The organism is Nocardia sp. NBC_01503 (assembly GCF_036327755.1).
In the GTDB taxonomy this organism is placed as follows: domain Bacteria; phylum Actinomycetota; class Actinomycetes; order Mycobacteriales; family Mycobacteriaceae; genus Nocardia.
This window is the reverse complement of the sequence record NZ_CP109596.1, coordinates 6,010,011-6,067,681: the sequence shown is the minus strand read 5'-3', so window position 1 is coordinate 6,067,681 and position 57,671 is coordinate 6,010,011. Positions and strand designations below refer to the sequence as shown.

53 protein-coding genes (2 of these 53 cut by a window edge) are annotated in these 57,671 nt (G+C 67.9%); 28 read left to right on the top strand and 25 right to left on the bottom strand.

The genetic code is table 11. The features are described 5' to 3' along the window. On the top strand, positions 1 to 46 hold the end of the coding sequence (locus OHB26_RS27580) for a hypothetical protein (RefSeq protein WP_330180161.1). 698 nt of this gene lie to the left of the window's left edge; 46 of the gene's 744 nt are visible here — the last part of the coding sequence; its start codon lies beyond the left edge, outside the window; the stop codon is at positions 44 to 46. Between the two features lie 212 nt (positions 47 to 258). Further along, positions 259 to 480, top strand: a complete 222-nt coding sequence (locus tag OHB26_RS27575; protein WP_330180160.1) for a DUF397 domain-containing protein — start codon at positions 259 to 261, stop codon at positions 478 to 480. An 83-nt stretch (positions 481 to 563) separates the two neighbouring features. Here the strand turns inward: OHB26_RS27575 and OHB26_RS27570 are convergent, their stop codons facing one another. Together OHB26_RS27570 and OHB26_RS27565 are read right to left on the bottom strand one after the other, a co-directional pair. Then, complete coding sequence (locus OHB26_RS27570) at positions 564 to 1,475, bottom strand: helix-turn-helix domain-containing protein (protein WP_330180159.1); 912 nt, start codon at positions 1,473 to 1,475, stop codon at positions 564 to 566. A gap of 187 nt (positions 1,476 to 1,662) precedes the next feature. After that, the gene (locus OHB26_RS27565; RefSeq protein ID WP_330180158.1) at positions 1,663 to 2,019 is read right to left on the bottom strand and encodes a putative quinol monooxygenase; all 357 of its coding nucleotides are present in this window, start codon (positions 2,017 to 2,019) and stop codon (positions 1,663 to 1,665) included. 161 nt (positions 2,020 to 2,180) lie between these two features. Between OHB26_RS27565 and OHB26_RS27560 the strand changes: the two genes are divergently transcribed. Continuing rightward, positions 2,181 to 2,516, top strand: coding sequence for a histone-like nucleoid-structuring protein Lsr2 (locus OHB26_RS27560; RefSeq protein ID WP_330180157.1), 336 nt, complete (start codon positions 2,181 to 2,183; stop codon positions 2,514 to 2,516). A 103-nt stretch (positions 2,517 to 2,619) separates the two neighbouring features. Here OHB26_RS27560 and OHB26_RS27555 read toward each other — a convergent pair whose 3' ends face one another. The 6 genes from OHB26_RS27555 to OHB26_RS27530 all read right to left on the bottom strand — a co-directional run bounded on the left by OHB26_RS27555 (position 2,620) and on the right by OHB26_RS27530 (position 8,108). Further along, positions 2,620 to 2,970 (bottom strand): zinc ribbon domain-containing protein YjdM, encoded by a 351-nt coding sequence (locus tag OHB26_RS27555; protein WP_330180156.1) that lies wholly within the window; start codon positions 2,968 to 2,970, stop codon positions 2,620 to 2,622. Positions 2,971 to 2,983: 13 nt separating this feature from the next. Beyond that, positions 2,984 to 3,793, bottom strand: coding sequence for an alpha/beta fold hydrolase (locus tag OHB26_RS27550; protein ID WP_330180155.1), 810 nt, complete (start codon positions 3,791 to 3,793; stop codon positions 2,984 to 2,986). 34 nt (positions 3,794 to 3,827) lie between these two features. Beyond that, complete coding sequence (locus tag OHB26_RS27545) at positions 3,828 to 4,211, bottom strand: DUF5313 family protein (RefSeq protein WP_330180154.1); 384 nt, start codon at positions 4,209 to 4,211, stop codon at positions 3,828 to 3,830. Beyond that, positions 4,208 to 5,848: a SulP family inorganic anion transporter gene (locus tag OHB26_RS27540; RefSeq protein WP_442943046.1), complete on the bottom strand. Its 1,641-nt coding sequence runs from the start codon at positions 5,846 to 5,848 to the stop codon at positions 4,208 to 4,210. The genes OHB26_RS27545 and OHB26_RS27540 overlap by 4 nt, the downstream gene beginning before the upstream one ends. Positions 5,849 to 5,850: 2 nt before the next feature. Then, positions 5,851 to 7,683, bottom strand: a complete 1,833-nt coding sequence (locus OHB26_RS27535; RefSeq protein WP_330180152.1) for a phosphoenolpyruvate carboxykinase (GTP) — start codon at positions 7,681 to 7,683, stop codon at positions 5,851 to 5,853. A 95-nt stretch (positions 7,684 to 7,778) separates the two neighbouring features. Beyond that, entirely contained in the window at positions 7,779 to 8,108 is a 330-nt protein-coding gene (locus OHB26_RS27530) for an ArsR/SmtB family transcription factor (protein ID WP_330180151.1), read from the bottom strand. Between the two features lie 167 nt (positions 8,109 to 8,275). Between OHB26_RS27530 and OHB26_RS27525 the strand changes: the two genes are divergently transcribed. After that, a complete protein-coding gene (locus OHB26_RS27525; protein WP_330180150.1) occupies positions 8,276 to 9,271 on the top strand; it encodes an Acg family FMN-binding oxidoreductase in 996 nt (331 codons plus the stop codon). Here the strand turns inward: OHB26_RS27525 and OHB26_RS27520 are convergent. The 3 genes from OHB26_RS27520 to OHB26_RS27510 form a co-directional block, all read right to left on the bottom strand. Continuing rightward, a complete protein-coding gene (locus tag OHB26_RS27520; RefSeq protein ID WP_330180149.1) occupies positions 9,258 to 9,620 on the bottom strand; it encodes an AMP-binding enzyme in 363 nt (120 codons plus the stop codon). The genes OHB26_RS27525 and OHB26_RS27520 overlap by 14 nt on opposite strands. Positions 9,621 to 9,687: 67 nt before the next feature. Beyond that, the gene (locus OHB26_RS27515; protein WP_330180148.1) at positions 9,688 to 10,335 is read right to left on the bottom strand and encodes a flavodoxin domain-containing protein; all 648 of its coding nucleotides are present in this window, start codon (positions 10,333 to 10,335) and stop codon (positions 9,688 to 9,690) included. Further along, a complete protein-coding gene (locus OHB26_RS27510; RefSeq protein ID WP_330185802.1) occupies positions 10,332 to 11,063 on the bottom strand; it encodes an SDR family oxidoreductase in 732 nt (243 codons plus the stop codon). Before OHB26_RS27510 ends, OHB26_RS27515 begins: the two co-directional genes overlap by 4 nt. A gap of 181 nt (positions 11,064 to 11,244) precedes the next feature. Between OHB26_RS27510 and OHB26_RS27505 the strand changes: the two genes are divergently transcribed. Further along, a complete protein-coding gene (locus tag OHB26_RS27505; RefSeq protein ID WP_330180147.1) occupies positions 11,245 to 11,955 on the top strand; it encodes an SRPBCC family protein in 711 nt (236 codons plus the stop codon). Then, on the top strand, positions 11,952 to 12,950 hold the full coding sequence (locus tag OHB26_RS27500; protein WP_330180146.1) for an Acg family FMN-binding oxidoreductase: 999 nt from the start codon (positions 11,952 to 11,954) through the stop codon (positions 12,948 to 12,950). The genes OHB26_RS27505 and OHB26_RS27500 overlap by 4 nt, the downstream gene beginning before the upstream one ends. A 19-nt stretch (positions 12,951 to 12,969) precedes the next feature. On the opposite strand, the gene OHB26_RS27495 is transcribed toward OHB26_RS27500, so the two are convergent. The 3 genes from OHB26_RS27495 to OHB26_RS27485 all read right to left on the bottom strand — a co-directional run bounded on the left by OHB26_RS27495 (position 12,970) and on the right by OHB26_RS27485 (position 17,754). After that, positions 12,970 to 14,238: an APC family permease gene (locus OHB26_RS27495; RefSeq protein WP_330180145.1), complete on the bottom strand. Its 1,269-nt coding sequence runs from the start codon at positions 14,236 to 14,238 to the stop codon at positions 12,970 to 12,972. Between the two features lie 198 nt (positions 14,239 to 14,436). Further along, a complete protein-coding gene (locus OHB26_RS27490; RefSeq protein WP_330180144.1) occupies positions 14,437 to 16,818 on the bottom strand; it encodes a phosphoketolase family protein in 2,382 nt (793 codons plus the stop codon). A 12-nt stretch (positions 16,819 to 16,830) separates the two neighbouring features. Next, positions 16,831 to 17,754: a universal stress protein gene (locus tag OHB26_RS27485; RefSeq protein ID WP_330180143.1), complete on the bottom strand. Its 924-nt coding sequence runs from the start codon at positions 17,752 to 17,754 to the stop codon at positions 16,831 to 16,833. Between the two features lie 229 nt (positions 17,755 to 17,983). Here OHB26_RS27485 and OHB26_RS27480 point away from each other — a divergent pair, with 229 nt between their 5' ends. Then, positions 17,984 to 18,190, top strand: a complete 207-nt coding sequence (locus tag OHB26_RS27480; RefSeq protein ID WP_330180142.1) for a hypothetical protein — start codon at positions 17,984 to 17,986, stop codon at positions 18,188 to 18,190. Here the strand turns inward: OHB26_RS27480 and otsB are convergent. Beyond that, positions 18,126 to 22,166, bottom strand: coding sequence for a trehalose-phosphatase (gene otsB, locus OHB26_RS27475; RefSeq protein WP_330180141.1), 4,041 nt, complete (start codon positions 22,164 to 22,166; stop codon positions 18,126 to 18,128). The genes OHB26_RS27480 and otsB overlap by 65 nt on opposite strands. Before the next feature lie 159 nt (positions 22,167 to 22,325). Between otsB and OHB26_RS27470 the strand changes: the two genes are divergently transcribed. The 4 genes from OHB26_RS27470 (at position 22,326) to mgtA (ending at position 28,220) form a co-directional block, all read left to right on the top strand. Next, a complete protein-coding gene (locus OHB26_RS27470; RefSeq protein ID WP_330180140.1) occupies positions 22,326 to 23,342 on the top strand; it encodes an Acg family FMN-binding oxidoreductase in 1,017 nt (338 codons plus the stop codon). Positions 23,343 to 23,395: 53 nt separating this feature from the next. Beyond that, positions 23,396 to 24,037 (top strand): response regulator transcription factor, encoded by a 642-nt coding sequence (locus OHB26_RS27465; RefSeq protein ID WP_330180139.1) that lies wholly within the window; start codon positions 23,396 to 23,398, stop codon positions 24,035 to 24,037. Between the two features lie 101 nt (positions 24,038 to 24,138). Further along, positions 24,139 to 25,575: a bifunctional aminoglycoside phosphotransferase/ATP-binding protein gene (locus tag OHB26_RS27460; RefSeq protein ID WP_330180138.1), complete on the top strand. Its 1,437-nt coding sequence runs from the start codon at positions 24,139 to 24,141 to the stop codon at positions 25,573 to 25,575. Beyond that, entirely contained in the window at positions 25,572 to 28,220 is a 2,649-nt protein-coding gene (gene mgtA / locus OHB26_RS27455) for a magnesium-translocating P-type ATPase (protein ID WP_330180137.1), read from the top strand. Before OHB26_RS27460 ends, mgtA begins: the two co-directional genes overlap by 4 nt. On the opposite strand, the gene OHB26_RS27450 is transcribed toward mgtA, so the two are convergent. After that, positions 28,183 to 28,629 carry a pyridoxamine 5'-phosphate oxidase family protein gene (locus tag OHB26_RS27450; RefSeq protein ID WP_330180136.1) on the bottom strand — a complete coding sequence of 149 codons (447 nt, stop codon included), beginning with the start codon at positions 28,627 to 28,629 and terminating at the stop codon, positions 28,183 to 28,185. The genes mgtA and OHB26_RS27450 overlap by 38 nt on opposite strands. Positions 28,630 to 28,941: 312 nt before the next feature. Between OHB26_RS27450 and OHB26_RS27445 the strand changes: the two genes are divergently transcribed. Beyond that, positions 28,942 to 30,654 (top strand): GAF domain-containing sensor histidine kinase, encoded by a 1,713-nt coding sequence (locus OHB26_RS27445; RefSeq protein ID WP_330180135.1) that lies wholly within the window; start codon positions 28,942 to 28,944, stop codon positions 30,652 to 30,654. Between the two features lie 2 nt (positions 30,655 to 30,656). Here OHB26_RS27445 and OHB26_RS27440 read toward each other — a convergent pair whose 3' ends face one another. The 3 genes from OHB26_RS27440 to OHB26_RS27430 are packed head-to-tail and all read right to left on the bottom strand — an operon-like array spanning position 30,657 to position 33,509. Beyond that, the gene (locus tag OHB26_RS27440; RefSeq protein WP_330180134.1) at positions 30,657 to 31,553 is read right to left on the bottom strand and encodes a universal stress protein; all 897 of its coding nucleotides are present in this window, start codon (positions 31,551 to 31,553) and stop codon (positions 30,657 to 30,659) included. A gap of 28 nt (positions 31,554 to 31,581) precedes the next feature. Continuing rightward, entirely contained in the window at positions 31,582 to 32,574 is a 993-nt protein-coding gene (locus OHB26_RS27435) for an Acg family FMN-binding oxidoreductase (protein WP_330180133.1), read from the bottom strand. A 32-nt stretch (positions 32,575 to 32,606) separates the two neighbouring features. After that, positions 32,607 to 33,509 carry a universal stress protein gene (locus OHB26_RS27430; RefSeq protein WP_330180132.1) on the bottom strand — a complete coding sequence of 301 codons (903 nt, stop codon included), beginning with the start codon at positions 33,507 to 33,509 and terminating at the stop codon, positions 32,607 to 32,609. A 496-nt stretch (positions 33,510 to 34,005) separates the two neighbouring features. Here OHB26_RS27430 and OHB26_RS27425 point away from each other — a divergent pair, with 496 nt between their 5' ends. The 15 genes from OHB26_RS27425 (at position 34,006) to OHB26_RS27355 (ending at position 47,193) form a co-directional block, all read left to right on the top strand. Further along, entirely contained in the window at positions 34,006 to 34,881 is an 876-nt protein-coding gene (locus OHB26_RS27425; RefSeq protein ID WP_330180131.1) for a DUF302 domain-containing protein, read from the top strand. Positions 34,882 to 34,972: 91 nt separating this feature from the next. Then, positions 34,973 to 35,530, top strand: coding sequence for a flavodoxin domain-containing protein (locus OHB26_RS27420; protein ID WP_330180130.1), 558 nt, complete (start codon positions 34,973 to 34,975; stop codon positions 35,528 to 35,530). A gap of 25 nt (positions 35,531 to 35,555) precedes the next feature. After that, positions 35,556 to 36,602, top strand: a complete 1,047-nt coding sequence (locus OHB26_RS27415) for a zinc-dependent alcohol dehydrogenase family protein (protein WP_330180129.1) — start codon at positions 35,556 to 35,558, stop codon at positions 36,600 to 36,602. 61 nt (positions 36,603 to 36,663) lie between these two features. Further along, positions 36,664 to 37,656, top strand: a complete 993-nt coding sequence (locus OHB26_RS27410) for a potassium channel family protein (protein WP_330185801.1) — start codon at positions 36,664 to 36,666, stop codon at positions 37,654 to 37,656. Between the two features lie 94 nt (positions 37,657 to 37,750). Further along, positions 37,751 to 38,218, top strand: coding sequence for a DUF2231 domain-containing protein (locus OHB26_RS27405; RefSeq protein WP_330180128.1), 468 nt, complete (start codon positions 37,751 to 37,753; stop codon positions 38,216 to 38,218). A 224-nt stretch (positions 38,219 to 38,442) separates the two neighbouring features. Further along, a complete protein-coding gene (locus tag OHB26_RS27400; protein WP_330180127.1) occupies positions 38,443 to 39,186 on the top strand; it encodes a CBS domain-containing protein in 744 nt (247 codons plus the stop codon). 223 nt (positions 39,187 to 39,409) lie between these two features. Further along, a complete protein-coding gene (locus OHB26_RS27395) occupies positions 39,410 to 39,847 on the top strand; it encodes a hypothetical protein (RefSeq protein WP_330180126.1) in 438 nt (145 codons plus the stop codon). Next, entirely contained in the window at positions 39,844 to 40,773 is a 930-nt protein-coding gene (locus tag OHB26_RS27390) for a hypothetical protein (protein WP_330180125.1), read from the top strand. The genes OHB26_RS27395 and OHB26_RS27390 overlap by 4 nt, the downstream gene beginning before the upstream one ends. Next, positions 40,757 to 42,148: a V-type ATPase 116kDa subunit family protein gene (locus OHB26_RS27385; protein WP_330180124.1), complete on the top strand. Its 1,392-nt coding sequence runs from the start codon at positions 40,757 to 40,759 to the stop codon at positions 42,146 to 42,148. Before OHB26_RS27390 ends, OHB26_RS27385 begins: the two co-directional genes overlap by 17 nt. Continuing rightward, positions 42,142 to 42,501: an ATP synthase subunit C gene (locus OHB26_RS27380; RefSeq protein WP_330180123.1), complete on the top strand. Its 360-nt coding sequence runs from the start codon at positions 42,142 to 42,144 to the stop codon at positions 42,499 to 42,501. Before OHB26_RS27385 ends, OHB26_RS27380 begins: the two co-directional genes overlap by 7 nt. Before the next feature lies 1 nt (position 42,502). Then, the gene (locus OHB26_RS27375; protein WP_330180122.1) at positions 42,503 to 42,721 is read left to right on the top strand and encodes a hypothetical protein; all 219 of its coding nucleotides are present in this window, start codon (positions 42,503 to 42,505) and stop codon (positions 42,719 to 42,721) included. Then, entirely contained in the window at positions 42,718 to 43,311 is a 594-nt protein-coding gene (locus OHB26_RS27370; protein WP_330180121.1) for a hypothetical protein, read from the top strand. Before OHB26_RS27375 ends, OHB26_RS27370 begins: the two co-directional genes overlap by 4 nt. Beyond that, the gene (locus OHB26_RS27365) at positions 43,308 to 45,032 is read left to right on the top strand and encodes a V-type ATP synthase subunit A (RefSeq protein WP_330180120.1); all 1,725 of its coding nucleotides are present in this window, start codon (positions 43,308 to 43,310) and stop codon (positions 45,030 to 45,032) included. Before OHB26_RS27370 ends, OHB26_RS27365 begins: the two co-directional genes overlap by 4 nt. Next, positions 45,029 to 46,435, top strand: coding sequence for a V-type ATP synthase subunit B (locus OHB26_RS27360; protein WP_330180119.1), 1,407 nt, complete (start codon positions 45,029 to 45,031; stop codon positions 46,433 to 46,435). Before OHB26_RS27365 ends, OHB26_RS27360 begins: the two co-directional genes overlap by 4 nt. Before the next feature lie 5 nt (positions 46,436 to 46,440). Further along, positions 46,441 to 47,193 carry a V-type ATP synthase subunit D gene (locus OHB26_RS27355; protein WP_330180118.1) on the top strand — a complete coding sequence of 251 codons (753 nt, stop codon included), beginning with the start codon at positions 46,441 to 46,443 and terminating at the stop codon, positions 47,191 to 47,193. Positions 47,194 to 48,656: 1,463 nt separating this feature from the next. Here OHB26_RS27355 and OHB26_RS27350 read toward each other — a convergent pair. Genes OHB26_RS27350 through OHB26_RS27335 form a run of 4 tightly spaced genes read right to left on the bottom strand, consistent with a single transcriptional unit; the run spans position 48,657 to position 52,162 of the window. After that, entirely contained in the window at positions 48,657 to 49,592 is a 936-nt protein-coding gene (locus OHB26_RS27350) for an ABC transporter ATP-binding protein (RefSeq protein ID WP_330180117.1), read from the bottom strand. Between the two features lie 3 nt (positions 49,593 to 49,595). Beyond that, a complete protein-coding gene (locus OHB26_RS27345; protein ID WP_330180116.1) occupies positions 49,596 to 50,183 on the bottom strand; it encodes an Rv1733c family protein in 588 nt (195 codons plus the stop codon). Positions 50,184 to 50,211: 28 nt separating this feature from the next. After that, positions 50,212 to 51,228 (bottom strand): Acg family FMN-binding oxidoreductase, encoded by a 1,017-nt coding sequence (locus OHB26_RS27340; protein ID WP_330180115.1) that lies wholly within the window; start codon positions 51,226 to 51,228, stop codon positions 50,212 to 50,214. 31 nt (positions 51,229 to 51,259) lie between these two features. Further along, entirely contained in the window at positions 51,260 to 52,162 is a 903-nt protein-coding gene (locus tag OHB26_RS27335) for a universal stress protein (RefSeq protein WP_330180114.1), read from the bottom strand. A gap of 265 nt (positions 52,163 to 52,427) precedes the next feature. Here OHB26_RS27335 and OHB26_RS27330 point away from each other — a divergent pair, with 265 nt between their 5' ends. Beyond that, positions 52,428 to 53,069, top strand: a complete 642-nt coding sequence (locus tag OHB26_RS27330) for a sigma-70 family RNA polymerase sigma factor (protein WP_330180113.1) — start codon at positions 52,428 to 52,430, stop codon at positions 53,067 to 53,069. A gap of 63 nt (positions 53,070 to 53,132) precedes the next feature. On the opposite strand, the gene OHB26_RS27325 is transcribed toward OHB26_RS27330, so the two are convergent. Together OHB26_RS27325 and OHB26_RS27320 are read right to left on the bottom strand one after the other, a co-directional pair. Further along, positions 53,133 to 53,357 (bottom strand): MbtH family protein, encoded by a 225-nt coding sequence (locus OHB26_RS27325; protein ID WP_330180112.1) that lies wholly within the window; start codon positions 53,355 to 53,357, stop codon positions 53,133 to 53,135. Further along, on the bottom strand, positions 53,354 to 57,671 hold the final stretch of the coding sequence (locus OHB26_RS27320) for a non-ribosomal peptide synthase/polyketide synthase (protein ID WP_330180111.1). The gene runs 18,839 nt beyond the window's last position; only the last 4,318 of its 23,157 coding nucleotides appear in the window; its start codon lies beyond the right edge, outside the window; it ends in the stop codon at positions 53,354 to 53,356. Before OHB26_RS27320 ends, OHB26_RS27325 begins: the two co-directional genes overlap by 4 nt.

Sequence of the window (57,671 nt, the reverse complement as noted above, 5' to 3'; positions counted from 1 at the left end):
CAGCCGCGGCGGCCCCGGGGCCGGCTTCCACCTCATTTCGTCCTAGCCCCAATACCTTTCATCCCGGGCGAGCTCGCGCCACCCTAATTTGTCGGTGGGTCGCCGTAGGGTTGCGTTCATGAGCATTTCGATGTGTCGGCGGGCAGGGCCGAACGAATTCGGTTGCGCGGTCGATGGTTCGGATAGCACTGTGTTGGTCGTAAGTGATGTACGTGCAGGGCCATGGGGAGTGGCCCTCCGGGGGAAGGAATGTATGCCATGAATCGCAATATGATTCGCGGGGAGCACCGCGGGCCGAGGTTCGCCAAGAGCAGCTTCAGTTACGGCGGCGGCGATTGCGTCGAGGTCGCGTACCACGAAGGCCAGATCGCCGTGCGCGACTCCAAGGATCGGCACAGCCCTACGCTGTGGTTCACGAAATCCGAATGGCGGGCGTTCACGTCGGGGGTGCGGGCGGGGGAATTCGATTTCGGCGCCTGATGTGCTGGTGGTGTCGCAGCGAATTCGCTGCGACACCACCACCCCCACATGCGGCCGACCCCTCGACGGCCGCTGGAAAATGGTCAATTGGTTGTGATGCGCTGGATTTCGTCCCGGAGTTCGGCGAGAAATACGCGGGCATCGTTGTCGAACAAAGCCATTCGACTCAAAGCCACCCAGCGGCGGCGATGAGCGTCGACGAGTTCGGGTCCACGCGTCACCATATTTCCCGGAATCGGTTCCGCGGAGGCGAGCGCGTGGTCCTCGTTCTCGTAGATCACGAAACCGTGCGGGATCGTGGTGCTCGCCTCGATATCCTGCGGAATCACCCCGATGGTGACCGTATCGAGGGTCTCGATCGAGATGATCCGGTCCAACTGGGCGAGCAGTATGCGATGCGGACCGGGCCGAAACCGCAGGGCCGCTTCGGTAATCAGGAATTCGAAGCGCTTCGCGGGGTCGTACAGCACACGCTGACGATCCAGGCGCGCGGCGAGCGCGGCCGCCAGAGCGTCCGGCGCATAGGGCGGATCGAAGGTCGCGAACACCCGGCGCGCGTAGTCGGCGGTCTGGAGCAGACCCGGCACCAGTGCGGGCTGGAAGTTCCGCACCAGGTGCGCGTCCTGCTCGAATGCCCGCACATCGTCCTGCAGATGCGGTCGTTCCGCGAGCGAGGACGCCCAGTCCTGCACCTCGGGTGAGTGCGCCGCTTCGGTCAGACTGCGCAACAAATCCCGCGTATCCCCTTCCGCCCCAACCGCTTCGGCCCATTCGAGCACCTGCGGAAGCGGGGGAACCACGCGGCCGGCCTCGATTCGAGACAGGGTCGACTGACTGATTCCGACTCGCTTGGCCAACTCCCGCCCCGAGATCCCCGCCATGTCCCGTAACCGGCGCAGCTCCGCGGCCAACTGCTGGCGCGGGTGCGACTGGCACGCAACCGATTCCGCGGCCATCGCCGCCGCCTCGGTCGCGCCCTCTGCCGGCTGATTCACTGGAAACATGATGATTCAGATCGAATCACGTTGATTCAGCCGCGTCAAGCCGAGACCGGACACACCGTGAATCACGCCTGGAATCACCTGCCCGACAGGCGATTCAGCCAGAACGGTACCCATGTGCGGCTCGGATTCTCTGGGCTGCTGGAAGATTGCGGGTGCGCGATTCCGGATGCGGCGACGGCTAGGGGTTCGAATCGGTGGGGGCGGGGAAATCCGGGTAGAGCGTTACCTGGGGGCGGGGGGCGGCCCACTCGCGCACCCAGGGGCCGATCGGTCCGTAGATCTCCGCGGAGACCAGATCCGCGCACTCCCCTATGCGTTCCAGCCAGTGTGCGCCACGCTCGTTGTGCGTCATCGCCGCGTCGGCGTCGACGTACTCCTCGATAGCCACATAGCTGCCGGGCACGGTCGAGAACCACCGATATCGGAGAGTCTCGGACTCCGCGACGGCCTGCGCCCGCAGTGCGAGCGCGGCCTCCTCGAACTCGGCCTGCCGACCAGCTCGGACATCGAAACGGGCGCGCACGAAAAAGCTCATGACCGTATTTCACCAGCCTCCGGTTTCGATCCGGTAGCCGACAACACGGAGCTGCCACGGCGACACCTCGCCGGTCCGCACCCTCCGATGTCCTGGCATCGACCCGTTGGGCATTACGATTCGCGTCGTTCGCAAGATCCCATAAAAGAAGGGCTTGTTACATGGCACGCAAGGTCATCGTCGAGATGGTGGACGATTACGACGGGACGTCCACTGCGGTCGAGACGGTGCAGTTCGCCCTCGACGGCATGGACTATGAGATCGATCTGTCCACGCTCAACGCGGCCGCGCTGCGCGGGGTATTCGAGCAGTGGACCGCCCACGCCCGCAAGGTGTCACGCGGACCCCGTGACAAGGTCGCCAAGCCCCGCCCGGCGGCCGACCGCGAGCAGACCCAGGCGATTCGGGATTGGGCGCGCCAGAACGGATTCGACGTCTCCAGCCGTGGACGCGTGTCGGCGCAGGTCGTCGCCGCCTACAACAAGGCCGCCGCATAAGACTCCGCCTGGCTCTTCGCCCCGGCAACGGATGACCCCGCCAACTCGCTGGGTCATCCGCCACGACGCCCGCGATCAGTACGCGGGCGCCGACCGGGCTTCGTCAGATCTTCTTGACCACACTCGATTTGAGTTGCATCGGGCCGATGCCGTCGACCTTGCAGTCGATATCGTGGTCCCCGACTCCGTCGATGAGGCGGATATTGCGGACCTTGGTACCCGCTTTGATACCGGTCGGGCTGCCTTTGACCTTCAGGGACTTGATCACGGTCACGGTGTCACCATCGGCCAGGACATTGCCGACCGCATCGCGGATCACGGAATCACCTGTGTCAGTGCCATTCCCGGATTCGACAGTCCATTCATGGGCGCACTCCGGGCAGGTCAGCAGCCCGCCCACTTCGTAGGTGTACTCGCTCGCGCACGCCGGACACGGAGGTAGTGCGGTGCTCACTGGTTCGGCCCTTTCAGCTGGCGGTGAGGAATTCGATGATCGCGGCATTGACGTCATCGGGGCGTTCGAGGTAGCCGTAATGCCCGCAGTCCTCGATCTCGACATATCGGGCGCCGGGGATGGTCGCGGCGACCTCCCGGCCGAAAACCGTTGGCACCATGCGATCGTCGCCGAACCCGATCACCAGGCTCGGCACCGCGATTCGGCGGTAGTCGGCCAGGCGATCGCGGGAACGATCCATGCCCAGCTGTGCCCGTACCCCGGCCGACGCCTTACCCGAGGCGGTGTACTCGAAGATGTCCAGCCACTCCTGCGCTTTGCCGGGATCGGTCAGGGTGCGCGGTGACAGGTTCAGCATCGCTTTGATCGCGGCGGCGTACTCCGGCGGCAACTCCACGCCCTTGTCGATCAGCGCCTGCTCACCCCTGTTCAACATCTGCGCGACCGGATCCGGTCGGCCCGTCGCCGCCATCATGACCGCTTTGCCGACCAATTCGGGGCGCGCCAGTGCCAACTCGGCCACCACCCGCGCACCCATGGAGGTCCCGACAATATGAGCGGGCCCGCCGCCCAGATGCCCGATGAGGGCGGCCGTATCGCCGACCAGGTCCGCCATGGCGATACCGCCCGCACTCTCGGTCGAGGGTGCGATCCCGCGGTTGTCCGGGGTGGCCACCCGGAACCCGGCCTTGACCAGAGCGGGCACCTGATAGGTGCGCCACACCCGTCCGGGGCTCCCGGAACCCATGACCAGCACCACCAATGGACCGTTCCCGGTCACCTCGTAGCTGAGCTGGATTCCATTCAATGCGGCAACAGGCATGCTTCTTCTTCCGTATGTGTGTGCTGACAACGATTCACGCGCGGCCGTGACGGCGTTCGTATTCTTCCCGCTCGGTCGCGGACCGCTCACGCTCGCGGGCATCGACCAGGGTCGGGTCGAGGCCGTGCTTGGCCAGGCGAGCCCGACGGAACACGTACATGAGCGCGACGGTGAAGTAGATCAGAGGCAGGTACAGCAGCGCCATCATCGCCAGCCCCATCCACAGCGGACCGGGAATGAGCAGGAACAGACAGAGCGGCGGGATGATCGGCAGCAGAATGCGCAGCAGATACCGGCGCGCGGCGCCCGGACCGGTCAGATCCCGAATCACCCATTCGCGCATCGACGGCGGCAGCGTCCCACCGCAGATGTACCGAATCCGCTGGGCGAGTGTGGGTGTGGTGCGGTCGGAAGTCACCGGGCGGCTCCTACGGGGCGGGACGCGTACTCGCGGGCGAGCGCGATGGCATCGGGTGTGTGGTCGAAGATGGGTGTCTCCCCGCCGCCGGGCAGTGCGCCGACCGCGGCCAGGCGACGACGATGGTCGGCGCGCAGCCCGGATATCAGGACGGTGATATTGCGATGCTCCAGCTTGCCGATGGCGTCCTTGAGAACCAGTGCGCCGGTGGTGTCCAGGGCACTCATATGGGACATGCGCAGGATCACCACCCGCACATCGGATACCTCGGCCAATTCGAGCAGGAACCGGTGGGCGGCGGCGAAGAACAGTGGACCGTCGAGGCGGTAGGCAACGATGTGCTCGTGCAGCAGGGCATGCTCCTCGGCCACATGATCCGCATCGTCGAGTGGGACCTGTTGCAGCCGAGCCTCTTTCGCGACCGACCGGACCGCGAGCAGCAGGGCGATCCCGACACCGACGGCGACGGCGGTCACCAGATCGAGCGCGACGGTGACGGTGAACGTGACGACCATGATCAGCGCATCACCCCGGGAGGCCCGGGCGATCGCGGCCAGCGATGCGGTCTCCACCATGCGCACGGTGGTGGCCAGCAGCACTCCGGCCAATGCGGCGACGGGGATCTGTGCCACCAATGACGCTGCGAGATAGATGATTCCGGCCAGCACCGCCGCATGGGCGAGTGCCGCCAGCCGAGTGCGTGCGCCCGAGCGCACATTCACCGCCGTGCGCGCGATCGCTCCGGTGGCGGGGACTCCGCCGAACAGCGGTGCGGCGATATTGGCCAGGCCCTGACCGAGTAGCTCCCGGTCGGGATTGTGCCGGGTGCCGACCGCCATCGCGTCGGCGGCCGTGGCCGAGAGCAGCGATTCCAGTGCGGCGAGCGCGGCCACCGCCAGTGCGGGCGCGATGAGCGACCCCAACTGATCGAGGTGCACGAATCCGATACTGGGAGCGGGCAATCCGGAGGGAATCGTCCCGATCAGGCTCAGATCGAGACCGGCGGCCCGCGTCACAATCGTGGCGACGGCGACCGCGAGCAGCGCGAACGGCAGCTTCGGCAGGTATCGCCCACCGATCAATACCACCGCGGCCACGACCAGCGCGGTCACCAGTGACGCGGGGTTCGGGTGCGAGAAGTATTGGCGCACGGCGTCGAACCCCGACTGCCACACCTTCTCGCCGTCGGCGTGCGCGATACCGAGTGCCGCCGGAAACTGTTGCAGGGCGATAACGACCGCGATCCCGGCGGTGAATCCCTCGATCACCGGGGCGGGCATGTATCGCACTGCCCTGCCCACCCCGGCGATCGCGAGCACCACCAGTACGAGGCCGGCCAGCAGCCCCACCGCCAGCACCCCGCTCCCCCCGAACCGGTGGAAGATCGGTACCAGTACGACGGTCATCGCACCGGTGGGTCCCGACACCTGAAAGCGTGAGCCGCCGAAGACCGCGGCCACCGCACCCGCCACCACCGCGGTGGCCAGCCCGGCGGCAGCGCCCATGCCCGAACTGATGCCGAAGCCCAGCGCCAGCGGCAAGGCCACCAGCGCGACGATCAACCCCGACAGCAGATCCGCGCCGGGCGCGCGGACCGCCGGTCTCCACTCCGCCCAATTCGGCAGCAGCGCACGCATTGTCATCGTTTTCGAGCCAGGCGGGACTTCAACGCGGCGAGCTGTTCGCGCAGGGTTTCCGGGAGACGATTGCCGCCGATGGTGGCGTACCACTCATCGATCGAGGTGGTCTCGGCGACCCATTCGGCGGTATTCACCTCGAGGGCCGCGGCGGCCAGTTCGGTGTAGGAGTCGGAGAGGCCGTTCAGATCGAGCGCATCGGCGGTGGGCACGTACCCGATCGGGGTCCACTCGGCCTCGGCAGTGCCTTCGAGGCGTTCGAGCGCCCACTTCAGCACGCGCACATTATCGCCGAAGCCCGGCCACAGGAATTTGCCGTCGGCACTGCGGCGGAACCAGTTGACCTGGAAGATCTTCGGCAGTTTCGCCGGATCCGCGCCCGCGCCGAGTGCGAGCCAGTGCGCGAAATAGTCACCCACGTGATAGCCCAGGAAGGGCAGCATGGCCATCGGGTCCCGGCGCACCACGCCCACCTGTCCCGCCGCCGCGGCGGTGGTCTCCGATGAGAGCACCGAGGCGGTGAAAACCCCGTGCTCCCAGTCGAAGGACTCGGTGATGAGCGGGATGGTGGTGGCGCGGCGGCCACCGAAGAACATCGCCGAGATGGGTACCCCGGTGGGGTCGTTCCACTCCGGTGCGACCGACGGGCACTGCTCGATCGGGGTGCAGTAGCGCGAATTCGGGTGCGCGGCAGGGGTTCCCGAGGACGGCGTCCAATCCTGCCCGTGCCAGTCGGTCAGGTGATCGGGGGCCTGGTCGGTCATCCCCTCCCACCACACGTCACCGTCATCGGTGCGGGCGGTATTGGTGAAGATCGAATTGCCTTGGGCGATGGTCGCCATGGCGTTGGGATTGGTCCTGGCACCGGTTCCCGGTGCCACACCGAAGAATCCGGCCTCCGGATTCACCGCGTACAGTCTCCCGTCGGCCCCGAATCGCATCCAGGCGATATCGTCGCCGATGGTCTCGGCCTTCCATCCGGGCAGCGTCGGCTCCAGCATGGCGAGATTGGTCTTACCGCACGCCGACGGGAACGCCGCCGCGATGTAATGCGAATTACCCTGCGGTGAGGTGAGTTTCAGGATCAGCATATGTTCGGCCAGCCAGCCCTCGTCGCGGCCCAGCACCGAGGCGATCCGCAGCGCGAAACATTTCTTGCCCAGCAGCGCGTTGCCGCCGTACCCGGAGCCGTAGCTCCAGATCGTGCGGGACTCGGGAAAATGCGCGATGTACTTGGTCTTGTCGCACGGCCACGCCACATCGGCGTGTCCATCGGCCAGCGGCATCCCCACCGAATGCAGGCATTTGACGAATTCCGTTCCCTCGCTGAGCTTTTCCCACACCGGTGCACCCGAACGCGCCATGATCGCCATGGACACCGCCACGTACGCCGAATCGGTGATCTGCACACCGAATTTCGGGTCGGCCGCGTCCAACGGCCCCATGCAGAACGCGATCACATACATCGTGCGCCCGGCCATCGCACCGCGATAGTGCTCGGTCATCACCGTCCGCATATCGAGCGGATCGACCCAGTTGTTCGTCGGACCCGCATCACTCTTGTTCTCCGAGCAGATGAAGGTGCGGTCCTCCACTCGCGCCACATCATCGGGATCCGAGACACACCAGAACGAGTTCGGCTTCGCGGCCAGCGGCACGAAAGTGCCCCGGTCCACGAGCAAACGGGTGAGCCGATCCCACTCCGCACGGCTGCCGTCACAGAACACGATGCTCTCGGGCGCGGTCAGCTCGGCGACCTCGGTCACCCACGACAGGATGCCCGTATGGGTCGTCGGCGCCTGCACGGTCACCACGGCGTCAGGGTGGTCGGTCACTGGTTCTCTCCTTCACGAAGCTACTAGGTATCTAGTTTAGAAAGTCTGCAATCAGTGGGTACGGGGTACCCCCGGTGCGATCTCCGGGGGGCAGGCTAGGCGGACTGCTCCAGCGCCTCGACCTGACCGGCGACAACGCCGGTGAGAATCGCACGGGCGGCGGCGAGTAGCTCGATCACCTGCGGTGAGGTGAGTTCATAGGTGACCGAAAGACCCTCGCGGCGAGCGGCCACCAGGCCGGCGCGGCGCAGAATCGACAGCTGCTGGGAGAGATTCGCCGCCTCCACGCCGATCTCGTCCAGCATCTCCGAGACCGCGTGCTCACGTTCGCTGAGCAGCTCCAGGACCCGGATCCGAACGGGATGGCCCAGCGTTTTGAAGAAGTCGGCCTTCATTTGGTAAAGGGGCCTGCTCAAACCCGGCATCGCGAGCCACCTTTCCGTCGAGTGCGCGGTGGCGCGCCGACCGGCCCGCCACTTGCAGAGTTTAGCAAGCAGCACAACCAACGTAGCGCACCGGCTGTGACCATAGACCCTTCGAGACGGGCGGAAGGGCGGTATCGACTCGATCATGACCGGACCAGACTTTCGGTATGACCAGTGCAAACACCCAGCGCGCAACCCTCGCGCCGGACCGCGAGACCGTCGCGGACGCAATCGAAATCGCCTCCCGCGCACCGTCATTGCACAACACCCAGCCCTGGCGCTGGGTGTTCGATGGCACCCGGCTGCAGCTGTACGGGGATACCGATCGGCAGCTGTTCGCCACCGACCCGCACGGACGTGAGTGGATGATCAGCTGCGGTGTGGTGCTGCACCACGCGTGCACCGTATTCGCCGCGCTGGGCTGGCATACCGAAGTCACCCGGCTGCCCGATCGGGATCGTCCGGATCTGATCGCCACCATCGGATTCGAACCGTGGCCCGATCCACCGGCGGCGATCCTCGCGCGGGCCGGAGCCATCGAGCACAGGTACAGCGACCGGCTGCCGATGAGCGAGCCGACGGGGTGGGCCGCCGTGGCCCCGGCCCTGCGCGCGCTCACCATGCTGCACGATGTGGCCTTCGAGGTCATCGCGCCCGAGGCCCGTCCCAGGGTGGTGGCGGCATCGGGTCAGGCCGCGAAAGCGCGCGGCTACGACATGATGTACCGCGACGAATTGGATTGGTGGACAGGGCATACCGATATCAGCGAGGGGGTCCCGGAGAGCGCACTGCCGTCCTCCGCCGAAGTGGCCCGGGTGGATATCGCACGCGACTTCCCGCGCGCACCGCACTCCGCTCGCCGCGCGGAGATGACGGACCACGCGCAACTCGTGCTGCTCGGCACCACCGACGAGACACCGTCGCGTTGGCTGCGCACCGGCGAGGCGCTCTCGGCCGTGCTGTTGGAGTGCACCGTCCGCGGACTCGCCACCTGCGCCCTGACCCACATCACCGAACTTCCGGCCGCCCGGCGCACGCTGGCCGATCTCCTCCCCCACCGCACCCTCCCGCAGGTTCTGATCCGCATCGGCACGACACCCGAGGACGACCGGCCGTCCGCCACACCCCGCCGCCCGATCGCCGATATCCTCACCTTCCGCTAGGACCGCGACCGCATGCCCGAGGCCGCCTGGGACCGCTCCGGCAACAGGCGGCTCCGATGGCGGCCGGGACCGGCTCGGCGGGGCCATCGACGATGGCCCGCATGGCCTTTCGCAGCACCTTGCCCGCACGGTTCTTGGGCAGCGCGGAGTCGATATCGACGGCGGGCAAGGCCGCCACCGGGCCGATACGGTGACGGACGGCGGCCATGAGATCCGCGCGCATCCGGTCAGCGGTGGGTTCCGGACCCGAGGACCACCAGCGCGCGGGGCAGCCGACCCCACGCGCGTTTCGACCTCCGATGACGGCGTATTCGGCCACCGCGGGATGATCCGCGACGATCGGCTCCATGGCCTCGATCGAAAGACGATGGCCCGCAACGCGGCGCGGGCTCTCTCGGCCGTCACCGGTCGGGTGATCAATGGTCCTTTCGTTGCTCCGGAGCCGGCTGCTGATCCTTGACGTATTCGCGAATGATCGACAGGGGGGCGTCCGCGCGTGAACTCGATGCCGGTTCCACGGTCGGGGTGATGGGCTGGGCCACATGGGATTTCAGTATCGCCGCGATATCGCATGCCCAGGCACTGATCTCGGTCCAGTCGCGCAGGTCGATGGCGGACTGTCCGCGCAGCGGGGAACCGGGGAGGTGGAGCAGTACGCGGTACATGCCCGTGAGGCGCTGGGGGTTGTAGCTGCCGCCGAACACTCCGGTGGCGAACGGGTGCAGCCAATCGTAATGCGTTCCGAGCGAGTCCATTTGGGCATGGACCTCGGGGGTCGGCGGTCGCGTCGCATCGAGTTGGCCGGTACCGAACACCGCGACATCGCGATGCGCCAGCACCGGGCCGAAGCGGTTCAGGAAGCGGTGCGCGGTGCGCGGCCATCGGCCGAAGTAGAACGGTGCGCCCAGGACGAAGCCGCGGTAGTCGTCGATCGCGCGGATCTCACGCATATCCCGGCAGTCCACCGCGAGCCCCGCCGCGCGCAGGGTGGTCGCAATGGCTTCGGCGATCTCGCGCGTCGATCCGTAGCGGGTCGCGTACGCGACGAGTATCCGGCCTTTCATAACGTCTGTCCCGCCGTGGCGCCGCCGTCGATGACGAACTCCGAACCGGTGGAGAAGGTGCCCTCGGTGACGATGAAACGCACCAGGGCGGCGACCTCTTCGGGTTCTCCGAAGCGGGGCAGCGGCTGGCCCAGGACCATCGATTCATCGAGCGCGGCGGTCATCGGGGTGTGGACCGGTCCCGGATGTACCGAGCACACCCGGATCTTGGCAGGCCCGAGCTCGAGGGCCGCGCCCTTGGTCAGACCGCGCAGACCCCATTTGGCGGCCACGTATCCGGCGATACCCGCATAGCCGATCAGGCCCGCCGTCGAGGAGATATTGACAATCACTCCCCCGCCCGCCTCGCGCAGTCGCGGTGCGGCGTAATGCATTCCGAGCCACGCACCGTACAGGTCGACATCCAGATCGTGCCGGAACAGGGCCGGCGGCTCCGACTCCACGGTGCCGAAGGTGACGATCCCGGCATTGTTGACCAGGACTTCGAGCGGACCGAATTCACCTTCGGCACAGTCGATCACCCGCTTCCAGTCATCCTCGATGGTGACGTCGAGGTGATGGAATCTGGTCATGTCGCCGAGGTTCTTCGCCAACTCCGCGCCCTCGTGATCGAGCAGATCGGCGATCACCACGCCGAATCCCTCCTTCACCAGCGCGGCCACGATCGCCGCACCTATCCCGCGGGCACCACCGGTCACGATGGCGCTTCTACCTACCAGTGAGCTCACGATCACGTCCTCCGTTTCGAACTCGAATTCGCTGTTGTGATCGACGATCCCGCGTTCGCCCGCCGAGAGTGACGGCCGAAGGTCACCGATTCGGTCCACTACACCGGTGACCTCCGGCACTGCCGCGAAACCGGTCGTACGCCAGAGGATCGGGATGAGCATCGATCGAAGGAGTGTCGTGATGAGGAAAACGGTGGCGGTCGCGGTCGGAATCGCTTCGGCGCTGACCGGGCTCGCGGTGGGATATCCGGTGCTGGCCCGGACCGCATGCCGCACCTGGGGCGCGACCGCGGCGGAGGTGGAACGCACTATGCCCGGGGACGATCTACTCACCGATCCCACCACGGTGACCACCCGCGCGATCACCATTGCCGCAGCGCCGGAACAGATCTGGCCGTGGCTGGTACAGATGGGCCCGGGTCGTGGTGGGGCGTATACCTACGATTGGATCGAGAACCTGATGGGGCTCGATATGCACAGCGCGGACAGCATTCTTCCGCGGTTCCAGCAGCTGGCGGTCGGCGATGTACTTCCCATGGGCGATTCGGGTCCGCGTATGCGCGTCGCGGTGCTGGAGCCCGCGCGGGCCATGGTGCTCGCCTCCGACGATGGCAATTGGGTGTGGGCGTTCGGGTTGTATCCGGTAGCCGGTGGTACGCGACTGGTGAGTCGTAATCGCATTGTCCTGCCGGACTCCCCGCTCCCGGCGCGAATGCTGTACCTGCTGTTCATGGAGCCGGGCAGTCTGATCATGGAACGCAAGATGCTGTCGGGTATCGCCGAGCGCGCGGGCCACACCGAGCCGGCGAGCCCCGAGGTGACCAAGGACCCGGGTGCACGGTCGGAAAGCCAGTATTCGGCCGCGCCCGCCGCGCGAACACTTGATGTATGACCGCTATGAGCATTCCACCACTCGCGATTCCCGATCACCGGACCATGCTGGCGGCAATGCGGCTGGCTTCCCGTGCCCCATCGGTGCACAACACCCAGCCGTGGCGCTGGGTGTTCGACGGGACCAAACTGCACCTGCACGCCGACACCGACCGGCTGCTCACCGCCGCGGATCCGCAGGGGCGGCAGCTGATCATCAGCTGCGGGGCCATGCTCCATCATGTGCGCACCGCGTTCGGCGCACGCGGCTGGCACACCGATACCCTGCGCGAACCCGATCCGCTGAATCCGGGTCACCTGGCCGAGATCTCGTTCCGGCCGTGGCCTACTCCGCCGGCCGGTCTCGTGGCGCGCGCCGGGGTCATCGACCTCCGGCGCACCGACCGGCTGCCGTTCGAGGCACCGCGCGACTGGAACGCCCTGCTGCCGCGCCTGCGCATGCTGGTGTCACCGCACTACCTCGACCTGGTAACCCTCGACGAGAAAATCCGCCCGCGCCTGACCGCGGCCTCGGAGCAGGCCACCGCCCTGCGCCGCCACGATATGATGTACCAAGCCGAAATCGGCTGGTGGGCAGGGCATTCCGGGGATTCCGAGGGAGTCCCACGCGAGGCTCTCATCTCCGACTCGGAGTCCGCGCGGGTGGGGGTGGGCCGCACCTTCCCGTCCGCCCCGCATTCGGCCCGCCGCACCGGGCTCGAGGATCACGCCAGTCTGGTGGTGCTCAGTTCGGAGGGCGACTCCGTCACCGAATGGCTGCGCACCGGTGAGGCCCTCTCGGCGGTGCTGCTGGAGTGCACGGTGGCGGGGCTGGCCACCTGCCCCCTCACCCACATCACCGAATTGCCCACCGGCCGAAACCTTCTCACCGGACTCGTGGCCGATCGAGGCAAACCGCAACTCATGATCCGGATCGGCGTGGCACCGGACTCCGGAGACACCGCGCCCACGCCTCGTCGGCCGCTGACCGATATCCTCACCCTCATCCGCGAATGAGTGCCGAGTACAGGTTGATTCAGGACGGCGCGGAAACCGCCCACCGCTTACGTGCGAGGTAGATGACCGCGCCGGCCACCAGGGCTGCGCTTCCCCACAAAACCGAAGCCCACGGGAGCGAGCAGGCGAGCCCGAGGCAACCCGCTACGCCGAGCAACGGAATCACGCGCGGTGGGCGACCTTCCTCGGGCCGCAGGGTCCACGCCGAGACGTTCGCGATCGCGTAGTAGACGAGTACCCCGAACGATGAGAACCCGATCGCACCACGCACATCCACGGTCGCCGCCAGTACCGCCACGACCACCCCGACCGCCAGCTCTGCCCGATGCGGCACCCCGAAACGGGGATGGACCCGCGCCAGCACGAACGGAAGATGATGGTCGCGGGCCATGGCGAAGGTGGTGCGCGAGACCCCCAGCACCAGCGCCAGCAGGGATCCCAGCGCCGCGACAGCCGCGCCGATCCGCACCACCGGTGCCAGCCCGGGCACTCCGGCGGCCCGTACCACCTCGGCCAATGGCGCTGTGGCGGTGAATAATCCGTGCGGACCGAGTACCAGCAGCGCCGCCACGGTGACCGCGATATAGACCACCAGCGTGAGGCCGAGCGCCATCGGAATCGCTCGTGGAATGGTTCGCGCCGGATCCCGCACCTCCTCACCGAGCGTCGCGATGCGCGCGTAGCCCGCGAAGGCGAAGAACAGCAACCCGGCCGCCTGCAGCACCCCACGGGCGGTGGTATCGCCGCCCAGGTGCAGCCGCGCCGCATCCGCGGTTTCCGAGCTCAGCGCCGCGATGACGACGGCGGCCAGCACCGCCAGCACGATCGCGACGATTATCCGCGTGAGGGCCGCCGACTTACGCACCCCGCGATAGTTCACCGCTGTCAACGCCACCACCGCCGCGACCGCGACCGGATGCGCGTACCGGGGCCACACGTACGCCCCGACGGTCAGAGCCATTGCCGCGCAGGAGGCTGTCTTCCCCGCCACGAACCCCCACCCCGCCAGATACCCCCAGAACTCGCCGAGCCGCTCCCGCCCGTACACATAGGTGCCACCCGAGGCGGGATAGCGCGCGGCCAACCGCGCGGACGAGGTGGCATTGCAGTACGCCACCACCGCCGCCAAGGCCAGCGCGATCAACACCCAGGACCCCGCCGCACCGGCCGCGGGCCCGAGCGCCGCGAAGATCCCCGCACCGATCATCGATCCGAGCCCGATGGTCACCGCGTCGAAAAGCCCCAGCCGACGCCGCAATCGAGTCTCTTCAGGGCTGAGTTCGGACATGACGGATACAGCTCCCTGCGGCGATCGGACCGGACGAACCCACACCGTAGGCCACCTCGGGTACCGAACGGGTACTCCGATGTGAACGGACGACTCAGCCCGATCGACGGCTCGCGCGCGCAGACCGTCTCCGACACCACGGACTGCCCGTGCGGCACGCCCTCCGCATCGGGCAGTCCGGGTCCTCGCCGGCTCCGATCAGCCGCCGAGGTGGTCGATGTGCGGGAGTCTCCAGTTCGCGATGTGGGGTGGGTCTTCGCCGTGTACGCGGAGGTAACGACGGGCCTGTTCGAGTTCGGCGCGCAGGTGGTCGGCGAGGCCGTCGAGGCGATCGGCCAGCCGGGGCACCTCGGCCAGTGCCGCGATGGCGAGCTGATAGCGGTCGATGCCGTTCATCGCGCACATGTCGAAAGGCGTTGTGGTGGTGCCGTTATCGATGAATCCGTGCACGTGCATGACATCGTGACCGGGCCGGCGGTAGGCGATGCGATGAATGAGCCACGGGTAGCCGTGGAAGGCGAAAATCACCGGGGCTTCGGTGAATACGGCCCGATATTCGACGTCGGGGATGCCGTGCGGGTGGCGGTCCGGCGGGAACAGCCGGGCCAGATCGACCACATTGACCACGCGCACCGACAGATCGGGGGCCAGTTCACCCAGCAGCGCCGCGGCTGCGAGGGTCTCCTGAGTGGGGACATCACCGGCGCAGGCCAGAACCACGTCGACCGGGCGGTCCTGGCTCGAACCCGCCCACTCCCAGACGCCCAGGCCGCGTTCACAGTGCGCGCGAGCCCGCTCATTGTCGAGGTATTGCAGGGCCGGTTGTTTACCCGCCACCACGACATTCACCAATCCGCGAGTACTCAGGCAGTGGTCGAAGACGTGCAGCAGGCAGTTGGCATCCGGCGGCAGGTAGACCCGGCTGACCTCGGGGCGCTTGCTGAGCACATGGTCGATGAAGCCCGGATCCTGATGCGAGGCGCCATTGTGGTCCTGCCGCCACACATGCGAGGTGATCAGGTAGTTGAGGCTGGGAATCGGTTCCCGCCAAGGGAATTCGGCGGCCATATGCAGCCATTTGGCATGCTGCACCACCATGGAGTCGATGATGTGGGCGAACGCCTCGTAGGTGGAGAACACCCCGTGCCTACCGGTGAGCAGATAACCCTCCAGCCAGCCCTGGCACAGATGCTCCGAGAGCACCTCCAGCACTCGGCCGTCCGGCGACAGCCGATCGTCACCCGGCAATCTCCTGCTGCGCCAGCGTCTTCCGGTGACCTCGAGTACGGCGTCGAGCCGGTTGGAGGCGTGCTCGTCCGGTGAGAAGAACAGCAGGTTCTTCGGATTCTCGACGAGCGTATCGCGCAGATACTCCCCCAGCACGCGCGTCGCCTCGGCCAATTCCGTTCCGGGAGAAGTGATCCCAATGGCGTAGTCGGCCGGATCGGGCAATCGCAGGTTCACGGTGGTGTGCCCGTGCGCGGCGGGGTTCGCACTCATGCGCAGGTGTTCGGGGTGCAGCCGCGCTATCCGGTGCACCGGCCGACCGGCGGCGTCGAAGAGCTCCTCGGGACGGTACGACCGCATCCAGTGTTCCAGTTGCGCGAGGTGTTCCGGATTCTCACGGACCTCGGTCAGGGGTACCTGATGGGAACGGAAGGTGCCTTCGACCCGGAGACCGTCGACGATCGCCGGACCGGTCCAGCCCTTGGGTGTGCGCAGCACGATCATCGGCCGGTACGGGTTGCGCGGGCCGTAGCCGTGGTCCGCGTCGTCCCGGATCTCCCGAATGCGTTCCATCGCATCGTCGAGTACGACCGCATAGCGCTGATGGATCTCGGCCGGGTCGCTGCCTTCGACGTACATCGGCTCCCAGCCGTGCGCGGTCAGCAGGCCGTCCAGCTCGCTGCGCAGCATGCGGGACAGCAGGGTGGGATTGGCGATCTTGTAGCCGTTGAGATGCAGGATCGGCAATACGGTCCCATCGCCGATCCGGTCCAGGAACGCCGAGCCGTGCCAACTGGTGGCCAGCGCACCGGTTTCGGCCTCGCCGTCACCGATCATGCAGGCCACCACGAGATTCGGATTGTCCAGCGCCGCCCCGGTGGCGTGTGCCAGCGAGTACCCGAGTTCACCGCCCTCGTGGATGGAGCCCGGCAGGTGCGGGGCGGCGTGACTGGGGACCCCGCCCGGGAAGGAGAACTGCCGGAACAACTCCCGCATGCCGGCGAGGTCCTGGCTCACCTCCGGGTGTCGCGTCGTGTACGTACCCTCGAGCCAAGTGGCGGCATTGAGCCCGGCCGCACCGTGCCCGGGTCCGAGTACGAACATCATCTCCTGGCCGGTGCGGGCGATGGCGCGATTGAGGTGGGCGTAGGTGAGGGTGATACCGGGCACGGTGCCCCAGTGCCCGATCAGCCGAGGTTTGATGTGTTCGGGCCGCAGGGGTTCGGTGAGCAGGGGATTGTCGGTCAGATAGAGCTGCCCGACGGAGAGGTAGTTCGCCGCCCGCCACCAGGCGTCCAGATCGTGCAGATCGGGTTGGGCACGCAGACTCGCGCCGGGCATGTGGATCGTCATCGGGGTCCCGTCTCACTTCTCGCCGTGAACGACCATGACGGGGCAGTACGCGTGCTGGACCAGTGCGTGGGCCGTGGAGCCGAGCAGTAGGCCCAGGAAGCCGCCGCGACCGCGATTGCCGACGACGACCAGTTGGGCGTGCTCGGACCATTCGCGCAGCTGTGCGGCGGGGCCGGCGAAGTAGACCCGGCGGATCACATCGACCTCCGGGTACTTCTCCTGCCAACCCGCGAGCCGTTCGGCCAGGATGGCCTCCTCGACCTCTTCGAAATCGTCCAGCAGGACCGAGGCGTCATGTCCGGCGAATCTGCCCGTATCCCAATCACTCCAGACGTGCACCGCCACCAGATCGGCACCGCGCTCGGCGGCTTCGACGAAGGCGGCCTCGATCGCGGCCTCGCTGATCGGACCACCGTCGATACCGACCACGACGGGTCCGGTGGTGTGAACGGTATTGTCCGACTTCGGATCCGGGCGCACCACGATGACCTTGCCCTGGGCATGCGCGGTCACCGCGAGCAGCGTCGAACCGAGATGGCCCAGGGTTCCGGTGTTTCCGGTCGCACCGAGCACGATCGCGTAGGCGGTGGCGCTGTGCTCGAGCAGCAGCGCCCCTCCGGTATCGGCCGTGACGAGGGTCGATACCCGCAGTTCGGGATCGGCTCCGCGGGCGATCAACTCGGCGCGGGCGATGAGCGCGGCACCGTGCGCACGCACACTGTCGATCAGGGGCGGGGTGATGACCTCGTACGGGCCGACCACACTGCTGGCGGCGACCAGATCCAGACCGTGCACGATCCGAAGTTCGCGCCCGCGCCCAGCCGCGAAGTTCGCGGCCCACCGCAGTGCGATCTCCGATCCGGGTGAGCCGTCCACTCCGACCAGCACGGCCGCGGAGGCCAGCTGATGCGGATCCTGATAGTCCTGCGGTGTCATCGCGACCTCCGTTGTGCTGTGCTGATTTCGAGCCCGGTCGGGCCTGTGCTTCAACGGTAGGAATCCGGACATGATCGGGGATGCGGTCGATCGTCACCGGATCAGGGGCTAAAGACCCCCGGGTTCGGGACCGAGATGAGCGGGGCAGGACTTTCACGGTCTTTGGTCCCATGCCGGTGGGGAAATCGGCTCTGCTGCCCGAATCCGCCGAAGCGAGAAGCTGTGCGGCATGACCTCGCGCACGGACCCGAACCCGATCGCCACCTTCGCCGTCATGATCGGCGCCGCCATGATCATCGCGGTGCCGTCCGCCACCGCACACCTGTCCGCCTGGGCGCAGCTGTACGGCTCGATTCTGGTGTATCTCGCGTTCATCGAGTATCTGGGCGTGGCGCTGGCGCTGGTGCGCTGGGGTGTGGGTCACTGGCGGTTGTGAGCCGCATCGGAGGCAGTGTCATGCGCACCGTGCCACCGGCCGCCAGTTCCTCGGTCTGGCCGCCGCAGTACACCTCGATCGGATCGGCCGTGCCCGGATCCGCGCTGACCTCCAGGGTTGTCGCGTCGATCCGCACGCTGAGTCGATGACCCCGATAGAACATGGGAAAGCCCAACTCCCCCATACTCTCCGGCCAGCGCGGGTTGAATATCAAACGGTTGTCCCGGATTTCGAGTCCGGTGAAGCAGCGTTGTACGAGGTCGATACTTCCCGCCATGGCCCCCAGGTGAATTCCCTCCTCGGTGGTGCCGCCCTGAATATCGGCGACATCGGAGTCCAGGACCCGTTCGAAGAAGTCCATCGCCTGTGCGCGATTCGCCCGCGCCAGCACCCAGGCGTGCACCAGCGCGCTCAAAGTCGAACCGTGCGAAGTCCGCGCCAGGTAGTAGTCGATGGTGTGCGGAATCATCTCACCGGGCAGCTCATAGCCGAGATGCCCCAGCACATCGCGTAATTCGTCGGCGGAGAGCAGATAGAACAGCATCAGCACGTCGGCCTGTTTGGCGGCGCGGTAGCGGTTGATGTCATCGGACTCCGCCTCGAGGATGCGGTCCAGCCGCTGGATATCCCCGTAGTGCTGCCCGTAGCCGTCCCAATCCAGCTCCGCCAATTGCTCATAGCCGTCGAACTGACTGATCACTCCATCGTGGAACGGCACGAACATACGGCGTCCCACATGCTCCCAGCGGGCCCGCTCCTGCGGCGTGACGCCGAGTGACTCCAGCAGCTCCGCGCGCGTCCGCGGACTGAGCAATTCCAATGCCGCACAAGCGGATCGGATCGTCCAGACCGCCATCACATTGGTGTAGGCATTGTCGTCGATGCCCGCCAGCGGCGCGCGCGGATAGCCGGTGTGGAATTCGTCGGGGCCGATGACGCCGCGCAGATGGTAGCGATCATGGTCGGGTTCGTACTCCGCGCTGCTCGCCCAGAATCGGGCGATCTCGACGAGCAGTTCGGCACCGTAATCGGTCAGGAATTCGATATCGCCGGTGGTCTGGTAGTACTGCCAGGTGTTGTAGGCGATCGCGCTGCCGATGTGATGCGCGCGCGAGCTGGGATCCGGATTCCAATGCCCCGACAGCGGATTCAGATGCATGCGCTGGCTCTCCTCGCGCCCGTCACCGCTGGACTGCCAGGGGAACATGGCCCCCGAGAGCCCGTCGGCGGCGGCCGCCCGGCGCGCCTCGGGCAGTCTGCGATAGCGGTAGTGCAGCAGCGCCCGCGCCACACTCGGAAAGCGCGGATTCAGCACGGGAAAGACGAACAGCTCATCCCAGAACACATGCCCTCGATACGCCTCGCCCGCCAGCCCGCGCGCGGGCACCCCGACGTCGAGATCAGCGGTGTGCGGCGACAGGGTCTGCACCAGATGCAGCAGATGCAGCCGCACCACCTGCGGAATCCGGCCGCCACCATCCACGTCGATGCGCAACCGATCCCACAGGTGCACCCATGCCGCGGTATGCCCAGCGAGTAGTTGCGCGAAGTCACCCGCGGCGGCCAGCCCGCGCCGGACCGCCTCCTCCGGGCCGCAGACGCCGTGATCACGCCCGGTGACGATGGACGCGACCTTCTCCAGTTGCACCGTCTCACCCGAGCCGAGGGTGACGGTGTGATCGTGCCCGATGACACGGTCGCGCATGACGAGTTCGGTTGCGGGGCGCAACTTCACATCATCGCGATGCAGCGTGCTCCGCGCCGCTACCGCGACGGGTACGGCCGAGCCGATCGTGCGCACCGCCGCCAGCACCGATTCGGGGGAAAGCTCACGCACCACCACATGCTCCAGGTGCGTACTCGACAGCGTCGAGTACCGCCGCACCAGTGAATTCTCCACCCCGGTATCTACGATCGAACGGAATACCAGTGTGCCCGACCAGTTCTCGGCGGTAATGGAGGTCTCGAGGGCACACAGGTGCGGCTCGTGCATGGCGGCGAAGCGACGCTGGCGCACCGCGGTGATCCGCCCGGCCTCGTCCCGAAACCGGAGCGATCGGGTCAGCACTGCCCGGCGCAGATCGAATTCCACTCGGTAGGAGAGCAATTCGGCGGTGTCGAGCTCGAACCACGGCCCGTCCTCGATCCGGAAGGTGATTGGCAGCCAGTTGGGCAAATTGACCAGGCTGTCATTGTCGACCGTGCGCCCGGCGATCCGGTCGGTGAGCCGGTCGTATATCCCGGCCACGTAGGTGCCCGGATAGTGCCGCTCCCCCGCCGCGCACTCCGGGGCGGCACCCCGGCTGCCGAGGTAGCCGTTCCCCACCGCGCACAGCGCCTCGCGCAGTCGCTCTCGCGCCGGATCGTAGCCGTCGAAGGCCAGCACCCAGGAATCCGATGCGGCGGAGTCGGTTTCGGTGCGCAGCAGGGTGGTGAGCGCGCCCAGCAGATCGCGCACCGCCGCGGGACCGGCGAGCGAGTAGCGGGCGGCGGTGCGGCGGTCACCATCCTCACCGTGACGCACCACTATCGAGAGACCATCGGACTCCACGGCGTCGAAACCGTCCTCATCGGTCAGGTCGTCGCCGATGTACACCGGCAGGGCAGGCGCCCCGAGCCGATCGAGAATCCAGCGCAGCGCGGTTCCCTTGTCCCAGTCGATATCCGGGCGCAGTTCGACGACCTTGCGGCCACCGGTCACCCGCAGCCCGGTCTCGCGAGCGAGCTCGTGCACGATACCGACGACGGCCGCGACCCGCCCGGGAGCCACCTGCCGGTAATGTACGGCCACGGCGAATCGCTTGTGCTCCACCCGGATTCCGTCGATCTTCGCCAGCCGGTCATGGAGCCGCGCGGCGGCGTCGGCGATCACCCGCTCGGCCCCGGGAGCCACCTCGTGCAGCTGCTCGGTGCCATCGGGGGCCTGCAGTTCGAACCCGTGACAGCCCGCGTACCAGATTCCCTCGACGCCGACGCGGGCGCGCAGATCGGTCAGATCACGACCGCTGACAATGGCCACCGGACAGGTCCGCGCCAATCGCCGCAGTACATCGGCGGCGCCGTCCACCAGGGTGGCCGCGCCCGGATCGTTCACGATTTCGGCCAGGGTGCCGTCGAAATCCAGCAGTACGGCCGACTTCCCGACATCGAGCAGATCCCCGATTCGCGCCCACGCGGCCAGCGCGTCCGGGACCTCCGACATGCGACGGAATCCGCTGCGCAGCCGCACCCGGGCCAGATCATCGACGACCACATCCGCGCCGCGGGTATAGAGCCGATCGGCGTGGTCTGCGCGGTTCACCCCGATCACCAGGCCGAATCCGCCCGCACGCCCGGCCGCGACCCCGGCTTCGGCATCCTCCACCACCACCGTGCGCTCGGCGGGCACGCCCAGTCGGCGCGCGGCCTCGAGCAGCATCGCCGGATCGGGTTTGCCCGCCAATCCCAGCTCCTCGGCGACGATGCCGTCCACCCGCACCGGGAACAGATCACCGATTCCGGCGGCCCGCAGCACCTGCGCGCAATTGCGGCTGGCGGAGAAGATCGCGACGCCCACACCGGCCGCCTGGAGGCGGCGCACCAGCGCGACGGTGGATTCGAAAGCCGGGACGCCTTGCCGCGCAAGGCGATCCAGGAACAGGCGATCCTTGCGGTTACCGAGTGCGCACATGGTTCCGGCGTCCTCGGCATCCGAGGGCGCGCCCGGAGGCAGCGAAATGCTGCGCGCGGCAAGGAAATCGGCTACGCCGCGATAGCGCGGCTCACCATCGACCCAGCGCAGGTAGTCGTCGGAGGTGAAGGGAGTGTGATCCTCGCCCGCGTGCGGCTCACGCGCCGCCAGGAACTCGTCGAAGAGTTGCCGCCACGCCGCCGCATGCACCGCGGCGCTGTCGGTGACCACACCGTCCATATCGAAGATGACCGCGTCATGGCGGCGCGAATCGATGAGCACGGTCGCGATTCCGGATTCGTCCACGACACCAGAGTGCGCCGTTTTGCCCCATTCGCCTAGGGTCGCAGGTCCTTGCGAAGATCGCCGCCGGCTCCCGGCCGGGGGTCGAAACAGAGCCGGGCGCTGTCGAATTGAGGACCAAGGGCTCCTGCGCTCGCAGCGCGCCGGACATAGCGTGGGCGCATGAGTCAAGTACCCTCCGGCGAAACCATCGAACGGGCCGTCCGACTCTCCGGGCGCGCACCGTCACTGCACAACAGTCAGCCCTGGCGCTGGGAGTTCGACGGCACCGTGCTGCGCCTGCACTCCGTGCACACCCGGATGCTGCCGTACACCGACGGATCGGGCCGTCAGATGCTCATCAGCTGCGGTGTGGCTCTCGGCCACCTGCGCTCGGCGCTGGCCGCGGCGGGCTGGCAGACCACGGTGGCGTATTTCCCGAATCCCACCCGGCATGATCATCTGGCGACCGTGTACTTCGCGCAGGCGCGCATCGTCACCGACGCCGACCGGGATCGTGGCGCGGCCATCATCCGGCGGCACACCGATCGACTGCCCTTCGGCCCGCCCGCCCAGCAACGGGACCTGGAGATCGTGCTGCGCATCGTGATCGATCGGGAGGACGCGGTGCTGACCGTACTGCCCGAGCGAGCGCGACCCGAATTGGCGCGCGCCTCCGCTCTCAGCGCCGCGATGCGCCGCTACGACTCGGCATATCAATCCGAATTGCAGTGGTGGGCAGGGCGTTCCTTCGGCAGCACCGGGATTCCGCCGCGGTCGCGGCTCTCCACCGGTGAACAGGCGCGGGTCGATATCGCCCGCCCGCTGCCCGCGGTCGGCGGATCTGACCGCCGCGCGGAGAGGACGGTCGACGAATCGCTCGTGGTGGCGCTCTCGGCCGGTGATTCCCCGGAGGAGTGGGTGCGCTGCGGTGCCGCGCTCTCCACCCTGCTGCTCGAATGCACCGTGATGGGATTGGCAACCTGCCCGCTCACCCATATGACCGAATTGCCGCACAGCCGGGCCGTGATTCGCGGTATCACCGGACTCACGGAGCCGCCGCAGGTGCTCGTGCGCATCGGCTCCGTGCCCGAGGCCGCCGGCACCGTTCCGGCGACCCCCAGGCTGCCACTCGGGCAGATCTTCGCCGTCACCGCGCCCAATCAGCCCGATAAGGGACTTTCGACCATCCCCCGGTGACCTCCTGAGGGCTACCTTGGTCCTTACCTTCAACTTCGAGATCGGACCCGGCAATGATCAAGGTATTTCTGGTTGACGATCATGAGATCGTCCGGCGGGGACTCGTCGACCTGCTCGACAGCGATCCCGAACTCAGCGTGATCGGCGAGGCCGCCGATGTCGCGCAGGCGCTCGCCCGCATTCCCGCGCTGCGCCCCGATGTGGCGGTATTGGACGTCCGGTTGCCCGATGGCAACGGCATCGAGCTCTGCCGCGAACTGCTCTCCCGCGTCGATGATCTGCGCTGCCTCATCCTCACCTCGTTCACCGACGAGCAGGCCATGATGGATGCCATCCTCGCCGGTGCCAGCGGATATGTGGTCAAGGACATCAAGGGTATGGAGCTGGCCAAGGCGATCAAGGAGGTCGGCTCGGGCCGCTCACTGCTGGACAATCGCGCCGCCGCCGCGCTCATGGACCGGCTACGCAACAGCGCCCGGCCCGACGGTCCGCTCGCCGGGCTCACCGAACAGGAGCGCAAACTCCTGGACCTGCTCGGCGACGGTCTCACCAATCGGCAGATCGCCGAGCGGATGTTCCTGGCCGAGAAGACGGTCAAGAACTACGTCTCGCGACTGCTCGCCAAGCTCGGTATGGAGCGGCGCACCCAGGCCGCGGTCTACGCCTCCAAACTCCGCACCGGCCAAGAGCATTAGCGGCGGGGCCGGTGCCGAGGGGCTTTGGTCACCGCGTTTCGTGCGCAGCTCCCCTACCCTCGCACCGGTGTCCGGCGGATGCTGGGATCATGTATTCGGCTGTGCGAGAGACTCATTCCGGAGTGGTCCTGCTCTGCGGCGATCGCGCGTACAAGGCGAAGAAACCCATCGCCACCGACTTCCTCGATTTCACCACGCACGCGGCGCGCGCGGCCGCGCTGCGGCGTGAGCTCGTCCTGAATCAGCGGCTCGCGCCCGATGCGTATCTGGGCCTGGCCGAACTCACCGACCCCGAGGGCGGACCCGCCGAGCCGATTCTGGTGATGCGGCGTATGCCCGATTCTCGGCGACTCGGCACCATGGTCTCCGCCGGTTCGATCACGGCGGGCGAACTCTCCACCCTGGCAACGATTGTCGCGGACTTCCATCGGACGGCACTGCGGGACGAGACGATCGATCGGGCCGGGACACCGGAGGCCCTGCGCACACGGTGGCGGGCACTACTGCATCATCCCGCGGAGACCGCGGATTCCGGTCCCATCGCACGAATCGAACACCTCGCACTGCGCTTCATCGACGGACGTGAAGCCCTGCTCACCGAACGCATTGCGGCGGGCCGCATGCTGGACGGACACGGCGATCTGCTCGCCGAGGACATCTTCGCGATGCCGGACGGATTCCGAATTCTGGACTGCCTCGACTTCGACGACTCGCTGCGCTACGTGGACGGTCTGGACGATATCGCGTTCCTGGCCATGGATATCGAATTCCTCGGCCACCCCGAACTCGCGCGGGAACTGCTGACCGCCTATCTGGACGCGGCCGGAGACACCCCGCCCGTCTCGCTACAGCATCACTATCTGGCCTATCGCGCGATGGTCCGGGCCAAGACCGACCGGATTCGCGCCGGACAGGGCGATACCGAGGCCGACGGGCACGCGCTGCGGCATATCGAACTGGCGCTGCGACATCTCGAGGAGGGTGCGGTGCGGATGGTCCTGGTCGGCGGTCTGCCCGGTACCGGAAAATCTACTGTCGCAAGGGAATTGGCCGCCCGTGCCGGGGCCGAGGTCATCGCCACCGATACCATGCGGGCGGGCTTGCGCGCGGGCGGTGCCATCACCGGTACGAGCGGCACCTACGGCGCGGGCGCCTATCGACCGGGCGCACGGGCACAGGTGTACGCAGAACTGCTGGAGCGGGCCAGGGTTCAGCTCGAGCGCGGGGTCTCGGTAATCCTCGACGCCAGCTGGCTCGACGCCGCCGACCGCACCCGGGCCGCCGATACCGCCAAAGATGCCCACGCCGAATTCATTGCGCTGCAATGCGTCTGCGATACCGAATGCGCCGAAGACCGCATCCTCAGCAGGCCGCACACCACCTCCGACGCGACCCCCGAGATCGCGCGGGCCATGGCTGCATCGGCCGATTGTTGGCCGGAGGCCGCCGTGCTCGATACCGGTGGCGCACTGGAGCAGACGGTCACCGCCGCATGGGACCGCTGGCAACAGGCCGCGACGGGTGCGCCCTCCCGATGACCGAGCTGCTGACGACCGCCACCGCCGAGGTCCGCCCGATTCCGGTGGCCGTGGCCGCGACCCAGGACGCCGCCGCCGTGCAGCGGGCGCTCGACGTGGACGCGACCGGACTCTCCGATACCGAGAGCGCGCGACGGCTCCGTCTGCTCGGCCCCAATGCGGTGCGCTCACATCGTGCCACGCTGTGGCCGGTCCTGTTGCGCCAGTTGCGTTCTCCGCTGCTCCTGCTGCTCACGGGCACGGCCGCGGTGTCCTTCTTCCTCGGTCAGCACACCGATGCCATCGTCATCACGGTGATCGTGGCGGTCTCGGTCGGGCTGGGCGCGGTCAACGAATATCGCGCCGAACGCGCGGCGCAGGCGCTGCACGACCGGATCCGGCATCGGGTCGAGGTGTTGCGCGCCGGGCGAGCCCGCTCGGTGGATGTGATCGACCTGGTCCCGGGCGACCTCGTCGACCTGCGCGCGGGCGAATTGGTGCCCGCCGATGTGCGGCTGCTGTCGGTGAACGGCTTGCAGTGCGATGAGTCGGTGCTCACCGGAGAGGCGATACCGGTGGACAAGGCCGTCGAGCCGGTCCCCGCCGACGCCGAGCCGAACTGCTGCGCGCTGATGGGGACCGTCGTCACCGCGGGGCGCGGGCGCGGTGTGGTGATCGCCACCGGTGGCGGGACCGAATTCGGCCGTATCGCACTCGGTTTGGGGCAGCGGCAGCCCGAGACCGAATTCCAGGTCGGACTGCGCCGCTTCTCGATGCTGCTGGTGCGCGTCGCGGCCGCACTGACCGTAGGCATCTTCGCGATCAACCTGGTGCTGCATCGGCCGATCCTGGACGCGTTGATGTTCTCCCTGGCCATCGCGGTCGGGATCTCACCGCAATTGCTGCCGGCGGTGGTCTCCACCAGCCTGGCCGCCGGATCACGCGCACTGGCCAAGCACAAGGTACTGGTCAAACGCCTGGTCTGCATCGAGGATCTCGGCGATATCGAGGTGCTGTTCACCGATAAGACCGGCACGCTCACCGAGGGCCGGATCGAATTCCTGCGCGCGGCCGGACCGGCCGGCGCGAGCTGCGACGACACCCGGATACTGGGGCTGGCCTGCACCGATGCCACCGTGCAGGATGGCGTACTCAGTGGCGGTGACGCCCTGGACACCGCGCTGTGGACGGCCTCGCGGGCGTTCACCGAACAGGCGGCCGGGTATCAGCGGCTGACCGTGCTGCCTTTCGATCACAATCGACGCCTGGTGTCGGTGCTGGTGCGCACCGCCGACGACGAACCGATGCTGCTGACCAAGGGGGCTCCGGAGGCGGTGCTGGCCCGCTGCACCGAGGTATCGGTCGCCGCCCGGAACGCCCTGGACGTGGAGTTCGCGACCGGGCACCGTGTCGTCGCGGTGGCGACCCGCACGCTGCCCGGTCGCCACGGCGCGACCCTGGACGATGAACGCGAGCTGACCCTGCGCGGCTTCCTGGTCTTCGCGGATCCGCCCAAAGCCACCGCACCCCAGGCGATTACGCGGTTGGCCGCACTCGGAGTACGGGTCAAGGTGATCACCGGCGACAACCCGAAGGTCGCCGCCCACGTCTGCGCGCAGCTCGGCATGCCGCCGGGGGAATCGCTGACCGGCATCGAACTGGACCGGCTCAGCGATGCCGAGCTCGTCGAGAAACTGCACACCACAACAATTTTCGCGCGCGTCGGTCCCGAACAGAAGGCGCGGATCGTGCGGGCGCAGCGCACGCTCGGCATCGATGTCGCCTACCTCGGCGACGGGGTCAATGACGCGCTCGCGCTGCACGCGGCCGATGTCGGCATCTCGGTGGATTCGGCCACCGATGTGGCCAAGGACGCCGCGGACGTGGTGCTGCTGGAGAAGGACCTGGGGGTGCTCGCCGACGGAGTCACCCAGGGCCGCAGGGTCTTCGCCAACACCATGAAGTATGTGCTCATGGGCACCTCGAGCAACTTCGGCAATATGTTCAGCGCCGCGGGCGCCTCGGCTTTCCTGCCGTTCCTGCCGATGCTGCCCGCCCAGATCCTGCTCAATAATCTGCTCTACGATGCCAGCCAATTGGCGATTCCGACCGACAGTGTCGATGACGAGCAGCTGGCCCGGCCCGCACGCTGGGATATCCACCTGATCCAGCGCTTCATGCTGGTCTTCGGCCCGATCAGCTCAGTGTTCGACTTCGCGACCTTCGCGATCATGCTGCGTGTATTCCATGCCGGTGAAACCCTGTTCCACACCGGATGGTTCGTTGAGTCCCTCGCCACCCAGACGCTGGTGCTTTATGTGATCCGCACCCGCCGCACACCGTTCTTCCGCAGCAGACCCAGCGTGGCCCTGATGATTTCGACGCTGTCCGTGGTCGTCATCGGCGCGGTGCTGCCATTCACACCGCTCGCGCCCAGTCTGGGCTTCGCGGCACTGCCCGCCGGGTTCTTCCTGGCGCTGGCGGCCATGATCGTGGTCTACCTCGCGCTCGCGGAGACCGCCAAACACCGGTTCTTCCGCAATCCGCCACAGGTTTCGGTCCGGCGCGAACGCGTTCCCGAACACCGAATACACCGCCGCGCAGCCCGATTCAGCTCCAGGTCGGCCCTCAGCCGGCCTTCTCCTCCACCAGCCGGATACCGCTGACCAGCGTCGGTTCGATCGCCACGATACTGTCCATCGAACCCTCCACCCAGGGACGCAGCAGTCGCTCATAGCGTTCGACGCGCTCGGGATCGGTGACGGGACGGGCGATTCCGGTGACCACCACCGACCAGCCCAGCTGCGCGACCGGATCGATATCGTCGGCCTCATAGGCCACCACCACATCCGGTTCGGCGCGCACCGCCGAGGTCAACCTGGAGGTGAGCCGCGTTCGCACGACCACGATCTCACTGTCTTCCACGAAATGGTTCACCGGGCGAACGGCGGGCAGCGCGTCCCGGGTGAAGATCACCCGTCCGAACGGCACACTCGCCAGCAGGCGCAGCGCCTCGGCCCGCCGGATAGGTACGGCCCGCCGCGGACCGAAACCGCCCTCCGAAATCCCGCTCATGCCGGCGCATCCGTCTCGAAGTCGCGTACTCGACCCGACACCGATTCAGCCATACCCATAACCGACACACCTCTCTACCGACCCCGACCTCTTTGTCCATGTCAACACCCAGCCGACCCACTTCGACAGGGTCCAAGGTCCCGATCCGCTCGCCGTCGGGCACCCTCCCCCTACCGGCCCGTCGGAGCACTGACGCCGGCGCCGACCAGAACCGCCCGATCGCGTCGATCACAGCGGTCGCCATGTCCGAATAGACTGTGGGCACGCCACGGCTCGCGAGGCGGGCATAGGCACTAGGACAGGCCAGACACCGTGGAACCTCGGGACAACTCCTTCTCCGTACGTGAGACCCTGTCGCAACTGCGACTTCGGGAACTGTTGTCCGAGGTCAAGGACCGCATCGAGCAGATCATCGATGCTCGCGACCGGATGGACGGCCTGGTCGAGGCCATGTTGACGGTGACCTCCGGGCTCGATCTGGATCTGACGCTGCGCACCATCGTGCGCACCGCCATCAGCCTGGTCGATGCCCGGTACGGTGCGCTCGGTGTGCGCGGCAGCGACCAGCAGCTGACCCAGTTCATCCACGAAGGTATCGATGAGGTCACCGCTGCCCATATCGGTGATCTACCCGAGGGGCGCGGGGTGCTCGGGCTGCTGTTACAGCAGCCGACCCCTATTCGGCTGGAGATACTGGCCGATCATCCGGCTTCGGTCGGATTCCCACCCAATCACCCGCCGATGCAGACATTCCTGGGCGTACCCATCCGCATTCGCGATGAGATCTTCGGCAATCTGTATCTGACCGAGAAGTCCGGCGGTCAACTGTTCACCGAGGACGACGAGGTCATCGTCCGGGCGCTCGCCGCCGCCGCGGGCACCGCCATCGACAATGCGCGGCTGTACGAATCGGCGCGCAGTCGGCAGGCCTGGATCGAGGCGACCCGCGATATCGCCACCTCGTTCCTGGCGGGCACCGACGCCGAGGAGGTGCTGGCCGAGCTGGTCGAGCACGCGCGCAGTCTCACCCAGTCGGAACAGGTGTTCCTGGCCATCAGCGACGATCCGGAATGCCCGCCCGATGAGATCACCGAATTGCGGGTCGCCCAATGGTCGGGGACCGGGCAGGGTCCCAGCGCCCTGGCCGCCAGGACCACCGATACCGAGATCGGACGCTCATTCGTCGAGGGCATCTCGCTGCGCTTCGACAATGTCGCCGACATCGATCTGGGCAAACCCATCGCCGATGCCGGGCCCACCTTGATCCTGCCGTTGCACACCCAGGGCTCGACCTTCGGCGTACTGGTCATGGTGCGTCCGGTCGCCGCTCCGCTGTTCGACGACGAAATCCTGGAATTGGCAGCGGCATTCACCGATCAGGCGGCCCTGGCCATCCAGATGGCCGAGGCGCAGCAGCGCGTCCGTGAACTCGATGTCCTCACCGATCGTGACCGGATCGCGCGCGATCTGCACGACCATGTCATCCAGCGGCTGTTCGCGGCCGGCCTGACCCTGCAGAGCACCGCGTCCCGCGCTCGCGCGCCCGAAGTGCGGCAACGACTTTCGGAGGTCATCAACGACCTCCAGGATGTCGTACAGGAGATCCGCACCTCGATCTTCGACCTGCACGGGGGCAACAGTCAGAGCACCCGGTTACGGCAGCGCCTGGAGCAGGTGCTCAAACAGCACACCGGACAACTCGAATTGCGCACCTCACTGCGCATCTCGGGACCGCTCTCGGTCGTACAGCCCGACTTGGCCGACCATGCCGAGGCGGTGGTGCGGGAGGCGGTCAGCAATGCGGTACGCCACGCCAAGGCCGAAAACCTCACCGTGGCGGTCGAAGTCGCCGATGATCTGACCATTCTCATCTCCGATGACGGCGTCGGGATCCCCGACGACATCACCCCGAGCGGACTGAACAATCTGGCGGGCCGGGCCGAGGAGGTCGGCGGCGATTTCGCGATCACCCGCGGCGCCGACAACCACGGCACCCGGCTGCGCTGGTCGGTGCCGCTGAGCTGACTTCAGCTCTGACGCACCACGATCATCGGGCAGTCGACGCTGTGCAGCAGCGCCGCACTGGTGGAGCCGAGCAGCATGCCGGTGAATCCACCGCGCCCGTGGCTGCCCACGATCAGCAGTTGCGCGTTCTCGGACTCGTCGAGCAGCGCGCGAACCGGCCTGTCCATCACCAGGATTCGGTTCACCTCCACATCGGGATAGCGTTCACCGAAGCCCGCGAGCCGCTGCGCGAACTCCTCCATCTCCTGCTCGCGGATCGAATCCCAGCCGGGCAGCGGAATTCCGGTGACATCACTCCAGGCGTGCAGTGCGGTCAGCCCCACCTTGCGCAGGGACGCCTCCTCGAAGGCGAGTTCGAGCGCGGGCACGCTGTTGGGCGAGCCGTCCACCCCGACCAGCACCGGCTTCGAAGCCGATACCGGATCGGCCGCGGCGGAGCCGTGGATCACCGCGACGGGGCTCTGCGCGTGATGCGAGACCGCCGCGACGACCGAGCCGAGCAGACCCCGCCGCAGCGCACCCAGCCCACGACTGCCGAGCACCACCAGCCGGGCCTCGCGCGAACGGGCCAGCAGGTACGAAATCGTCGGCTCCAGCGTGACATCCGTCGTGATCTCCAGCCCGTTGCCGACACCGCTCGCCCGCGCCACCCGGGTCGCCTCGGCGACCACGCGCTGACCATCGGTGTACAGCCACTGCACATCCGAATCGGTCAACACCATGCCCGGACCGAACCCGGTAGGCACGGCCACCGAGTTGACGATCTCCAGTGGGCAGCCGTGCAGGGCCGCCTCCGCCGCCGCCCAAGCGGCCGCCTGATACGAGATGGCCGAGCCGTCGACGGCGACGACAATCGGCGGATTGGGTTCTTTCGGTCGCGAATCATGCTGCGATGTCATGGTTTTCTCCTATTTCCACATGGTGGTTCTACGCTGTGATTTCGGCGGGTTCGAGTGGGCGGACGACCTCGTCCAGGGCGAGTCGCGGGGACGGGGGGATGGCGGCGGCGCTACTGGCCGCCCAACCCATGCGGATCATCAATTGCGGATAACCGAAACCGCCCAGGATGTCCGCGCGAATACGCTCGCGCAACTGCGGCAGCTCCAAAGGTTCGGTGAGCGGGCAGGTGGCCAGTCCGTGCACGGTCGCGGTCAGCAGTACCGCGCTGGCCGCCTCGCCGACCCGCAGCCACGCCGGCAGATCGTTGGATCCGCTGCACAGCACCAGCATCCGCGAGGATTCCTCGGTATCGCGTAGCACCGCCTCGGGCAGCAATGGATCGGTGAATCCCCGGACCGTCGGATCCGCGGCCACCACCGCATTGCGGGCGGGGACACCGTACGACAGTGCGTGCTGACCGCTCCACGCCCGCAGCTCCGCCGCGTATCCGGGATCCTGTGCGTGCTCGAGTGCGGCCCGAGTGAACATGCGTAACAACCGGGTTCGTTCACCGGTCGCATCGATATGGTGTATCGCGATACCCGGGGCCTTGCCCGCGGCCATCACCTTGGCCACCTGCCCCGCGGGCACCTCCCAGGAGGTGAAGCGGCGGCGGTCACTGCGGCGCGCGGTAATCGCCCGCGCCATCCGGATGTCGTGCGGGTCGGGCGTGGTGGGCCATACCTCGATGGATGCCAGGTGTCGTGGCTCTGCCGGATTCGGGAAGCGGCGCACCAGCGTCTCCCAGCCGAGCGCGCGCAGCGCCACCCGCAGATGATGCAGTGCCGCACCACAACTCACCACGAGTTCGCGGCTGTCGGGATCGGCGTACGGCAGCCGGCGGCTCTCGTCGGCGTAGAGCTGAATGGTGGAGTCGCCGATCCGCCACAGCCACGGCTGGGTGTTGTGCACCGAGGGTGCGCGCACCGCGAGCGTCAAGGCCGCCCGCAGGGTGTCGGTATCGGGACGCACGTACGACATCTCTTGTCCTTCCGAAGGATTCGCGGCGCGAATCAAGGTTGGCGCACCACGATGACCGGGCACGGGGCGGTATGCAGCAGCGCGGTGCTGACCGAGCCGAGCACGGTGCCGGTGAAGCCGCTGCGGCCGTGGCTGCCCACGACCAGCAGTTGGGCGCCTTCGGCATGTTCGAGCAGCGCTCGCGCCGGAGTGTCGCAGGCGATGTACCGGTCGACGTGGACGTCCGGGTAGCGCTCGCTGTAGCCCGCGAGCCCACGCTCGAGGAGGATGTCCTCGGTCTCGCGGATCACGTCCCAGCCGACCACCGGCAGATCGAATCCGCTGGAATCGCTCCAGGCGCGCACCGCGACCAGCGGCACCTTACGCCGAGAGGCCTCCGCGAACGCCAACTCGACGGCGGGCAGACTGTTGGGGGTGCCATCCACCCCGACCACCACGGGCGCGGTCTCGGCGTCCGCGCCGGGACGGGCCACACCGTGCACCACGGCCACGGGGCAGTGCGCGTGCCGGGAGAGCGCGGTACTCACCGAGCCCAGCAGAGCCTGGCGAATGGCGCCGCGGCCACGGTTGCCCACGACCAGCATGCGGGCGTGGTTCGAACGATCGAGCAGTGTGGGGGTGATCAGATCGAAGGTGAGTTCGGTGGTGACGGAGAGCTTTCCGCCGGGTGCGGCATGTCGGGCGATCTCCGCCGCCTCGGAGAGCACCCGCTGGCCCTCGGCACGCAGCGCCGCCATCTCCCCCGCGCCCAAGGCGGTCCGGGATTCCAGGACGGTCACGATGCCGAACGAGGTGATGATGTGCAGTGGCGCGCCGAGCGATTCGGCCTCCATCGCCGCCCAGGCCACCGCCTGGTAGGAAATCTCGGAGCCGTCGGCTCCGGCCACGATCGGCGGGTTGGCGGAATCGTTTGCGAAAGTGGCGTTCTCGGTCATCGGTACTCCTATGGGAAGCGGCGGGAAGAGATCGGGTCGGTCATGCGATGACCGGAAGTGCGCCACCACGCCTTTGTGGCAGCCAGCCCAATTCGGACGACGACGCTGTCGTCCACCCTGTTCATCGCGACGGGCGGCGCGGTAAGGCGGCCCGAACGCCTTCCCCGATAACGCAATCCGCCAACGGGAGTCTCGTACTTCGTCGTCACCGTGTCCCGCGGGGGATTCGCGAACCGATCGAATGCCATATCTCGATCCTGCGCCGCGTGCGATGGCGATCACAGAACCGAAAGTCACCGCTTCGACGGCGCTGCGGCATGCCGACGGTACCGTCCGGTCGGGTCGTCGGTCATCGGTGAGAGAGGACCTCGGTCCATTGCCCGCGGGCCGCTGTGAAGGTCCGGCCTTCTGCCGCGCACGCCATGACCTTCGTCCCTGTGCCCGACCGGCCGTCATGGCACACCCTGGGGATATGACCAGTGAAGGGAGAGGTTCCATGGAATACCGGGTGTCACTTTGCGAAACCGCGCCTCAGGCGGTGGTGCGCGTCCCACTCGAAATCCGCCCGGACCTGTTGACCGACGGCATCGTGAACGGCATGCAGCGGCTGACCGAGGTGACCGAACGCGCCGGGCTCACCGCCAGCGGCGCGCCGACCATCACCTTCCACCATGAGCTGACCGCGGGCGACACCATCACGGTGGATTTCGGCCTGCCCATCGAGCCCGCACCGGCACTGGGCCCCAGCACGGGTGCCCAGCTCGTCATCCAACCGCCCGTGCTGGTGGCCAGAACCTGCCATCGCGGCGCATACGAAGACATCGACGCCGCCTATCGCGCACTGCGGCAATGGCTTTCCGATGCCGGATGCCGCCCGGTCGGCCCACCCACCGAGGCATACCTCATCGGTCCGGACGAGGTGAGCGATCCGCGCCAACTGATCACCGAGATCAGAATTCCGGTCGCGCCCTCGCCCACCATCGCGGTACATCTGGACGGATCATTTGCCGATGCGGTCGAGCTGACACGTATCGCGCTGCGACAGAACGGTTTTCGAATCATCTCCGAAACCGATATGCAGGCGATGCTGCGTGAGCAGACCGGTGAGCACATCGAGGAGCACCTCATGCTCGGCATCTGCCACCCCCGGCTGGCCTCCCGGGCGCTGCTGGCCGACAGACAGGCCGGAATGCTGCCGCGCAGCGTGGTCGTGCGTGCCGATGCGACCGGCGTGATCGTGGAGGCCGCGGATCCGAGCATCCTGGTCCGCGCCACCGCCCAGCAGGAGTTGGAGCCGATCGCCGACGACGCGCACCGACTGCTCGCCCAGACCCTCGGCGGCCTGCGTCCACCGGTGACCGCGGCGTCCTGAGCCCGATGCGGAGAAGACGATGACGATGGTCCCGGCGAGCACGGGTACGAGTCCTCTCGAGGAAAACCGGCGCCGAGCGCAGGCTCGACCTATGGAAACCAACACACTCCCCCGCATCGCCGTCATCTACGCCACCGCGCAGGGCTCGACGCGCGAGATCGCCGAGTTCATCGCCGCGAACCTGACCGCGCGCGGGGCCACCGTCGAGGTCGCCGATGCCGAGCACGCCCCCGATCTCTCCCGTTTCGACGCGGTCATCCTCGGCAGCGCCGTGCACAACAGGGCCCTGTTACCGCCGCTCACCGATTACATCCGGGCGCACCCCAAAGAACTGGCCGCCCGCGCGGTGTGGCTGTTCAGCGTCGGATTGGGTCCGGCGCTGCAGGGACCGATCGGCCGTCGGACGGGCCGCGCCGTTCCGAAACAGATAGCCGCCGTGCGTGATTCGCTGAACCCCCGTGAATACCGTCCCTTCGCGGGTCATTACGAGCGCGCGGGTGTCTCGCTCGGCGCTCGCACCCTCTATCGGCTGCTCGGTGGCCCCCGCTACGGCGATCTGCGCGATTGGCCGGCCATCAGCGGGTGGATCGATTCCATCGCCACGGAACTACGACTGTCCAGCCCGAAATACATTCCGGCACACCCCTGAACACACCCCCGCAAGGAGAACCGCTATGCGCGCCATGGTCTTTCACGGTCCGGGGCAGAAGTCCTGGGATGAGGTCCCCGATCCCGTCATCGAATCCCCGACCGATGCGATCGTGCGGGTCGACGCGGTCACCATCTGCGGTACGGATCTGCACATCCTCAAGGGTGACGTTCCCGAATTCACGCCCGGCAGGATCCTCGGACATGAAGCCGTCGGAACCATCGTCGCGGTCGGTTCCGGTGTGCGTACCCGCCACGTCGGCGAGCGTGTTCTGTTGTCCTGCATCAGTTCCTGTGGTGCCTGCCGGTTCTGCCGGGAGGGTCGTTACGGTCAGTGCCTGGGTGGTGGCGGATGGATTTTCGGCCATCTCATCGACGGCACCCAGGCCGAATTGGTCCGGGTACCGTTCGTCGACACCTCCAGTTATCCGATTCCGGAGTCGATCACCGATGAGCAGATGCTCATGCTGGCCGATATCCTGCCCACCAGCTATGAGGTCGGCGTGCTGAACGGCACTGTGACACCGGGCGATACGGTCGCCATCATCGGGGCGGGACCCATCGGCCTGGCCGCCATCGCCACCGCGAACCTGTACAGCCCCGGCCATATCGTCGCGATCGACCTCGCCGACAGCCGCTTGCAGGCGGCCCGGAAGATCGGAGCCGACGTCATCGTCAACAGCGGCCGGGACAACCCGCTCGATATCGTCCGCGAGCTCACCGGCGGACTCGGCGCCGATGTCAGCATCGAGGCGGTCGGTATCCCCGAAACCTTCGAAACCGCGGTGGAGCTCGCGCGCGCCGGTGGCCACGTCGCCAATATCGGTGTGCACGGCAAGCCCGCCACACTCCATCTGGAGAACATCTGGATCCGCGATCTGACCATCACCACCGGGCTGGTCGACACCTACTCGATCCCGCGGCTGATCCGGCTCATCGAGAGCGGCCGGCTCGATCCGTCCGCGATGATCACCCACCACTATCGGATGAACGAATTCGCGAGCGCCTACGAGACATTCGCCAACGCGGGCGAGACCGGCGCGCTGAAGGTCGTCGTTGCGGCCGATCGGTAGGTGGCCCCTGCGCCGCCGTGCGCCCGCGATCGGGCGCACGGTGGCGCCGAATGCCACAATCCTGAACGTGAATCCGTTGGCCCGCATCAGCCGTGTGATAGTCGCGTTCCTGCTGGTGCTGCTGGCGGGCACACTCGGCTACCTGATCCTGGGCTTCGGACTCCTGGACGCGCTGTATCAGACCGTCACCACGATTTCGACCGTCGGCTTCCGTGAGGTCCATCCCCTCACACCGACCGGTCAGATGTTCACCATGGTGCTCATACTCGTCGGTGCGGGCACCGTGTTCTATATGTTCGGGGTCCTGTTGGAGGCCCTCATCGAAGGCCATCTGCGCCACCACCTCGAGCGGAGACGAATGGATCGCCAGATATTCCGGATGCGCGGGCACATCATCGTGTGCGGATGGGGCCGGGTCGGGTGTTCCACCGCGAAGTATCTGGAGAGTCTCGGCCGGACCATCGTGGTCATCGACCGGGATCCACAACGGTTGCTGGACATCGAATATCCCAACATTCTCGGCGATGTCACCGACGACAGCGTGCTGCAGGCGGCCGGAATCGAGCATGCCCACGCCCTGATCGCCGCCCTGGACAGCGATGCGGACAATGTCTACGTGACCCTGTCCAGCCGGGCCATGCGCGAGGATCTGGTGATCATCGCCCGGGCGCGCACCGAGAGCTCCAAATCCAAACTGCTGCGCGCGGGCGCGAATCGAGCGGTCAACCCGCAGCTGATCGGCGGGCGGCGGATGGCCGCGTTCGCTCTGCAACCCAATGTCGCCGACTTCCTCGACGTGGTCATGCATGACGATTCCCTCGAATACCGCATCGAGGAGATCGAGGTCGGGCCGCAATCACAACTGATCGGCCGCTCCCTGACCGACACCGCGCTGCGCCACACCACCGGCGCACTGCTGCTGGCCCTGCGAACCTCCACCGGCCGCTTCATCGCCAATCCCAGTGACGATACCCAGCTGCAGACCGACTCCATTCTCATCGTGCTCGGCACCCCGGCCCAGCTCGACGCGGTGCGCACGCACGCCACCAGCTGAGCACCGCAACGATCTCACCGCTGGGCCTCAGCGTCTTCTCAGCGCCGGTGTGAAAGGTTGACCGCAACCCGGTCCATCCGAGAGAGAGCGTGCGATGTCGACCTTCAATGGCCTTCCGACCCACATCCTGTTGGTCCACTTCATCGTGGTGCTGGCGCCGTTGACGGCGATATCGGCGATCGTGGCGGCGGTATGGCCCACCGCGCGGCGCCGTCTCGCCTGGCCGACCCTCGCGCTCGCCACCGCGGTGCTGATCCTGACCCCGGTCACCACCGAGGCGGGTGAATGGCTCGAACATCACGTGGGCCGAAACCCGCTCCTGCGCGACCACACTCACCTCGGCGACACCTTCATCTACTTCGCCCTGGCGCTGTTCGTGGCAGCGGCACTGCTGGCGTTCGTCCATGTCCGGGAAACCCGGGGACGTTCGCTGTCACGCCTTCTCGTCGGCCTGGTCGTGGCGCTCACCATCGCCACCGGTGTGGCCGCGACCGTGCAGATCTACCGGATCGGCGAGTCCGGCAGTCGCTCGACCTGGGCCGGTGTCACCGCCCAGTCCTGAGCGACCACATCGCGCGCGGACCACGTTCGGTTCGCCCCCGCCAGGGGGCTTTGGTCCCTTCACCTCGTGCATGTCGCCCCTAGCGCACCTCACCATCGCGCCGGAGGCTGGTGGTACGGAATCGGATGAAGCGAACGCCGCCAAGGGAATTCGCGACGATCGGCGGGGCTGCGCACGCCCGTCACCATCGGTGTCGACGGTTCCGTAGAAGCTGGAGTTCCGTCATGAGGCACAACCACGTCGCCGATGTCATGACACGCGAAGTGGTGACCGTGCGCAGGCATGCGCAGTTCCACGAGATCGCCCGCCTGCTCGCCACGCATCGCATCAGTGGCGTACCCGTCGTGGACGCGGACGGCCGGGTCACCGGCATCGTGACCGAGGCCGATCTGCTGCTTCGCCATGCCCAGGCCGGTGGCGCCGGACCCGGACCGGTCCGGCGGCGACTGCACCGCAGGGCGATCAGCCGCCGCCTCGCCGCCCGCACCGCGGCCGAGCTGATGACCACCCCGGTGATCACCGTGCGCGCCACCGACCGTCTCAGTACCGCCGCCGCGCTGCTGGCCCGGCACGGCGTCAAACGGCTCCCGGTGGTCGACGCGAACGGCAAACCGGAGGGCATTCTGAGCCGCAGAGACGTGCTGTCCATTCACCGCCGTTCGGACTCGGATATCGCCGACGAGATCCGCGGCGACGTCCTCACCGCGGCCATGTGTGTTCCGCCGTCCGATGTATCGGTCGGGGTAACCGAAGGTGTCGTCTCGCTCCAGGGAAAAGTGGAGCGGCAGAGCATGATCGACATCATCACCCGGCTGGTCGCCTCCGTGGACGGTGTGATCTACGTCCATCACGAACTCACCACGGACTTCGACGATACGCATCTGCCACCCCCGGAACCGGAGAACGTCGGCATCCTGCATCGTTTCATCGAACCGAGGGAATCCCCCGCGCGTCAACAGCATTCGTGAACCCGGCGACGGCAGTCGAACGATTTCCTCGAGCCGCATCGCACCGCCCGCCCGGGCCGAAGACACTGCGGCACAACTCGGTCGGATCCGAGATCCGACGGGACCAAAGGCATACGCCACGCGTACTTGCGCCCCTACTTCGACGTCGCGGCGCGCAGGAGGATCGAGAGACCCCTCGGCGCACGGGCGCCGGGCGGATAAGAAGACCCTCCAGGAGGTCGAAATGCCGCAGTGGCGAGACTTTCTGGACCGTTTCCGCCCGGCTGGGGCGCCGGGGGCCGCGGCCCCGCGCGGCGTACCCGCCGACCGTGCCGCGGAGCTCACCGCCGAACTGACGCCGCTGCTGGCCCGGCTGGACCGGGTGCAGGCCGCTATCGAATACGAGCACGACACCGCCACGCAGCGGGCCGAACGGATACGCGAGGCCGGGCATCGCGAGGCGGTGGCCATCATCGAGCGCGCGCACGCGGATTCCGCCCGTATCGCCGATGAGGCTATGACACAGCGGCTTTCGGAGACGACGAGCGGCTCGCCCGCGACAACGGCCGCCGCGGAACAGGTGCGGACGCTCACGCGTGAACGTATGCCCGCGTATGTGCACGCGACGGTGGAGGTGGCCCGAACTCTGATCGCACGGCTGTGCGATCCGGTCGAGCTGTGATGAACGCGGCGTGGGTGGCGGGACAGGTGCGCGCGGTCGGGCTGCTGAACCGGCGGCTCGGCGCCGAAGGCGCGCATCAGGTCGCCGCGGCCGGTTCACTCGCCGCGGCCCAGCGTCTACTCGGCACGAGCCCGTACCGCCACCGAATCCGAGTGGGCGCGAGCCTGTTCGAGACCGAACACGCCCTCGCCGCCGAGGCGCTGTGGCAGCTGCGCGTACTCGCCGGATGGCAGCCGCGAGCGGGCGCGACAACCGTTCGCCTGCTCGCGGGCGGTTTCGATATCGCGAATATCGGAGCACTCGCCGCTTCGCTGGCCGGGGCCGATCCGGAGCCTCCCTATGAGCTCGGCGCACTCGGTACCGCATGGCCCAGGGTGCGCGACGTTTCGTCCACGGCCCGGTTGCGCGAAGCGCTGCGGCATTCGCGGTGGGGCGATCCGGGCGCCGATTCGACCTCCGACATCACGTTCGGGCTCACCATAGGCTGGGCGGACCGAGTCGCCGCCGGTATTCCGCAAGCGGCTCGATGGGCTGTCGGCGGGGTGGCCCTGATGACGGCCCGGCAGCGGTTGCTCCACGGGCGAGCACTCACCGAACCCACCGCGCATCGGGTGCGCCGAATGCTCGGAGCGCGCGCCGCGACCGCGCATGATCTGGCGACTTTTCGTGCGGCCCTTCCGGTCTCGGCGCGCTGGGCGCTGTCGGACGTCGATGCTCCGGACCAGCTGTGGCGTGCGGAGTTCGGCTGGTGGTCCGGTATCGAGCGGCACGCTCGGGAGCTGGTGCGACAGCGCGGATCCGGGTCGCCGACGCTGGTCGGCGTTGTCGCGCTGCTCGTCGCCGACGCCTGGCGCACCCGCGCCGCCGTACAGTCCGCCGCGGCCGAGCAGCTCTCGACGGAGGTCTTCGATGAGCTTCTCCGATGACCTCGGGCCGATCCGGATGCGGCGGGTGGCCCTGATCGCGCCGTCGAATCTGTTGCGCGCCACGCTGATCGAGGTAGCGGCCGCGGGTACGGTCCAGCTCGACAGTCCGGAGCCCGCGGACCACCCCCGACCGAATACCCCCAGCAGCGCGGGCGCGGTCACACCCGTCGTTTCGGCGCGCGAACCCGATCTCGCCGAACTCGAGCGCACCGGCCGCGCCGATCTGCTCGCGGGTGAGGCGGAACTGCGGTCACGTCTGACCGGGGCGGTTCGGCGACAGGACGTCCGTGCCCTGGCCGGGTGGTGCCCACAACCGGAATTGGCAACGCTCACCACGCGTTTGGCCGCCCTGGGTGCGGCGGTGGTGGAGTTGCCGACACCCTCCGGCATCGATCCGCCGACCCTGCTCGCCGGAGCCAGGCCGATGCGCCGGGCTTTCGCACCGCTGCTGCGTACCTACGGTACGGTGCCCTACCGCGATATCGATCCGACGATCGCGGCCGGGATCGCCTATATCGTCATGTTCGGCATGATGTTCGGCGATGCCGGACACGGCGCGCTACTGCTCGCCGGTGCGGCACTCCTGCGGTTCGGCCGGATGCGCCGGTTGGCGCGACTGCGGCAACTGTGGCCGTTCGTGGCGGGCGCGGGCGCGACCGCGACCTGTTTCGGCGTACTCTTCGGCGAATTCTTCGGCCCCACAGGCGTTCTGCCCGTCGTGTGGCTGGCGCCGCTGGATCAACCACTCCCCCTGCTGGGCACCGCGGTCGCGGTCGGCGCGGTGCTACTGGCCGTGTCCTACGGGATCGGTGCGACGAACCGCTGGCGAGAGGGCGGATTACGCCTGGCGCTCTACTCCGGCACCGGAATCGCGGGTGCGACAACCTTTCTCGGACTCGGCGTCGTGGCGGCGGGAGCGGTGACGCACATCGCGGCGGTGATCATTGCCGGAACGACCGTGACCGCCCTCGGGGTAACCCTGTCGGCCATCGGAACATTCACCGAATCCGGCGGTGGCGCGACCGGCGTCGCCCAGGCCGGAATCGGGATCTTCGATCTGCTGGTGCGGTTGGGCTCGAATGTGGTGTCCTTCGCCCGGCTGGCCGCGTTCGGTATGACCCATGCGGCACTGGGCTGGGTGGTGTGGACGGGCACGATCGCCGCGGCCGGGACCGGGCGGGTGGGACCGGTGCTCGCGGTGATCGTCTTCCTGGCCGGAAATGTGGTCGCGTTCGCGCTGGAGGCGCTGGTGGCGGGTGTACAGGCGCTGCGGCTCGAATTCTACGAACTGTTCTCCCGAGTGTTCGTCGAGGAGGGCCGCCCGTTCGAGCCGTGGCTGATTCGAATCGAGAACTCGGAGGTTGACCCATGGTGACCTGGAAGGAATTTCCGCTCATCCGGGCGGGAGCCGCATCGGCCCGATACGGGCTGCTGATCGCGATACTGCTGAGTGCCGGGGCCGCCCTCGCCGGTCCCGCGGGCGCGCAAACGCTGGCGGCGGCGGAGAATTCGGGCGGCAACTGGGCGGCGCTGCTCGGCGCGGCCATCTCGGTGGCGGCCTCCTCGCTGGCCGCGGCCATCGCGGTCGCCTACACCGGCGCGGCCGCGCTCGCCGCAGTGAGCGAACGCCCGGAGCTGTTCGGCCGGGCGATGGTGATCGTCGGGCTGGCCGAGGGCATCGCCATCTACGGACTGGTGGTGGCGGTGCTGCTGATCGGAAAGGCCTGAGATGGGCGCGGTCGTCGTACTGGGCGAGGCGAGCAAGGTCGAGGGGTACCGACTCGCGGGCGCCACCGTACTGGTGGCCGAGGATCCCGCGGCGGTCCTGCGGGCCTGGGCCGATATCGGTTCCGATACCGCGCTGATCATCGTCACCGCGGCGGCCGCGCGGGTCCTGGACACCGAACTCGCCGCCGGCGCGCCACTCACGGTGGTGATGCCACCGTGAGCGAAACCGTCAGCAGTCCAACGTATTCCACGGACCCGGCCACCGAATCGCGGCACCGGGACCGGAACCTTCCCCCGGTTCGGGACCGGGTCGCCGACGCACTCGAACCGGTTGCCGCCGAACTCCGGCGGCGCGCGGACGCCGATACGGCCCGCATACTGGCCGCCGCTCGCGAGGATGCGCGCGCGGAGGTGGAACGCGCCGAGCGCGAAGCCGCCGCCATTCTCGAGCGTGCCCGCGCCGACGGTGCCGCCCGCGCCCTGGCCCATATGACCGAGGCCGAACGCCGCGCCCGGCGCGAGGACCGCACGAGCGTGCTTACCACGCAACGGATCGCCTACGACCGATGGCGACAGGAATCGATCGCCGCCGTGCTGCGCCTGGGCGCCGAACCCGGCTGCGCCGGAGTATCGGATCGATTGCGGGACCGGGCCATTCGGCTACTCGGCGCACAGGCTCGGATCATCGAGGACGCCGCGGGCGGCCTGGTCGCCGAGGCCGATGGGCGACGACTCGACTATCGGCTGATCACCATCGCCGCGCAGGCGCTGGACGGCGTCGAACCGGATATCGGCGGGCTCTGGTCATGACCACCGATCCCACACCGCTGATCCGGCGCGTCACCGGACCGCTGATCGAAATGGACGGCTTCCCGGGTATGGCCATGAACGACTTGGTGGCGCTGGGCGCGCACGGGCTGCCCGGCGAGGTGGTCGCGATCAACGACGGGCGGGTCACCGTGCAGGCCTACGAGTACACCGGTGGACTCGGTCCGGGCGATACGGTATCGCCACTGCGACAGCCGCTTTCGGCGCGGCTGGACCCGGGCCTGCTCGGCGGTGTGTTCGACGGACTGCTACGACCGCTGACGACCGCGCCCACCTGGCTCGAGCCCGGCGCGGCCGCACCGGCCGACGGCCGGCTATGGCACTTCCGGCCGCGAGCGCGCCCCGGCGATCAGGTCGAGGCGGGCGCGGTGCTCGGTACGGTGAGCGACGCCGGACCACTCGAATACCGAATCCTGGTTCCACCCGGCGGTGATGGTCGCCTGGATTCCCTTGCGGCCGAGGGCGATTACCCCTCCGAACAGGTGATCGCCACCATCGACGACCGGCCCGTCACACTGACCATATGCTGGCCGGTGCGCCTGGCTCGGCCGTACCGCGACCGAGCCGTCGCCGGGGCGCCACTGCACACGGGCCAACGCGCGGTGGATCTGCTGTTTCCGGTGCCCCGCGGCGGGAATGTCAGTGTGCCAGGCGGTTTCGGCACCGGTAAGACGGTGCTGCTGCAACAGCTGGCGAAGTGGTGTGATGCGGACGTGATCGTCTATGTGGGCTGCGGGGAGCGCGGCAACGAGATGGCCGAGATCGTCGCGGAGCTGCTCGCGCTGACCGATCCGCGCACCGGCGGCCGGTTGGCCGATCGCACCGTGATCATCGCCAACACCTCCAATATGCCGATGATGGCCCGCGAGGCGAGCGTCTACACCGGTGTGACCGTCGCCGAGCATTTCCGCGATATGGGCTATCACGTGGTGCTGGTGGCGGATTCGACCTCACGGTGGGCGGAGGCGTTGCGCGAGTTCGCCGCTCGCACCGGCGTGCTGCCCGCCGAGGAAGGCTATCCGGCGGATCTGGCCTCCGCGCTGGCGGCCTTCTACGAGCGGGCCGGCGCGGTGACCACACTCGGCGGTGCGGCCGGATCGGTCACCATAATCGGCGCGGTGTCGCCGCCGGGTGGGGATGTGTCCGAACCGGTCACCACGCATACCGAACGATTCGTCCGATGCCGATGGACGCTGGATCGCGATCTCGCCTACGCACGACACTATCCGGCCATCTCCTGGGCCGACTCGTTCTCCCGCGATGTCGACGCGGTCGCGGCGGGATACGCCGCGGCGGGCGATGCCGAGTGGGGTGTGCGGCGCGGCCGGGTGGTGCGGCTGCTCGCCGAATCCGATCGACTGGTCGCGCTCACCGAACTGGTCGGCACCGCCGCCCTCCCCGCCGACCAGCGCATGGTGGTGCTCGGCGGGCGGCTGCTGCGCGAGGCCGTCCTACAGCAGAACGCGTTGTCGCCCAATGACGCCCACTGTTCGATGGACAAGACCACCGCACTGGTGGAGGCGGTGCTCGCGGTGTTCGATCGCTGCCGGGAACTGGCCGGATCCGGAATCGCGGCCGAGCGGATCGAGGAAATGGATTTCGGACCGCTCGTGCGCGCTCGTGAGGCAGCCGGCCCGCAGGATACGGCCGCGGTACGCCAGCGGCGCGATCTCGTACTGGCCGAGCTCGGGGAGCTGTCGTGAAGCGAGCGGCGGACGCGCGGTGGACGCGATATACCGGGGTGCGCGAGATCCATGGCCCGTTGTTGGTCGTCACCGGCGTCAACGGAGCCGGATGGGACGAACTGGTGCGCGTCGAACTCGCCGACGGCCGGGTGCGACACGGTCTCGTCCTCGAGGCCGACGGCGATCTGGCGGTGGTGCAGCTGTTCGAAGGTACCGATGCCATCGATCCCGGGGCCGTCGCCGTCGAATTCACCGGTGGCCCATTACGTATCGCGGTCGGCGACGGCTGGCTGGGCCGGGTGTGCGGCGGTCGTGGTGTGCCCATCGACGGTGGGCCCCCGATTACGGGCCATCCGGTGCCGGTCGCCGGGGCCCCGCTGAACCCGATGCATCGCATACCCCCCGCCGAACCGGTACTGACCGGCATCTCCGTCATCGATGTGCTCGCCACCCTGGTGCGCGGCCAGAAATTGCCGGTGTTCTCCGCGCCCGGGCTCCCGCATCTGCGCCTGGCCTGCCAGATCGCCGCCCAGTCGGCCACCGGCGGCGAACCGTTCTGTGTGGTCTTCGCCGGGATGGGTCTCACCCACGCCGATGCCGCCTACACCCGCGAGGCTCTCGAAGAGCGCTCGGCCGCGGGCGAATTGGTGCTACTGCTCAATCTGGCCGGCGATCCGGTCATCGAGCGCCTGCTGACCCCGCGACTGGCCTTGACCATCGCGGAGAATCTCGCGTTCGAAGGCGGACGGCACGTCCTGGTCGTACTCGGCGATATGACCAATTACGCCGACGCCCTGCGTGAAGTGTCCGCCGCGCGCGGCGAATTGCCCGGCCGCAGAGCGTATCCCAGCTATCTCTACAGCGATCTGGCCGCACTGTACGAGCGCTGCGGGCGAATCACGGGGCAACCGGGCTCGGTGACCGTGGTACCGGTGCTGACCATGCCGGGCGGTGACCTCACCCATCCGGTCCCCGATCTCACCGGATACATCACCGAAGGCCAACTGGTGCTGTCGGGGGACCTGCACGCGCGCGGGGTGTATCCGCCGATCGATATGCTCTCCTCTCTGTCCAGGCTGATGCGCAACGGTGCGGGCCCCGGGCGCACCCGCGCCGACCACCTGCCGCTAGCCGCTCAACTATTGGCCGTGCTGGCGCGCGCCCGGCAGGCCCGGGAGCTGGCCGAGCTCATCGGCGCCGACGGTTTGACTCCGGTGGACCGCGCCCACCTGGCGGCCGAGGAAGCCTTCACCCGGGAGTTCGTGAATCAGGGCCCCGGTGCAGTGCGCACGCTCGACGATTCATTGGATCGCGCCTGGCGGGCACTGGATCCACTGCCGCGCCGGGCCCTGTCCATGCTCCCCGACGAGCTGCTCGACGCGTACCGACCGGTCACCGGCGCCGCCGCCACCGAAGGCTGAAAACGATGACCGCACTGCGTATTCCGCCCGGGCGCGCCGGACGACTCTGGCTCCGCAGGCGACTCGACCTCGCCGAACGCGGTGTCGCGCTGCTGGACCGCAAGCTGGCCCTGCTCGAACCCGAGGCCCGCCGCCGCACGGTATTGCGCGATGACACCGCCCGCGAATGGGAAGCGGCCTGCGCGCATGCGCGCACCTGGCAATTGCGTGCGGCGCTGCTCGGCGGCCGACGCGCACCGCGGTCCGTCGCGGTTCCGGCCGCGGACATCACCGTGCGCACCGCGGCAATCGCCGGAGTGCGATACCCCTGCGGCGTGGATTGCCGTCTCCCCCAGAACCTTCCGAACAATCCGGACGAGAGCGCCACCCTCCTGTCCGCCCGCGCTGCCCACCGCGAAGCCCTCTCCGCCGCGGCCACCCATGCCGCCGCCCGGGCCGCGGCCCACGCACTCGAGCGCGAACTCGCCGCCACCCGCATCCGAGTCCGAGCTCTGCGCCACCATCGCATCCCGGCCCTGCGCACCGCGCTGGCTCAACTCGAATTCGCGCTGGAGGAACAGGAACGCGCCGACCTGGTTCGACTCACCTGGGCGGGGAGGAAGCCCGCCGCGTCCGACTCCTCACGCGAGCGCGAGGTCGCGGCGACGGAATCGATACAGTCCGAATACGAACAGGGCCAGGCCGATCAGCGTCAAGGCCAGCACCGGCGGGTAGGCGACGCGCTGCATGGGAACCCGCGCCAGGGCATGGAACGGTGACAGCGTCAGCGACCAGCCGGGCGCTTTCAGCGCGGTACCCACGTTGTCCCAGAGGAAAGCCGCCGCCACCAGCCCGTACAGGAAGGCCACCGCGCGTGGCGCGAGCGCCAATACCGTCGTCGCGCAGCCCACCGTGATCACGATGAGCGGCAGACTGTTGAGCGAGGCCAACAGCAATGAGCTCACCCGCACCTGCTCTCCGGTGAGTGCTGCTCCGGCCCACAGGGATACGGCCGCGATCAGGGTCAGCGCCGCCGCGAGTACCGTGGCCAGGAACGCACGGCCGCTCAGCCAGCCGATTCGGGAGCGCGGCATGGCCAGCAGCAGTTCCAGTCGGCCCGTGGCCTCTTCGCCACGCGCCGCGACCACCAGGGTCACGGCCAGCAGCGCGGCCAGCAGTTGGAAGAGCGAGTACATCGCCGAGACGAATCCGTCGACGGCCAGCCGCTCACCGAAGAACTGGGCGTACGCCGGGGTGCGGTGAAGGAAGTCGAGCATTGTTTTGATCATCGCCCCCATCAGCATTCCGTACAGCGTGGTGCCGACGAACCAGAAACTCAGATGCGATATCTCATCGCGCAGTGCGGCCTGCCAGGGCGCACCGAGCAGTATCCGGCGCGGTGGTCGACTGTCCCGCGCGCCGAGTAGTCCGCGCCCGATATCGCGCGCGGTGAGCAGCGGCAGCGCGATCAGCACCGGTATCGCCGTCGCCACGATGATCACCGCGAGTGCGATGGTGGACGGTGCGGCTGGTGGGCGCAGCTCCTCGAACCAACCCAGCGGGGTTACCCAGCGCAGCCAGGTCATCCCCTCCCCCACATCGGCGGGTGCGCGAATCAGGAAGGCGGCCACCAGAATTCCCGAGGCCAGCAGGCGTGCACCGCGCACCGTGGCCGCGAGCTGACTGATCAACGCGGCGACCGCGGCGAAGAACAGGGCCGGCAACATCAGTTGCAGGCCGAGCTCGACGCAGTTGGCGAAGGTGAGCAGATGCTGTGGCAGCCCGACCGCGGCCAGACCGATCACGGTGACCGCGCCGATGATCAGGGTCTGCACGGTGGTCGCGGTCAGGGCGGCGGCGAACCAGCGCCGCCGCGGTTGGGCGCCGCTGAGCACCAATTCCCCACGCCCGGCGTCCTCTTCCCCGCGCAGCGCGCCGGTGGTGATGATGATCGCCCAGACCGCCATGATGATTCCGACGCTGGTCATGGTGCGCCAGGACACCCAGCCCGCCGGATCGGCGATATCGAACGGGTAGCCGTACAGCACTCGCAGTGCGCCATTGTTCACCAGTGGTGCCAGCATGCTGGTTCGGGTGGCCCGGTCCGGGAAGGCCGAGACGTAGGTCTGCAGCGCGGCGACACAGAATACGCCCATCAGAATCGTCATGGCCGCCAACGACATTCGATTCGCGCGCAGCCGGGCACGGACCAGTACGACCCAGCCGTGCGAGACCACCCCGGTCATCGGACCGGCACCGGGACCGCACCGTCGGGAGTACCGGAAGACCCCGCGTCGCCGTGGTAGTGGATCAGGAAGATCTCCTCGAGGCTCGGCTCCCGACTGTCGATCGTGGTGACCGGTAGCCGCGTGAGGGCGGCCAGCAGCGGTCCCATTTCGCCCCGAACCTGCAGTGCCACATGATGATCGGTGGCTTCGCCGACCTCCACGCCACCGAGTCGCCGGAGTGGTTCGAGATCGACATCGGCAGTCGCGAAGTTCACCTCGACCGTGCGCGCCGACAGATGCCGCAGCTGCTCCAGGGTGCCCTCGTCGACGAGTCGCCCCGCGCGCAGAATACCGACGCGATCGCAGACCGCCTCGACCTCGCTGAGCACATGCGAGGACAGGAATACCGTTTGAGCGCGATCGCGGGCCTCGATCACCGTTTCGCGAAAAGCGGCCTCCATCAACGGATCCAGGCCCGAGGTGGGCTCGTCGAGGATGAGGATGTCGGCCCGGGTCGCGAAGGCGGCGACGAGTTGGATCTTCTGCCGATTGCCCTTCGACAGCGCCCGTACCTTCTTGTCCGGATCGAAATCGAAGCGCTCGATCAGTGTGTCGCGATACGCCCGATCGCAGCCGCCGCGCAGGTTCTCCAGATATTCGAAGGTCTCGGCACCGGTCAGCCCCGGCCACAGGGTCGCCTCGGAGGCGACATAGGCGCAATACCGGTGTGCCGCCACCGGATCCGACCAGGCGTCGCGATCGGCGATGCGCACACTGCCGGCGCTCGGCCGATGCAGGCCGAGCAGCAGGCGGATGGTGGTGGTCTTGCCCGCACCGTTCGGTCCGAGGAAGCCGTAGATCTCGCCGCGCGGGATATCGAGCTCCAGCCCGTCCAGAGCGAGCGTGTTCTCATAGCGTTTGGTCAGGCCGTGCGCCTCGATGACACCCATGACTCAGGTGCCGATCGGGCGGCTGATGCGGCGCCATTCGGAGTCCCACTGGGCATTACGGCCCAGTGCCAGCAGCCGGTTGACCGTCCAGACCAGGGCCAGTCCACCCAGCCAGGTTCCCAGCAGGACGACGACACCGGTATTGATTCCCGAACTCACCGCCGCCGAGGCGGGGCGCGGCGGAGTCGTCGGCTTACCGTCCGGGCCGAGCCACATCCGCACCTGCGATCCGACGGTCGCGGTCCGGTCCACAGCCACGGTGGCCGCACCGGCTTCGCCCCGGTACGACCATTTGACCGGGGCTTGGAAGTCATCGCTGCGGAAGCGGGTCTGTGTGGCCGCGGCAGTCGGTTCGGCGGTGACGGTGGCGGGAATCTGGACCTTCACCGAATCCTCGGCGCGAATCTGTTCCACGGCCTGGGTGTAGCGTGCGGTTCCGGCGGCCCCGGCGACCGAGACCATGACGAGCATGACCGCGATCACCACCAGCCGCAGCGCATTCTCGAATCGGTCGGAGCCGCGCATCAGCGGATTCGCACTCCACGGCCGCAGCCGCCACATGCGCACGGGCAGTACCGGATTGTGCTGCATGGCATGTCACCACTCTCTCTTCTGCAGTCTATTGCTCGTTGCCGGGTTCGGAAAAGGTTTCGGGCGCGTGCTCGGCGAGGGGTCGCACGACCTCGTTCAGGGCCAGGCGAGGCGTGACGGGCACCGGGTCGGCGCTGGTCGCCGCCCAGCCCATGCGGATGATCAGTTGCGGATAGCCGAAGCCGCCGAGCAGCTCGGTGCGAATCCGTTCCCGGATCTCCGGCAGCTCCAGGGGTTCGCTGAGCGGGCAGGTGGCGAACCCGCGCGCGGTGGCGGTGAGCAGGACCGCGCTGGCGGCCTCACCGGCACGCAATCGGGCCTCGATATCGTCGGATGCGGTGCACACCAGCAACATCGGCGCGGGATCGGAGGTATCGCGGACCACCGCCTCGGCCAGCTCCGGTGCGGAGAAGGGCCGCACGGTGGGATCGGTCGCGAGCACCGCGGTCCGGGCCGGGACCCCGTACGAGGCCGCGTGCCGGCCACTCCAGAACGCGAGCTCCGCGCCGTAGTCGCGGTCACCGGCGTGTGCGGCGGCGGCCTGCTCGAACGCGCCGAGCAGCCGGGTGTGGTCCTCCGGCGAGTCCACCACGCTGACCAGCACGCCCTGCCCGTTGCCGGCCGCGATCACCTTCGCGATCTGACCGGCGGGCACCTCCCAGGAGGTGAATCGGCGCCGGTCACTGTGTCGTTTGCCGATGGCGCCGGCGAGCCGGACATCCTCCGGTGTCGCGGTGACCGCGTGGAACTCGATCGACGCCAGGTGACTCGGCTCGGCCGGGTTGGGTAGCCGGTGGATCACCGACTGCCAGCCGAAGACCCGCATGGCGACGGTCAGATGATGCAGTGCCGCACCGCAACTCACCAGCAGATCGCGATGGTCGGCATCGGCGTGCGGTAGCCGCCTGCGGTGGTCCGCGTACAGCTGCACCGTGGTGTCACCGATCTCCCACAGCCAGGGCTGGGTGTTGTGCACCGAGGGGGCGCGCACCGCCAGCGTGAGCGCGGCCCGAATGGTGTCATGGTCCGGATGATTTCTCGACATCGCTTGTCCTCCTGAACTTTTAGTACTTCGCTCAGGCCCTGCGGACCACGAGCATCGGGCAGGGCGCCAGATGCAACAGCGTCGTGCTGGTCGAGCCGATCAACATGCCCTTGACCCCGCCGCGGCCGTGCGAGCCGACCACCAGCAGTTGGGCCTTGTCGGCGTGTTCGAGGAGTGCGCGGACCGGGGTATCGCAGGCCACGACGCGTTCCACGGTGACCTCCGGATACCGCTCCGCGAAGCCCGCCAGGCTCTCGCCCAGCAGCAGCTCCTCGGTCTGGCGGATGTCCTCCCAGCCCACGACCGGCAGGTCGAAGCCGGTGGTATCGCTCCAGGCGTGTACGGCGATCAGGCCGACCTTGCGCCGCGAGGCCTCCTCGAAGGCGAATTCGATTGCGGGCACGCTGTTTTCGGTACCATCGACACCGACCACCACGGGCTCGGTCGCCGCACCCGGATCGGTCTCGGACACCCCGGGCACCACCGCGACCGGGCAGTGCGCGCCGCGCGTCGCCGCGGTGCTCACCGACCCCAGAATGGCCCGGCGCACCGCGCCGCGCCCACGATTGCCCACCACCAGCATGCGCGCTCGCGTCGACTGCCGCAGCAGGGTGGGAATGATCGAGTCGAAGGTGAACTCGGTACTGATCTCGATCGCGCCATCGGGCACCGTGTTCTCCACGATACGCGTGGCCTCCGCCAGCACCCGCTCCCCGTCCTTGCGCAACCAGGCCACATCCGGAGCCGTCGCCGCCCCCTGCCCCGCCGCGACATTCGGAATCCCGTACGCGGTGAGAATATGCAGTGGCCACTGCCGCAACCGCGCCTCGACCGCGGCCCAGGCCACCGCCTGATAGGAGATCACCGACCCGTCGACCGCCACGACAAGGGGAAGGGTGCTCTGGTCCACCGCGTGAATCGCGTTGTCGGTCATGATTCCTCCTGGATGCGCTGTGCACCGAGCATCCCGCGCGCACCCCACCCCACCCCAGAGACCAAGGTCCCCCGCCACCTGGGACCTGGGACCCCGTATTCACCTGCGGAAAGGCCGTCGGGCACCGAGTCCGGGAACGGGTGCGCGGGAATGCCCGCCGGTGCCCCGGAAACGCGCCGCCGTTGGCACGCGGCTAGCCTTCTTCCCGAGTCAGTCACCGCGGAGGATCGATCTTTCAACCAACGACCCACGGAGAAAGCACTCTATGGCGGATGAACAGCGCGTTCAGGCGATCGACAAAGATGGTTCGTACGAGCATGTTCCGAAACCGGTTGCGGTGGCCGGGGGTGACCGGCGCACACCCCGGGACGGTGTCGACGGTTCACATATCGGGCAGTTGGCCGCGATCGCGCACGGTGACCGTGAGGCCTTCGTGCGGTTCTATCGGTCCACCCATGACCGGGTATTCGGGCTCGCGCTGCGAATCGTACGGGCGCGGGTGGTGGCCGAGCGGGTTACCGAGGAGGTCTATCTTCAGGTGTGGGAGTCCGCGGGTCAGTTCGACCGGCGAGCGAACACTCCGATCGGCTGGCTGGTGGCGCTGACCCATCGTCGAGCGGTGGATCGGGCGCGCGGCGAATCGCGTTCCCGCACCGGCGCGATTCCGTCGCCGGTACGCCTATCGGGCCCGGCCTGCGGAACCGCCGCGGCGGAGCATCGCGCCGGGGCGATCATGCGCAGACTCGAGGCGCTCACGGCGGCACAGCGTGAAACCCTCACTCTCACCTATTACAGCGGATGGACGTACTCGGAAGTAGCCGAGCAACTGGGGATCTCATCGACCGATATCGTTATCCGCTTGCGCGACAGCATCGAACGGCTCGGCCGGATTCCCACGGTTTCCTAGCCGCACCACGACCGGACCGTGGCCGCCCTCATCGAGACGATGGCGGCCACGGTCGCTCCGGCGCTAGCCGGGCTGTTCGCCCGCCATCGCGGCGATCAGGCTGTTGGGCCGCATATCGGTCCAGTGCCGATCGACGTATTCGAGGCAGTCCGATCGATCGCCCTCGTGCACCGACTGCCACCCGTCCGGCACCGGCGCGAAGTCCGGCCAGAGGGAATGCTGGCCTTCGGAGTTCACGAGCACCGCGAACCGGCCCGCCTCGTCGTCGAAGGGATTGGTGTCGCTCATTCGCCGTCCTTTCCGTCGTTCATCTGCGAAGGCAGCCGATTCCGGTCGGAGCCGGCCAGAGGGGAAACCGCTGTGAGACAACCCGATTCGCCCAGGTGATCTCGGAGCACCGCACCGATCTCGGCCAGTGCGCGGGGTGCGCCCATATCCACATGCGAGCAGGACACGAAGTACTCGCGGACATCGCCGCCGACCAGCTCCCGCCACGGGTCCGCGCCCGCGATCGGAGGTTGCGGCCGTCCCGCTATCGGTGAATCCGGCTCGGTGGCGGTGAAATACAGCAGATCACCGTCGTATCGACCGGGCCGGAATCGATGGCCCATACCGGTCCCGGCGAGATAGCCCGCGTAGAGCCGTTCCACATGCCCGGCATCGAGCGCACCGAACGGCCCCTGCCGCTCGCGCAGCAGTTCGGCGGCGCGTTCGGCATCGACATCCGCCGTCGCCAGACCCGCGTCGCCGAGCAGGGCGGCGAGCAGTTCGCCCGCACTGGGATCGGCGGTCCGCGGTTCGTCGGCGAGCACCCGACTATCCAGCAGTGCCAGCAGATCCACCGTCTCCCCCGCCGCCCGCAGCCGAACGGCGATCTCGTAGGCGATCAGGCCGCCCAGCGACCAACCCAGCAGGTGATAGGGGCCGTGCGGTTGTACGCCCCGCAGCTCGCGAATATAGCGCTCGGCGAGCTCCTCGACGGTGTCGAGATCGGTGACATCCTCGCTCAGGTGCGGCAGTTGCAGACCGTACATCGGCCGCTCCGGCTCGATATGCGGGAGCAGCCCGGTGTACGTCCACGCCACACCGCTGGCCGAATGCACGCAGAACAGCGGTGGCAGCGAACCGTTCTCGCGCAGCGGCAGCAGTGGGCGCAGGGTCGCGTCCACCGCGAGCCGGGAGCCGGTGGCCGGGTCCATGACCCGAGCGGCGATCCCCGCCGGGGTGGGGTCCAGGAACAGCGCCTGCATGGGCAGATCGATACCGCAGCGCTCCCGGATGGCCGCCACCAATCGTGTTGCCAGCAGCGAGTTTCCACCGAGCTCGAAGAAGCCGTCATCGGCGCCGACCCGATCCAGGCCCAGGGTGGCGGCGAAGGCGGCGCACACCAGCTCCTCGGCCGCGCTCGCCGGGGCACGGAAGCTGTTCGCGGCGAGCAGTTCCGGCTCCGGCAACGCGGTCCGATCGAGCTTTCCGCCGGGGGTCAGCGGCAGCGTCTCCAGCAGCGTGATCGCCTGCGGCACCATATATCCCGGCACCAGCGCGGCGACGTGCCGGCGCAGTTCCGCCACGGTCGGCGCGGCCTCGGTGACACAGCAGACGTAGGCGGCCAGAATGGTCGCACCGCTGGCCGTCTCGTGGCCGATGGTGGTCGCCGCCCGCACCCCCGGATGCGCGACGAACGCGGCGTCGATCTCGCCGAATTCGATACGGAATCCACGGATCTTCACCTGGTCGTCGCCGCGGCCGAGGTACTCCAACTCCAGACCGTTCGGCCGGGACAGCCAGCGCACCAGGTCACCGGTCCGGTACATGCGCTCACCGGGCCGTCCACCCGGATTGGCGACGAAACGCGCGGCGGTCAGCGCGGGCCGGCGGTGATAGCCACGCGCCAGCGCGTGTCCTGCCAAATACAATTCGCCGGGCACCCCGACCGGCACCGGGCGCAGACGGCCATCGAGCACCATCAGACCGAAGCCGCGCAGCGGAGCTCCGATGGTCACCGGCGCACCGGCCCGCAGCGGCGAACTGATCGCCGCCGCCACGGTCGCCTCGGAGGGACCGTAGGCATTGAGCATGGTGCGCCACGGCGCGCCCGCGGTCCAGCGTTCGACGAGTTCGGGTCCGGTGCGATCGCCGCCGACCATGATCATCTCGAGGTCGTCGAGCGCATCCGGCTCGACCGTGGCCAGCGCCGCCGGTGTCACGAAGGCATGGGTGATCTGCTCGACCCGCAGCAGTTCCCGCAGGTCCGCACCGCCGTACACCCGGGTATCGGCGATCACCAGCGTGGCAGCGGATCCCAGCGCGAGCAGGATCTCGAGAATCGTGGCATCGAAGCTCGGCGAGGCGAAGTTCAGCACCCGGGAACGCCCGGTGACACCACCGCGGTTGAGCAGTTCGGAGGTGAAGTCGGCCAGACCCGCGTGGGTGACGCTCACGCCCTTGGGCTCACCGGTGGATCCGGAGGTGTAGATCAGATACGCCGGATTGTCCAGGCGCGGTTGCCCGCACCGCTCGGCGGGTGACAGTGGCGCGTCCGAATGCGACCGCACCTCGCCGAGGAAGCCCGGATCGTCGAGCACCAACCACCGCGGCCCCTCCGGCAGCCTGTCCCGGCAGCGCATGGCGGTCACACCGATGCGCGCCCCGGAATCGGTGAGCATATGTTCCTTGCGCCGGTCGGGGTACTCCGGATCCACCGGGACGAACGCCGCACCGGTCTTGAGCACCGCCAGCATGGCCCGAATCGACTCCAATGAGCGCGGAATACCAAGGGCTACATACGATTCCGGACCCACACCGTGCGAAAGCAGGACTCGCGCCAACCGGTTGGTGGCACGATCGAGCTGGTCGTAGGTCATCTGCAGCTCACGATCACAGATGGCGACCGTGCTCGGCGCGGTGGCCGCCGCGGCGGCGAACAGTGCCGGGAAGGTCTGCGGCGCTGTCGATTCCGGACCTCGGACCGGCAGCAACGCCCGAAGCTCCGGTGGTTCCAGCAGATCCAGATCGCCCACGGCGGTCGCCGGATCCGAGATCGCGGCGGTGAGCACCCGGACGTAGCGCTGACACAGACGCTCGGCGCTCTCCGCGTCGAAGAGGTCGGTGGCGTAGGTCAGGGTCAGCCCGATGCCGTCCGGAACACCGTCCGCGGCATGGGATTCGGTGAGGGTGAACTGCAGATCGAACTTCGCCACCTCGAACTCCGGATCCTCGGCGACGGCCGTGACCCCGGCCAGTCGCGGCAGTTCCGGCACCGTGTTGTGCACCGACAGCATCACCTGGAACAGCGGGTGATGCGCGGCCGAACGCGTCGGATCCAGCGCCTCCACCAGCCGCTCGAACGGAATGTCGGCGTGTGCGAAGGCATCCAGGTCGGTTTCGCGGACCGCGTCGAGCAGTTCGGAGAAGGAAGCGCCGACGGTGACCGGGGTGCGCAGCACCAGGGTGCCGACGAACATTCCGACCAGCGCGTCGAGCTGCGGGTCGACCCGGCCACCGATCGGGGTGCCCACGATGACGTCCTCGGTGCCGCCGAGCCTGCCCAGCAGCACCGCCAGCACCGCGTGCAACACCATGAAGACGCTGACACCGTGCCAGCGCGCCAGTTCGATCAACTCGTCGTGCAGCGCCGCGTCGATCCGGGCGAACACCGACGCGCCATGCTGGGACGGGACCGCCGGGCGCGGCCGATCCATGGGCAGGGTGAGGCAGTCCGGGGCGTCGGCGAGTTTGCCGGTCCAGTACGCCAGCTGGCGGGCGGCCGGGCTCTGCGGATCATCGGCACTGCCGAGCACCGCATGCTGCCAGAGGCTGAAATCGGCGTATTGCACCGGCAGCGCGGCCCATTCGGGCGCACCACCGGCGTGCCGCGCCGCATAGGCCAGCGCCAGATCCGCCGCGAGCGGTGCGGCCGAGGCGCCGTCGGCGGCGATGTGGTGCATGACCAGAACCAGCACATGCTCGTCCGGAGCGATCCGCAGCACCTCGGCGCGTACCGGAATCTGCTGTGTCACATCGAATCCCAGACTGATGAACTCGCCGATGACGGCGCGCACCGCGGTGGCGGCGATATCGCGCAGTGGCACCGGCAATGCCGCATCCGCCACCGCCAGCACCACCTGGTGCGGCCCATCCGCATCCGACGGGAATACGGTGCGCAGCGCCTCATGGCGTGCGACCACATCCGCGACCGCCTGCCGCAGGGCGGGGGCGTCCAGATCACCGCGCAACCGCAACACCAACGGGATGTTGTACGCACCAGAGGCGGTATCGAAGCGGTTGAGCAGCCACAGGCGCTGCTGCGCCGCCGAGAGCGGCACCCGCTCCGGACGCGGACCGGCGATCAGCGCGGGGCGGTCCGAACCCCCGGCACCGAGCACGCGCTCGAGGGCCGCGCCCAATTTCTCCGGTGTCGGATGCTCGAATACGGCCCGCACCTCGAGCCGGCAGCCCGACAGCGCGGCGATCCGCCCCACCAGCTGGATGGCCGAGAGCGAATTGCCGCCGAGGTCGAAGAAGCTGTGGTCGGCGCAGATTCGCTCACGGCCGACCACCTCGGCCATGGCCGTGGCCACCAGTATCTCGGCGGGAGTCCGC

Bases quoted from the DNA above. Each gene is read 5' to 3' on its own strand.
- OHB26_RS27575 (WP_330180160.1), top strand. From the start codon at position 259: ATGAATCGCAATATGATTCGCGGGGAGCACCGCGGGCCGAGGTTCGCC.
- OHB26_RS27565 (WP_330180158.1), bottom strand. From the start codon at position 2,019: ATGAGCTTTTTCGTGCGCGCCCGTTTCGATGTCCGAGCTGGTCGGCAG.
- OHB26_RS27560 (WP_330180157.1), top strand. From the start codon at position 2,181: ATGGCACGCAAGGTCATCGTCGAGATGGTGGACGATTACGACGGGACG.
- OHB26_RS27550 (WP_330180155.1), bottom strand. From the start codon at position 3,793: ATGCCTGTTGCCGCATTGAATGGAATCCAGCTCAGCTACGAGGTGACC.
- OHB26_RS27540 (WP_442943046.1), bottom strand. From the start codon at position 5,848: ATGCGTGCGCTGCTGCCGAATTGGGCGGAGTGGAGACCGGCGGTCCGC.
- OHB26_RS27530 (WP_330180151.1), bottom strand. From the start codon at position 8,108: ATGCCGGGTTTGAGCAGGCCCCTTTACCAAATGAAGGCCGACTTCTTC.
- OHB26_RS27525 (WP_330180150.1), top strand. From the start codon at position 8,276: ATGACCAGTGCAAACACCCAGCGCGCAACCCTCGCGCCGGACCGCGAG.
- OHB26_RS27520 (WP_330180149.1), bottom strand. From the start codon at position 9,620: ATGGAGCCGATCGTCGCGGATCATCCCGCGGTGGCCGAATACGCCGTC.
- OHB26_RS27515 (WP_330180148.1), bottom strand. From the start codon at position 10,335: ATGAAAGGCCGGATACTCGTCGCGTACGCGACCCGCTACGGATCGACG.
- OHB26_RS27505 (WP_330180147.1), top strand. From the start codon at position 11,245: ATGAGGAAAACGGTGGCGGTCGCGGTCGGAATCGCTTCGGCGCTGACC.
- OHB26_RS27500 (WP_330180146.1), top strand. From the start codon at position 11,952: ATGACCGCTATGAGCATTCCACCACTCGCGATTCCCGATCACCGGACC.
- OHB26_RS27495 (WP_330180145.1), bottom strand. From the start codon at position 14,238: ATGTCCGAACTCAGCCCTGAAGAGACTCGATTGCGGCGTCGGCTGGGG.
- OHB26_RS27490 (WP_330180144.1), bottom strand. From the start codon at position 16,818: ATGACGATCCACATGCCCGGCGCGAGTCTGCGTGCCCAACCCGATCTG.
- OHB26_RS27485 (WP_330180143.1), bottom strand. From the start codon at position 17,754: ATGACACCGCAGGACTATCAGGATCCGCATCAGCTGGCCTCCGCGGCC.
- OHB26_RS27480 (WP_330180142.1), top strand. From the start codon at position 17,984: ATGACCTCGCGCACGGACCCGAACCCGATCGCCACCTTCGCCGTCATG.
- OHB26_RS27470 (WP_330180140.1), top strand. From the start codon at position 22,326: ATGAGTCAAGTACCCTCCGGCGAAACCATCGAACGGGCCGTCCGACTC.
- OHB26_RS27465 (WP_330180139.1), top strand. From the start codon at position 23,396: ATGATCAAGGTATTTCTGGTTGACGATCATGAGATCGTCCGGCGGGGA.
- mgtA (WP_330180137.1), top strand. From the start codon at position 25,572: ATGACCGAGCTGCTGACGACCGCCACCGCCGAGGTCCGCCCGATTCCG.
- OHB26_RS27450 (WP_330180136.1), bottom strand. From the start codon at position 28,629: ATGAGCGGGATTTCGGAGGGCGGTTTCGGTCCGCGGCGGGCCGTACCT.
- OHB26_RS27440 (WP_330180134.1), bottom strand. From the start codon at position 31,553: ATGACATCGCAGCATGATTCGCGACCGAAAGAACCCAATCCGCCGATT.
- OHB26_RS27435 (WP_330180133.1), bottom strand. From the start codon at position 32,574: ATGTCGTACGTGCGTCCCGATACCGACACCCTGCGGGCGGCCTTGACG.
- OHB26_RS27430 (WP_330180132.1), bottom strand. From the start codon at position 33,509: ATGACCGAGAACGCCACTTTCGCAAACGATTCCGCCAACCCGCCGATC.
- OHB26_RS27425 (WP_330180131.1), top strand. From the start codon at position 34,006: ATGGAATACCGGGTGTCACTTTGCGAAACCGCGCCTCAGGCGGTGGTG.
- OHB26_RS27420 (WP_330180130.1), top strand. From the start codon at position 34,973: ATGGAAACCAACACACTCCCCCGCATCGCCGTCATCTACGCCACCGCG.
- OHB26_RS27415 (WP_330180129.1), top strand. From the start codon at position 35,556: ATGCGCGCCATGGTCTTTCACGGTCCGGGGCAGAAGTCCTGGGATGAG.
- OHB26_RS27405 (WP_330180128.1), top strand. From the start codon at position 37,751: ATGTCGACCTTCAATGGCCTTCCGACCCACATCCTGTTGGTCCACTTC.
- OHB26_RS27400 (WP_330180127.1), top strand. From the start codon at position 38,443: ATGAGGCACAACCACGTCGCCGATGTCATGACACGCGAAGTGGTGACC.
- OHB26_RS27395 (WP_330180126.1), top strand. From the start codon at position 39,410: ATGCCGCAGTGGCGAGACTTTCTGGACCGTTTCCGCCCGGCTGGGGCG.
- OHB26_RS27385 (WP_330180124.1), top strand. From the start codon at position 40,757: ATGAGCTTCTCCGATGACCTCGGGCCGATCCGGATGCGGCGGGTGGCC.
- OHB26_RS27380 (WP_330180123.1), top strand. From the start codon at position 42,142: ATGGTGACCTGGAAGGAATTTCCGCTCATCCGGGCGGGAGCCGCATCG.
- OHB26_RS27375 (WP_330180122.1), top strand. From the start codon at position 42,503: ATGGGCGCGGTCGTCGTACTGGGCGAGGCGAGCAAGGTCGAGGGGTAC.
- OHB26_RS27365 (WP_330180120.1), top strand. From the start codon at position 43,308: ATGACCACCGATCCCACACCGCTGATCCGGCGCGTCACCGGACCGCTG.
- OHB26_RS27355 (WP_330180118.1), top strand. From the start codon at position 46,441: ATGACCGCACTGCGTATTCCGCCCGGGCGCGCCGGACGACTCTGGCTC.
- OHB26_RS27350 (WP_330180117.1), bottom strand. From the start codon at position 49,592: ATGGGTGTCATCGAGGCGCACGGCCTGACCAAACGCTATGAGAACACG.
- OHB26_RS27345 (WP_330180116.1), bottom strand. From the start codon at position 50,183: ATGCAGCACAATCCGGTACTGCCCGTGCGCATGTGGCGGCTGCGGCCG.
- OHB26_RS27340 (WP_330180115.1), bottom strand. From the start codon at position 51,228: ATGTCGAGAAATCATCCGGACCATGACACCATTCGGGCCGCGCTCACG.
- OHB26_RS27335 (WP_330180114.1), bottom strand. From the start codon at position 52,162: ATGACCGACAACGCGATTCACGCGGTGGACCAGAGCACCCTTCCCCTT.
- OHB26_RS27330 (WP_330180113.1), top strand. From the start codon at position 52,428: ATGGCGGATGAACAGCGCGTTCAGGCGATCGACAAAGATGGTTCGTAC.
- OHB26_RS27325 (WP_330180112.1), bottom strand. From the start codon at position 53,357: ATGAGCGACACCAATCCCTTCGACGACGAGGCGGGCCGGTTCGCGGTG.